At 55.5% G+C, this 57671-nt stretch carries 55 protein-coding genes, 1 pseudogene and 1 riboswitch (2 of these 57 cut by a window edge); of the genes and pseudogenes, 25 read left to right on the forward strand and 31 right to left on the reverse strand.

The features are described from left to right. The 5 genes from rnd to INF77_RS17445 form a co-directional block, all read right to left on the reverse strand. A protein-coding gene (gene rnd, locus INF77_RS17425; RefSeq protein WP_028013523.1) for a ribonuclease D crosses the window boundary here: on the reverse strand, positions 1-573 show its 5' portion. Its footprint begins 555 nt before the window's first position; only the first 573 of its 1128 coding nucleotides appear in the window; the start codon lies at positions 571-573; its stop codon lies off the left edge, out of view. Positions 574-644: 71 nt separating this feature from the next. Further along, positions 645-2330, reverse strand: coding sequence for a long-chain-fatty-acid--CoA ligase FadD (gene fadD / locus INF77_RS17430; protein ID WP_193532502.1), 1686 nt, complete (start codon positions 2328-2330; stop codon positions 645-647). A 203-nt stretch (positions 2331-2533) separates the two neighbouring features. After that, entirely contained in the window at positions 2534-3115 is a 582-nt protein-coding gene (locus tag INF77_RS17435) for a Slp family lipoprotein (protein ID WP_041909497.1), read from the reverse strand. A gap of 37 nt (positions 3116-3152) precedes the next feature. Beyond that, positions 3153-3848 (reverse strand): tRNA (adenosine(37)-N6)-threonylcarbamoyltransferase complex dimerization subunit type 1 TsaB, encoded by a 696-nt coding sequence (tsaB, locus tag INF77_RS17440; protein ID WP_047367799.1) that lies wholly within the window; start codon positions 3846-3848, stop codon positions 3153-3155. 66 nt (positions 3849-3914) lie between these two features. Further along, complete coding sequence (locus INF77_RS17445) at positions 3915-5825, reverse strand: ATP-dependent DNA helicase (RefSeq protein WP_045630788.1); 1911 nt, start codon at positions 5823-5825, stop codon at positions 3915-3917. A 133-nt stretch (positions 5826-5958) separates the two neighbouring features. Between INF77_RS17445 and INF77_RS17450 the strand changes: the two genes are divergently transcribed. After that, positions 5959-6303 carry a RidA family protein gene (locus tag INF77_RS17450; protein WP_028013528.1) on the forward strand — a complete coding sequence of 115 codons (345 nt, stop codon included), beginning with the start codon at positions 5959-5961 and terminating at the stop codon, positions 6301-6303. A 6-nt stretch (positions 6304-6309) separates the two neighbouring features. Here the strand turns inward: INF77_RS17450 and INF77_RS17455 are convergent, their stop codons facing one another. Next, a complete protein-coding gene (locus tag INF77_RS17455; RefSeq protein ID WP_008500497.1) occupies positions 6310-6492 on the reverse strand; it encodes a YoaH family protein in 183 nt (60 codons plus the stop codon). Positions 6493-6553: 61 nt separating this feature from the next. Between INF77_RS17455 and pabB the strand changes: the two genes are divergently transcribed. From pabB to sdaA, 3 genes are all read left to right on the forward strand, one after another. Beyond that, on the forward strand, positions 6554-7882 hold the full coding sequence (gene pabB, locus INF77_RS17460) for an aminodeoxychorismate synthase component 1 (protein ID WP_193532530.1): 1329 nt from the start codon (positions 6554-6556) through the stop codon (positions 7880-7882). 2 nt (positions 7883-7884) lie between these two features. Next, a complete protein-coding gene (locus tag INF77_RS17465; RefSeq protein WP_028013530.1) occupies positions 7885-8463 on the forward strand; it encodes a CoA pyrophosphatase in 579 nt (192 codons plus the stop codon). 184 nt (positions 8464-8647) lie between these two features. After that, a complete protein-coding gene (sdaA, locus tag INF77_RS17470; protein WP_028013531.1) occupies positions 8648-10012 on the forward strand; it encodes an L-serine ammonia-lyase in 1365 nt (454 codons plus the stop codon). A 240-nt stretch (positions 10013-10252) separates the two neighbouring features. Here sdaA and yoaE read toward each other — a convergent pair whose 3' ends face one another. After that, positions 10253-11812 (reverse strand): CNNM family cation transport protein YoaE, encoded by a 1560-nt coding sequence (gene yoaE / locus INF77_RS17475; protein ID WP_028013532.1) that lies wholly within the window; start codon positions 11810-11812, stop codon positions 10253-10255. Between the two features lie 462 nt (positions 11813-12274). Between yoaE and manX the strand changes: the two genes are divergently transcribed. The 5 genes from manX (at position 12275) to mntP (ending at position 16434) form a co-directional block, all read left to right on the forward strand. Further along, positions 12275-13243: a PTS mannose transporter subunit IIAB gene (gene manX, locus INF77_RS17480; RefSeq protein WP_028013533.1), complete on the forward strand. Its 969-nt coding sequence runs from the start codon at positions 12275-12277 to the stop codon at positions 13241-13243. Positions 13244-13290: 47 nt separating this feature from the next. After that, entirely contained in the window at positions 13291-14091 is an 801-nt protein-coding gene (gene manY / locus INF77_RS17485) for a PTS mannose transporter subunit IIC (RefSeq protein ID WP_003859914.1), read from the forward strand. Between the two features lie 12 nt (positions 14092-14103). Beyond that, positions 14104-14955 carry a PTS mannose transporter subunit IID gene (locus INF77_RS17490; RefSeq protein ID WP_006810994.1) on the forward strand — a complete coding sequence of 284 codons (852 nt, stop codon included), beginning with the start codon at positions 14104-14106 and terminating at the stop codon, positions 14953-14955. Between the two features lie 54 nt (positions 14956-15009). Further along, entirely contained in the window at positions 15010-15468 is a 459-nt protein-coding gene (locus INF77_RS17495; RefSeq protein WP_047367801.1) for a DUF986 family protein, read from the forward strand. Positions 15469-15666: 198 nt separating this feature from the next. Further along, a riboswitch (yybP-ykoY riboswitch) is annotated at positions 15667-15857 on the forward strand. Positions 15858-15867: 10 nt separating this feature from the next. Next, positions 15868-16434 (forward strand): manganese efflux pump MntP, encoded by a 567-nt coding sequence (gene mntP, locus INF77_RS17500; protein WP_041911997.1) that lies wholly within the window; start codon positions 15868-15870, stop codon positions 16432-16434. On the opposite strand, the gene rlmA is transcribed toward mntP, so the two are convergent. The 7 genes and pseudogenes from rlmA to mgrB form a co-directional block, all read right to left on the reverse strand. Continuing rightward, entirely contained in the window at positions 16431-17246 is an 816-nt protein-coding gene (gene rlmA, locus INF77_RS17505) for a 23S rRNA (guanine(745)-N(1))-methyltransferase (RefSeq protein WP_069733016.1), read from the reverse strand. The genes mntP and rlmA overlap by 4 nt on opposite strands. Positions 17247-17313: 67 nt before the next feature. Continuing rightward, entirely contained in the window at positions 17314-19032 is a 1719-nt protein-coding gene (gene ftsI, locus INF77_RS17510) for a peptidoglycan glycosyltransferase FtsI (protein ID WP_193532503.1), read from the reverse strand. 218 nt (positions 19033-19250) lie between these two features. Then, entirely contained in the window at positions 19251-19460 is a 210-nt protein-coding gene (cspE, locus tag INF77_RS17515; protein WP_001062678.1) for a transcription antiterminator/RNA stability regulator CspE, read from the reverse strand. Positions 19461-19473: 13 nt separating this feature from the next. Then, positions 19474-19618, reverse strand: a pseudogene (locus INF77_RS17520) (DUF2627 domain-containing protein). 524 nt (positions 19619-20142) lie between these two features. Then, complete coding sequence (locus INF77_RS17525; RefSeq protein ID WP_082071003.1) at positions 20143-21132, reverse strand: MBL fold metallo-hydrolase; 990 nt, start codon at positions 21130-21132, stop codon at positions 20143-20145. 23 nt (positions 21133-21155) lie between these two features. Further along, positions 21156-21446, reverse strand: coding sequence for a YebO family protein (locus INF77_RS17530; protein ID WP_047364849.1), 291 nt, complete (start codon positions 21444-21446; stop codon positions 21156-21158). 74 nt (positions 21447-21520) lie between these two features. Next, positions 21521-21664: a PhoP/PhoQ regulator MgrB gene (mgrB, locus tag INF77_RS17535; protein WP_006175995.1), complete on the reverse strand. Its 144-nt coding sequence runs from the start codon at positions 21662-21664 to the stop codon at positions 21521-21523. 159 nt (positions 21665-21823) lie between these two features. Here mgrB and INF77_RS17540 point away from each other — a divergent pair, with 159 nt between their 5' ends. Further along, positions 21824-22063 (forward strand): YobH family protein, encoded by a 240-nt coding sequence (locus tag INF77_RS17540; protein ID WP_041909477.1) that lies wholly within the window; start codon positions 21824-21826, stop codon positions 22061-22063. 64 nt (positions 22064-22127) lie between these two features. Here INF77_RS17540 and kdgR read toward each other — a convergent pair whose 3' ends face one another. Continuing rightward, positions 22128-22919, reverse strand: a complete 792-nt coding sequence (gene kdgR, locus INF77_RS17545; RefSeq protein WP_014884288.1) for a DNA-binding transcriptional regulator KdgR — start codon at positions 22917-22919, stop codon at positions 22128-22130. Between the two features lie 178 nt (positions 22920-23097). Between kdgR and INF77_RS17550 the strand changes: the two genes are divergently transcribed. Next, positions 23098-24471, forward strand: a complete 1374-nt coding sequence (locus tag INF77_RS17550; protein ID WP_041909476.1) for an MFS transporter — start codon at positions 23098-23100, stop codon at positions 24469-24471. A 50-nt stretch (positions 24472-24521) separates the two neighbouring features. Here INF77_RS17550 and htpX read toward each other — a convergent pair whose 3' ends face one another. The 4 genes from htpX to INF77_RS17570 all read right to left on the reverse strand — a co-directional run bounded on the left by htpX (position 24522) and on the right by INF77_RS17570 (position 28945). Then, positions 24522-25403, reverse strand: a complete 882-nt coding sequence (htpX, locus tag INF77_RS17555; RefSeq protein ID WP_010432647.1) for a protease HtpX — start codon at positions 25401-25403, stop codon at positions 24522-24524. 193 nt (positions 25404-25596) lie between these two features. Then, on the reverse strand, positions 25597-27645 hold the full coding sequence (gene prc, locus INF77_RS17560; RefSeq protein ID WP_063155627.1) for a carboxy terminal-processing peptidase: 2049 nt from the start codon (positions 27643-27645) through the stop codon (positions 25597-25599). Between the two features lie 19 nt (positions 27646-27664). After that, positions 27665-28351: an RNA chaperone ProQ gene (gene proQ / locus INF77_RS17565; protein ID WP_028013543.1), complete on the reverse strand. Its 687-nt coding sequence runs from the start codon at positions 28349-28351 to the stop codon at positions 27665-27667. A 96-nt stretch (positions 28352-28447) separates the two neighbouring features. After that, positions 28448-28945: a GAF domain-containing protein gene (locus INF77_RS17570; protein ID WP_008500476.1), complete on the reverse strand. Its 498-nt coding sequence runs from the start codon at positions 28943-28945 to the stop codon at positions 28448-28450. A 132-nt stretch (positions 28946-29077) separates the two neighbouring features. On the opposite strand from INF77_RS17570, the gene yebS reads away from it, so the two are divergent. From yebS to INF77_RS17590, 4 genes are all read left to right on the forward strand, one after another. Next, on the forward strand, positions 29078-30361 hold the full coding sequence (yebS, locus tag INF77_RS17575) for a membrane integrity lipid transport subunit YebS (protein WP_041909475.1): 1284 nt from the start codon (positions 29078-29080) through the stop codon (positions 30359-30361). Next, on the forward strand, positions 30330-32963 hold the full coding sequence (locus INF77_RS17580; protein WP_045630782.1) for a PqiB family protein: 2634 nt from the start codon (positions 30330-30332) through the stop codon (positions 32961-32963). The genes yebS and INF77_RS17580 overlap by 32 nt, the downstream gene beginning before the upstream one ends. Before the next feature lie 71 nt (positions 32964-33034). Further along, a complete protein-coding gene (gene rsmF, locus INF77_RS17585; protein WP_214581401.1) occupies positions 33035-34483 on the forward strand; it encodes a 16S rRNA (cytosine(1407)-C(5))-methyltransferase RsmF in 1449 nt (482 codons plus the stop codon). A 105-nt stretch (positions 34484-34588) separates the two neighbouring features. Beyond that, complete coding sequence (locus INF77_RS17590; protein WP_008500472.1) at positions 34589-34828, forward strand: YebV family protein; 240 nt, start codon at positions 34589-34591, stop codon at positions 34826-34828. A gap of 34 nt (positions 34829-34862) precedes the next feature. On the opposite strand, the gene pphA is transcribed toward INF77_RS17590, so the two are convergent. After that, complete coding sequence (gene pphA, locus INF77_RS17595) at positions 34863-35507, reverse strand: protein-serine/threonine phosphatase (RefSeq protein ID WP_041909471.1); 645 nt, start codon at positions 35505-35507, stop codon at positions 34863-34865. 168 nt (positions 35508-35675) lie between these two features. Between pphA and INF77_RS17600 the strand changes: the two genes are divergently transcribed. Both INF77_RS17600 and INF77_RS17605 read left to right on the forward strand, forming a co-directional pair. Beyond that, entirely contained in the window at positions 35676-36617 is a 942-nt protein-coding gene (locus INF77_RS17600) for a VirK/YbjX family protein (protein WP_048958966.1), read from the forward strand. Positions 36618-36789: 172 nt separating this feature from the next. Beyond that, entirely contained in the window at positions 36790-37665 is an 876-nt protein-coding gene (locus INF77_RS17605; RefSeq protein ID WP_193532531.1) for a benzoate transporter, read from the forward strand. A gap of 440 nt (positions 37666-38105) precedes the next feature. Here INF77_RS17605 and INF77_RS17610 read toward each other — a convergent pair whose 3' ends face one another. The 3 genes from INF77_RS17610 to yobA are packed head-to-tail and all read right to left on the reverse strand — an operon-like array spanning position 38106 to position 39703. Further along, a complete protein-coding gene (locus tag INF77_RS17610) occupies positions 38106-38444 on the reverse strand; it encodes a YebY family protein (RefSeq protein ID WP_028013604.1) in 339 nt (112 codons plus the stop codon). A gap of 16 nt (positions 38445-38460) precedes the next feature. Next, on the reverse strand, positions 38461-39330 hold the full coding sequence (gene copD, locus INF77_RS17615; protein ID WP_063437379.1) for a copper homeostasis membrane protein CopD: 870 nt from the start codon (positions 39328-39330) through the stop codon (positions 38461-38463). A gap of 1 nt (position 39331) precedes the next feature. Continuing rightward, positions 39332-39703: a CopC domain-containing protein YobA gene (yobA, locus tag INF77_RS17620; RefSeq protein WP_045260311.1), complete on the reverse strand. Its 372-nt coding sequence runs from the start codon at positions 39701-39703 to the stop codon at positions 39332-39334. A 136-nt stretch (positions 39704-39839) separates the two neighbouring features. On the opposite strand from yobA, the gene INF77_RS17625 reads away from it, so the two are divergent. From INF77_RS17625 to exoX, 3 genes are all read left to right on the forward strand, one after another. Then, a complete protein-coding gene (locus tag INF77_RS17625; RefSeq protein ID WP_008500465.1) occupies positions 39840-40070 on the forward strand; it encodes a DNA polymerase III subunit theta in 231 nt (76 codons plus the stop codon). A gap of 110 nt (positions 40071-40180) precedes the next feature. Next, positions 40181-40831, forward strand: a complete 651-nt coding sequence (locus tag INF77_RS17630; RefSeq protein WP_045260312.1) for a nitrilase-related carbon-nitrogen hydrolase — start codon at positions 40181-40183, stop codon at positions 40829-40831. Positions 40832-40855: 24 nt separating this feature from the next. Beyond that, positions 40856-41518, forward strand: coding sequence for an exodeoxyribonuclease X (gene exoX, locus INF77_RS17635; protein ID WP_025756911.1), 663 nt, complete (start codon positions 40856-40858; stop codon positions 41516-41518). On the opposite strand, the gene ptrB is transcribed toward exoX, so the two are convergent. Next, positions 41515-43575, reverse strand: a complete 2061-nt coding sequence (gene ptrB / locus INF77_RS17640) for an oligopeptidase B (protein WP_045260313.1) — start codon at positions 43573-43575, stop codon at positions 41515-41517. The two genes, exoX and ptrB, sit on opposite strands and share 4 nt — an antisense overlap. A gap of 85 nt (positions 43576-43660) precedes the next feature. Next, a complete protein-coding gene (locus INF77_RS17645; protein ID WP_193532504.1) occupies positions 43661-44311 on the reverse strand; it encodes a tellurite resistance TerB family protein in 651 nt (216 codons plus the stop codon). Between the two features lie 170 nt (positions 44312-44481). On the opposite strand from INF77_RS17645, the gene purT reads away from it, so the two are divergent. Next, positions 44482-45660, forward strand: coding sequence for a formate-dependent phosphoribosylglycinamide formyltransferase (purT, locus tag INF77_RS17650; RefSeq protein ID WP_048956532.1), 1179 nt, complete (start codon positions 44482-44484; stop codon positions 45658-45660). Between the two features lie 42 nt (positions 45661-45702). Here purT and kdgA read toward each other — a convergent pair whose 3' ends face one another. The 3 genes from kdgA to zwf form a co-directional block, all read right to left on the reverse strand. Next, positions 45703-46344, reverse strand: a complete 642-nt coding sequence (kdgA, locus tag INF77_RS17655; RefSeq protein WP_014884307.1) for a bifunctional 4-hydroxy-2-oxoglutarate aldolase/2-dehydro-3-deoxy-phosphogluconate aldolase — start codon at positions 46342-46344, stop codon at positions 45703-45705. Positions 46345-46383: 39 nt separating this feature from the next. Continuing rightward, positions 46384-48195: a phosphogluconate dehydratase gene (gene edd, locus INF77_RS17660; protein ID WP_041909456.1), complete on the reverse strand. Its 1812-nt coding sequence runs from the start codon at positions 48193-48195 to the stop codon at positions 46384-46386. A 234-nt stretch (positions 48196-48429) separates the two neighbouring features. After that, positions 48430-49905: a glucose-6-phosphate dehydrogenase gene (zwf, locus tag INF77_RS17665; protein ID WP_028013613.1), complete on the reverse strand. Its 1476-nt coding sequence runs from the start codon at positions 49903-49905 to the stop codon at positions 48430-48432. Positions 49906-50263: 358 nt separating this feature from the next. Between zwf and INF77_RS17670 the strand changes: the two genes are divergently transcribed. Together INF77_RS17670 and pyk are read left to right on the forward strand one after the other, a co-directional pair. Next, positions 50264-51133 carry a MurR/RpiR family transcriptional regulator gene (locus tag INF77_RS17670; protein WP_193532532.1) on the forward strand — a complete coding sequence of 290 codons (870 nt, stop codon included), beginning with the start codon at positions 50264-50266 and terminating at the stop codon, positions 51131-51133. Positions 51134-51272: 139 nt separating this feature from the next. After that, entirely contained in the window at positions 51273-52715 is a 1443-nt protein-coding gene (pyk, locus tag INF77_RS17675) for a pyruvate kinase (protein ID WP_028013616.1), read from the forward strand. A 48-nt stretch (positions 52716-52763) separates the two neighbouring features. Here pyk and lpxM read toward each other — a convergent pair whose 3' ends face one another. The 3 genes from lpxM to znuA form a co-directional block, all read right to left on the reverse strand. After that, positions 52764-53735 carry a lauroyl-Kdo(2)-lipid IV(A) myristoyltransferase gene (gene lpxM, locus INF77_RS17680; protein ID WP_193532505.1) on the reverse strand — a complete coding sequence of 324 codons (972 nt, stop codon included), beginning with the start codon at positions 53733-53735 and terminating at the stop codon, positions 52764-52766. Between the two features lie 120 nt (positions 53736-53855). Beyond that, a complete protein-coding gene (gene mepM, locus INF77_RS17685) occupies positions 53856-55175 on the reverse strand; it encodes a murein DD-endopeptidase MepM (RefSeq protein WP_088205060.1) in 1320 nt (439 codons plus the stop codon). A gap of 15 nt (positions 55176-55190) precedes the next feature. Next, entirely contained in the window at positions 55191-56135 is a 945-nt protein-coding gene (znuA, locus tag INF77_RS17690) for a zinc ABC transporter substrate-binding protein ZnuA (RefSeq protein ID WP_028013620.1), read from the reverse strand. 77 nt (positions 56136-56212) lie between these two features. On the opposite strand from znuA, the gene znuC reads away from it, so the two are divergent. Continuing rightward, positions 56213-56974, forward strand: coding sequence for a zinc ABC transporter ATP-binding protein ZnuC (znuC, locus tag INF77_RS17695; RefSeq protein WP_193532506.1), 762 nt, complete (start codon positions 56213-56215; stop codon positions 56972-56974). Next, positions 56971-57671, forward strand: the 5' portion of a protein-coding gene (znuB, locus tag INF77_RS17700) for a zinc ABC transporter permease subunit ZnuB (protein ID WP_041909449.1). 85 nt of this gene lie beyond the right edge of the window; the window shows 701 of its 786 coding nt (coding positions 1-701); it begins with the start codon at positions 56971-56973; the stop codon falls past the right edge of the window. The genes znuC and znuB overlap by 4 nt, the downstream gene beginning before the upstream one ends.

Consider the following 57671-nt stretch of genomic DNA (forward strand, 5'->3'; position numbering starts at 1 on the left):
CTGGCGACGCTGCTGCGTCATACGGCACTCGTCCAGCGCGGCAGACAGCCAGCCGGAGGCTTCCGCCTCTTTCATCAGCTGTCCGGCAATCGGCAGCAGGTAAAACACGTCTGCCGCCGCATATTCCAGCTGACGCTCGGTAAGCGGACGGGCCAGCCAGTCGGTACGGGATTCACTTTTATCCAGCGTCAGGCCCGTGTACTCCTCCACCATGGCGGCAAAGCCCCACGACAGCGGACGACCGCTGAACGCCGCGAGGATCTGCGTATCAATCAGCGGCTGAGGCATGATGCCAAAGGTGTTAAGAAAGACTTCCAGATCTTCACTGCCCGCGTGCAGATATTTCGTTACCGCAGTATCCAGCAGCAGGTCACGCATCGGCGCCCAGTCGGTAATGCCGAGCGGGTCGATCAGCGAGACGTGCTTACCGTCGTACATCTGTATCAAACCCAGCTGTGGATAATAGGTGCGAGTACGGACAAACTCGGTATCCAGAGCGATGGCAGGAAAGTCGCGCGTCACTTCGCACAGCGAAGCCAGCTCGTCGTTGGTCGTGATCATCTGGTAATTCAAATCGGATTCTCTTTTGTTTGCGCCCATAAAAAACGCCGGCTTAACCGGCGTCTGGGCGATTAACGTGAAGCTCAGGCCTTATTGTCTACTTTGGCACGGGCTTCGTCACGTAATTCTCGTCGTAATATCTTCCCGACGTTGGATTTCGGCAGCTCATCGCGGAATTCCACCAGCTTCGGCACTTTATAGCCCGTCAGCTGACGGCGACAAAACGTTATCAACGCTTCCTCGGTAAGAGAAGGATCTTTCTTGACCACAAATATCTTCACCGCTTCACCGCTGCTGCCGGAAGGAACGCCCACCGCCGCCACTTCCAGCACGCCGCTGTGCTGCATCACCACGTCTTCGATTTCGTTCGGATAGACGTTGAAGCCGGAGACCAGGATCATATCTTTTTTGCGATCGACGATGCGCAGGAAGCCTTCGTCATCCATCACCGCAATATCGCCGGTGTGAAGCCAGCCGTCTTTAATGATTTCGTCGGTCGCATCAGGACGCTGCCAGTAACCCAGCATCACCTGCGGCCCTCTGACGCACAGCTCGCCCGGCTGGCCGTGAGGCACTTCGTTATCCTCATCATCCACCAGCTTTGCTTCCGTCGAGGGGACCGGCAGGCCGATGCTGCCGCTGTGGTAGTCGATATCGTGCGGGTTGACGCTCACCAGCGGGGCACACTCCGTCAGGCCGTAGCCTTCCAGCAGATATTGCCCGGTTAGCTTCACCCAGCGCTCGGCCACCGCCTGCTGAACCGGCATGCCGCCGCCCGCGGAGAGATGGAGCGTGGAGAAATCAAGCTGCTGGAACTCTTTGTTGTTAAGCAGCGCGTTAAACAGGGTGTTCACCCCGGTCATGGCGGTAAACGGGTATTTTGCCAGCTCTTTCACCAGACCCGGGATATCGCGCGGGTTGGTGATCAATACGTTTTGCCCGCCCAGCTCGATAAACAGCAGGCAGTTCATGGTCAGCGCGAAGATGTGATACAGCGGCAGCGCGGTGATTACCAGCTCTTTACCCGGATGCAGCAGCGGCCCGTAGGTGGCATTAACCTGCTCAAGGTTCGCCAGCATGTTGCGGTGGGTCAGCATCGCCCCTTTGGCCACGCCGGTGGTGCCGCCTGTGTATTGCAGGAAGGCCAGGTCTTCGGAGACGACTTCAGGCTTGACGTACTGCATGCGATAGCCCGCATGCAGCGCGCGGCGGAAGGAGATAGCATCCGGCAGGTGGTATTTTGGTACCAGACGTTTGACGTATTTAACGACAAAGTTAACCAGCGTCCCTTTGGCGCTGGAAAGCTGATCGCCCATGCGCGTCAGGATGACGTGCTTCACCTGGGTTTTGTCGACCACTTTTTCCAGGGTATGGGCAAAGTTAGAAACAATGACAATCGCCACCGCCCCGCTGTCGTTCAGCTGATGTTCCAGCTCGCGCGGCGTGTAAAGCGGGTTAACGTTGACCACAATCATCCCGGCACGCAGGATGCCAAACAGCGCCACCGGGTATTGCAGCAGGTTCGGCATCATCAGCGCGACGCGATCCCCTTTTTGCAGCCCAAGTCCTTCCTGCAGATAAGCCGCAAACGCCCGGCTACGCTCCTCAAGCTTACGGAACGTCATCACCTCGCCCATATTCACAAACGCGGGCTGGTCTGCGTAACGTCTTACCGAGTGCTCAAATAATTCCACCAGGGATTGATAACGGTCAGGATTGATCTCCGCAGGCACATCTGCGGGATAACGGTTAAGCCAAACCTTTTGCAATGCATCACCTCTGAAATGAGTGTTCGTCGTCATCACAGCCCCGATAATAAACAGTTTGTTAACATTATATTAACTCAGCGTACCAGTTTATTAATTGTTCAGATTGCAGGTTGCGAAGCGCGTCACTCTTTTTTTTCGTTTTATCCGTAAAAAAACAGAGACAGCGGCTGAGCCGCTGTCTCTTTCTTAACAATAACAGTAAGTTACTCAGTTACGATCGTTTGCACCTGTGCAGGGCCCGGGTTATACCAGCCCCATCCCGGATAACCGTAACGGTAAGGATGTGGGCCCCACATCCACGGGTCGATTGGCTGAGGCGGCATCACCACCTGCTGGGCGATACGCCAGCGCTTATAGCCGTTCACCTGCATAGTCATAAATTTATACGGCGTGTTGCCGATTTTGCCTTGCACCGAACCGGTAATCGGCCCGACAACGGTTACCAGCTGTCCGCGAAAATCGACCGGGTCGAGGAAACCACTAACGTCGGCATAGATACGCCCGCGAGAGGCTTCACCGAGTACGGGACGCGCGCCGCTGTCGAGCGGTACCGTGGCTATTTCCAGACGGGTTTTCCCCTGCTGGTTCTGAACGTCGATCACTTTCCCACCGAAGCGGGCTTCCTGGCCGACGTAAAGCTCGGGCGCATTCATTACCCGAACCAGATCCTGCTGTGGCGTCGGGCTGCTGCCCTTGATCGCATCAGGTACGGTTACGCAACCGCTCAGTGCTATGGCAACCGCGCCTGCCATAAAAAGGCGTACTACTTTAGTCTGAACCGCCATGATGCGACTCCTTTTTCTCAGTTCCTGTTACTGAGATTCATTCGCGGCCCGGAAGTTTCTTCCACGCGACGGTGTTTCGCAAATAAACCGGCTCCGCATGCTCAACGGCAACGGTTTTTCCTGCTGCAAGCAGTTGACGGGCAATCGGGAGCATATCTTCTGCCGCAGGCAGGAGCATGTTGCCGTCCACCAGCGTCACGCCGGTGCCGCTCGCCATCTCTGGCCACGCCGGCCAGCCCGTGCCGACCGTCGCCCACTCGCCGGACAGCTGCTTCAGGCGCTCAGTAACGGCTTCAGGCTTAAGCACTGCTTCCGTCTCTTCGCCGTGCCAGACGCCGTTTTCATCGCGGGTATATTCCGCCCAGTAAACTTCACCCATGCGAGCGTCAATAGCGGCGAGCACGCGGGTCGCGCCCGTCATGCGCCAGGCACCCTCCGCCATCGTCGCGAGCGTAGAGACGCCGATCATCGGCAGGTCAGCGCCCAGCGCCAGCCCCTGCGCGATGCCAATCCCAATGCGCACGCCCGTAAAGCTGCCGGGGCCGCGGCCAAAGGCCAGCGCGTCGAGGTCGGTTAAGGTGGTGTTGCCCTGGGTTAAAATGGCTTTTACCAGGGGCAGAATACGCTGGGTGTGTTCCCGTGGGCACTCTTCGAAATGAGCAGAAACAGCACCGTCGTTTAACAGAGCAACAGAGCAAGCCTCTGTCGCGGTATCAATAGCCAGAATTCGCATCAGTCGTCGCGCTCTCGCAAGGGTCAGTCACAAAATGGCGCGCATCTTAGCACACTCCGGAGCGAATTACTCCGCCGTTGGGTTTGCCAGGAAACGCACCGCGCGTTTAATGTCCCGCGTACGCGGGGCGGGCGGCAGGCTGGCGAGGAAGGTTGCGCCGTAAGGACGCATCACCAGGCGGTTATCGCAGATCACCAGCACGCCGCGGTCGGTGACGTCACGGATCAGGCGTCCTACCCCCTGCTTAAGCGTGATGACCGCGTCCGGTAGTTGGACGTCGTCGAACGGATCGCCGCCGCGCAGGCGGCAGTCTTCCATCCGCGCCTTGAGCAGCGGATCGTCCGGCGACGTGAACGGCAGCTTATCGATGATCACCAGCGAGAGCGTGTCGCCGCGCACGTCCACCCCTTCCCAGAAGCTGCTGGTTGCCACCAGCAGGGCATTACCGGCGCTGACGAACTGCTGGAGCAGCTGGCCTTTACTGGTTTCCCCCTGCAGCAGCACCGGGAGGGTCATGGTGGCGCGAAACTGCTCGGCGAGATCGCGCATCATGGCGTGTGAGGTGCAGAGCATAAAGCAGCGCCCGTTGTTGGCCTCAATCATCGGCTTGAGCATCGCTGCGAGATGCCGCGCCGCCCCCGGCTGGTTCGGCAGCGGGAGATTGCGTGGCACGCAGAGTAGCGCCTGCTTTTCGTAATCAAACGGGCTGGGCAGCAGCAGTGATTCCGCCTGCTCAATACCGAGGCGCTCGGTGAAGTGGTGCAGATCGTCATTTACAGACAGGGTTGCGGAAGTGAAGATCCAGCTTCCCGGCTTCTGCGCCATCACCTCTTTGAATTTATCGGCCACCGTCAGCGGCGTGAGCGCCAGGGTAAAGTGGCGCGAGGTGCATTCATACCAGTAGCTGTACCCCGGCTGGTTGATCTCTTTTAGCCGTTTGAGCCGCCCGCGATAGAGCGTGGCGCGCTCGAAGGCGGCGTCAAGCAGCGCGGAGCGTCCGAGGGACAGCTTCGCCACGTCGTAGCAGAGCTCAAGTGCATCATCGAGCAGCAGCAGCGCGCGCTGGATATTTTTGTCCGCCAGCAGTTCGCGCAGGTTGCCGCGATAGCCCGGCTCGCCAAGCTGTAAGCGGAAATCCTGCGCGCTTTGCGCCAGACGGTCGGCGCACTTCTGCAACTGCTGGGTATCTTTGAGTTCGGTCCGGTAGGCAATGGTAAAATCTTTCGCCAGATCCTGTAGCTGGCGGCTGGAGAGCGACTGGCCGAAATACTGGCTGGCGATATCCGGCAACTGATGGGCTTCATCGAAAATCATCACGTCCGCCTCCGGGATCAGCTCGCCGAAACCGCTGTCCTTAACCACCATGTCCGCGAGGAACAGGTGGTGGTTCACCACCACCACGTCTGCGTCCATCGCGGTTTTGCGCGCTTTCACCACAAAACAGTCTTTATACAGCGGGCAGTCGCTACCGAGGCAGTTGTCGTTGGTGCTGGTCACCAGCGGCCAGGCCGGGGAGTCTTCCGGCACGCTCGCGCAGGTGCTGATATCGCCCTCTTCGGTCTGGTTCGCCCAGGCGCGCAGGATAATGACGTCGCTCAGGGTTTGAACCGGCAGATCGCCGCCGGCCAGCGCCTGCTGTTCGAGTCGCTCCAGGCACAGGTAGTTTGAGCGCCCTTTCAGCAGTGCCAGGCGTCCTTTGTATTTCAGCGCTTTTGCTACGGTAGGCAGATCGCGGCTGTAGAGCTGATCCTGCAGCGCTTTCGATCCGGTGGAAATTATCACTTTCTTTTTCGCCCGCAGCGCCGGCGCAAGGTAAGCATAGGTCTTACCCGTGCCGGTTCCGGCTTCAACCACCAGCGGCTGGGCCTTATCAATGGCGCGGGCAACGGCGTGCGCCATCTGTCGCTGAGGCTCACGGGGCTTGAAGCCGGGGATCGCCTGCGCTAATTGACCTTCAGGGGAAAAATCGTCTGCCACGTTGCTCTCTCACTGTATTTTTGCACAGGGATTATGTCAGCCCATCTTCTCCTGTGCCACCCCAAAGAGTGACGACGGCAGAACAATATGGCAGTCTTGCCGCCTGACGACGAAAAATAACGAGGAAACGTTTATGACAATTGTGCGCATTGATGCCGAAGCCCGCTGGTCTGATGTGGTGATCCATAACCAGACGCTGTATTACACCGGTGTACCGTCAAATCTGGACGCGGATGCGTTCGAACAGACGGCGAATACCCTGGCGCAGATTGATGCCGTGCTGGAAAAACAGGGCAGCGATAAATCCCGCATTCTGGATGCGACCATTTTCCTGGCAAATAAAGACGATTTCGCGGCGATGAACAAAGCCTGGGATGCGTGGGTGGTGGCGGGTCACGCGCCTGTACGCTGCACCGTACAGGCCACGCTGATGAAACCGGAATACAAGGTTGAGATAAAGATTATCGCGGCGGTTTAAGCCCGATTACTCTTCATCTTCATCCTCAAAACGCGCCACGATCCGCTCGCCGGTATGGGTGGCGCGCAGCTCCTCCGCCACCTGGGAAATCGCCTGTCCGCTGCTCATCCCCTGGGACATCAGTTCCTGAATTCGCTCAACCGCTTTCTGCTGCTGTTCATGGCTCAGAGAAGGTAAACCTGCAAACATCGTCAACTCCTGCTAAATTATTCGCGCTAATTATTTCACGCTGCCCGGTAGTATGCCATACATGAACATGCGCTTCCCCACTGTTGTTACCTTACCCTGGCGCGCTGACGCCGCTGAGTTCTGGTTTGCCCGTCTGAGCCATCTTCCTTTTGCTATGCTGCTGCACTCCGGCCATGCGGATCACCCGTACAGCCGCTTCGATATTCTGGTGGCCGATCCCCTGAAAACGCTGACGACCGACGATCTGTCGACGACGGACGATCCGCTGATGCAGCTTCAGCAGGAAATCAACGCGCTGGGCTTATCCGCTACCCCTAACCTGGACCTGCCCTTCCAGGGCGGCGCGCTGGGCCTGTTTGGCTACGATTTGGGTCGCCGCTTCGAGATGCTGCCCGAGCATGCGCAGGCGGATATTGCCCTGCCGGACATGGCCGTGGGGCTGTATGACTGGGCGTTGATTGTGGACCACCAGAAAAAAAGGGTCTCCCTGCTGAGCCATGATGACGTGCAGGCGCGTCTGGCCTGGCTTGAGGCACAACAGCCTGCTCCAGCTGAGGCGTTCACCCTGACCTCCGGCTGGCGCTCGAACATGACCGCGCCGGAATACGCGGAAAAATTCTCCCGCGTGCAGGCCTATCTGCAAAGCGGCGACTGCTATCAGGTTAACCTTGCCCAGCGTTTCCAGGCAGCATACCAGGGGGACGAGTGGCAGGCGTTTACCCGTCTCAATGCCAGCAACAGGGCTCCGTTCAGCGCGTTCGTACGTCTGAAACAGGGGGCCATCCTCAGCCTGTCGCCGGAGCGTTTTATCCATCTGGCGGAAGGGACGATTCAGACCCGCCCGATTAAAGGCACGCTGCCGCGCCTTGCCGATCCGGACGCCGATCGCCAGCAGGCGGAGAAACTCGCCGGGTCACCGAAGGATCGCGCCGAAAACCTGATGATTGTCGACCTGATGCGTAACGATATTGGCCGGGTCGCCGAACCAGGCAGCGTGCGCGTGCCGGAGCTGTTCGTCGTCGAACCTTTCCCGGCAGTGCATCATCTGGTCAGCACCATCACCGCGCGTCTGCCCGCCTCTCGCACCGCCTGCGATCTGCTCCGGGCCGCGTTCCCGGGCGGCTCCATCACCGGTGCGCCAAAAATTCGCGCCATGGAAATCATCGACGAACTGGAACCGCACCGCCGCAACGCCTGGTGCGGCAGCATCGGCTATATCAGCCTGTGCGGCACCATGGATACCAGCATTACCATTCGCACGCTGACGGCGTGCGGCGGCAATCTGTACTGTTCTGCGGGCGGCGGCATTGTGGCGGACAGCCAGGTCGAGGCGGAATATCAGGAAACCTTTGATAAGGTGAACCGCATCCTGAAGCAACTGGAGAACTAACGGTGGAGAAAGAGAACCTGACGCTGGATGATTTTCTGTCGCGCTTTCAGCTGCTACGGCCGCAGGTCAACCGCGCCACGCTGAATCAGCGTCAGGCGGCGGTGCTGATCCCGGTGGTGCGCCGGGAACAGCCGGGCCTGCTGCTTACGCAGCGTTCGCCGCATATGCGCAAACACGCCGGTCAGGTGGCCTTCCCGGGAGGCGCGGTGGACAGCACCGATGCGTCGCTGATTGCCGCCGCGCTGCGGGAAGCGCAGGAGGAGGTGGCGATCCCGCCTGACGCGGTGGAAGTCATCGGCGTGCTGCCGCCCGTCGACAGCGTGACCGGCTTTCAGGTCACCCCGGTAGTCGGCATTATCCCCCCCAATCTTCAGTATCACGCCAGCGTCGACGAAGTCTCTGCGGTATTTGAGATGCCGCTTGAAGAGGCGCTCCGGCTAAGCCGCTATCATCCGCTGGATATCCATCGCCGGGGGCATGACCATCGGGTCTGGTTGTCCTGGTATCAGCATTATTTTGTCTGGGGCATGACGGCGGGCATCATTCGTGAACTGGCGCTACAAATCGGCCTGAAGCCTTGACTATACTTTACATTCCAGCCTTTTTTGCAGGTTTGCGATCCGCGTCGCGCTATTAGCAAAACCCATCGTTAACCATTAGTTTAATTCATGTGAATAGTTAAGCCGAGGTTGGTGTTCCCTCTTACACTATGCGCAGTTATAACATCGTTACTGGAACCCCGGTAACCCTGTCAGGAGTGTGAAAGTGATTAGTATATTCGACATGTTCAAAGTGGGGATTGGTCCTTCTTCTTCCCACACTGTAGGGCCGATGAAGGCCGGTAAACAGTTCGTCGATGATCTGGTCGAAAAAGGATTACTGGAAAGCGTTACCCGTGTCGCCGTAGACGTTTACGGTTCACTGTCATTAACGGGTAAAGGCCACCACACCGATATCGCCATTATTATGGGTCTGGCGGGCAATATGCCGGACACTGTTGATATTGATGCCATCCCGGCATTCATCCGCGACGTGGAAGCGCGCGGTCGCCTGCTGCTGGCTAACGGTCAGCACGAAGTGGATTTTCCGCAGGATGACGGCATGCGTTTTCGCAGCGACAACCTGCCGCTGCATGAAAACGGCATGACTATCCACGCCTGGAGCGGCGAAAAAGAGATCTACAGCAAAACCTACTACTCCATCGGCGGTGGCTTCATCGTTGACGAAGAGCATTTCGGTAAAGAGAGCGCGGGCGACGTGAACGTGCCCTATCCGTTCAAATCGGCCACCGAGATGCTGGGCTACTGCAAAGAGACCGGTTTGTCGCTGTCCGGCATGGTGATGCAGAACGAGCTGGCGCTGCACAGCAAAAAAGAGATCGAAGACTATTTTGCCAACGTGTGGCAAACCATGCGCGCCTGTATCGATCGCGGGATGAATACCGAAGGCGTACTGCCAGGGCCACTGCGCGTGCCGCGTCGTGCCTCTGCCCTGCGCCGTATGCTGGTGACCACGGACAAATTCTCTAACGACCCGATGAACGTAGTTGACTGGGTGAACATGTTTGCTCTGGCGGTGAACGAAGAGAACGCCGCAGGGGGGCGCGTCGTGACTGCGCCAACCAACGGCGCGTGCGGGATCGTTCCGGCGGTGCTGGCCTATTACGATCACTTTATCGAGCCTGTGACGCCGGATATTTATATCCGTTATTTCCTCGCGGCCGGCGCTATCGGCGCGCTGTACAAGATGAACGCGTCCATTTCAGGCGCTGAAGTGGGCTGTCAGGGTGAAGTAGGCGTGGCCTGCTCCATGGCGGCGGCCGGTCTGGCAGAGCTGCTGGGCGCAAGCCCTGAACAGGTTTGCGTGGCGGCGGAAATTGGCATGGAGCATAACCTCGGTCTGACCTGTGATCCGGTCGCAGGCCAGGTGCAGGTACCGTGCATTGAGCGTAACGCGATTGCCTCCGTCAAAGCGATTAACGCCTCGCGCATGGCGATGCGCCGTACCAGCGAACCACGCGTGTCGCTGGATAAGGTTATCGAAACCATGTACGAAACCGGCAAAGACATGAACGCGAAGTACCGTGAAACGTCGCGCGGCGGTCTGGCCATTAAGGTGCAGTGCGACTAATCCTCTCTTTCGCCCATCCGCAACGGATGGGCGAATTTCTCCCTTCATTCTCGTCTCCTTCTTCTTTCCCCACTACACTTTTACGGTCGCGGCTGCTCGCGCTCGGCCTGGCATCAGGCAGCGGCTAAATAGCGAACGGGTTGAGAGAGAAGCAGGCGCGGTAGTAACGCCACAATGGCTGGCGGGAAAATCTTTCCCGCCAGAAGATCGTAACGGGCACATCGTACCCGTTAAGCAGACTTATTCGTCTTCGTCGTGTGCAGACTGTTCTTTAACAATGCGGACCAGATCGACGCGGTAGTCGTTAGCTTCAACGATAGTGATGTGCAATGGAGGAAGCTCGATCACATCCCCGACGCGCGGGATCTGACCGTTTACGGCGATAACCAGCCCCGCCACGGTTGCGATGTCTTCTTCATCGTTAACTACGTTTTCCAGCCCCAGCGTATGCGAGAGCGCGTGCAGGTCGGTCGCACCTTTGACCAGCCAGCCTTCGCCGTCGGCCACAATCTCAGGCGTTTCGTCTTCATCCGGGAATTCACCGGCAATCGCTTCAAGTACGTCCAGCGGCGTCACCAGCCCCTGTACCACACCAAACTCGTTGGTGACGATAACAAAGCTACCGCGCGCGCGACGCAATACGCCCAGCAGGTTGATCGGATCCAGCGTTTCCGGTACGACAATCGCTGGCGACGAAGCTGCAATGGCCTCCACGTTGACGCCCTCTTCCAGCGCCACCAGCATCTCTTTCGCCCGAACCACGCCGATGATTTCATCCAGTTCACCGCGACACACCGGGAACAGGCTGTGCGGAGATGAGAGCAATTGCTGACGAATTTCATCAACGCTCAGGTTCGCATCGACCCAGCTAATTTCCCCGCGCGGCGTCATGATGCCGCGCAGCGAGCGGGAGGCCAGGGAGAGCACGCCGTTAATCATGTAGCGTTCTTCTTCCACAAACGCCCCTTCCGGAACCGGCACCGGGTTACGGTTTTCAGGGTCAGACTGGACGTTCACCTGACGGCGTCCGCCCATCAGACGCAGAATGGCGTCCGCTGTACGGGCGCGCAGCGGCTGATTTGACTGCTGCTTAATAAAGTTACGGCGCGCAATCTGGTTGAACAGTTCGATCAGGATCGAGAAGCCAATCGCGGCGTACAGGTAGCCTTTAGGAATATGGAAGCCGAAACCTTCCGCCACCAGGCTCAAACCAATCATCAGCAGGAAGCTCAGACAGAGCACGACCACCGTCGGATGCTGGTTGACGAAGCGCGTCAGCGGTTTCGAGGCCAGCAGCATCACCGCCATCGCAATCACGACAGCCGCCATCATCACCGGCAGGTGGTTCACCATACCGACCGCGGTAATCACCGCATCCAGCGAGAAGACTGCATCCAGCACCACAATTTGCAGCACTACGACCCAGAAGCTGGCGTAACCCTTACCGTGACCATCATCATGCTGCCGGTTCTCCAGCCGTTCATGCAGCTCTGTTGTCGCTTTGAAGAGCAGGAATATCCCCCCGATTAGCATGATCAAATCACGGCCGGAGAAGGTGTAATCCATGACGGAGAACAGCGGTTTGGTCAGCGTGACCATCCACGAGATCACGGAGAGCAGCCCCAGTCGCATGACCAGCGCCAGCGAGAGTCCAATCAGACGCGCTTTATCACGCTGTTTTGGCGGCAGCTTGTCCGCAAGGATGGCGATAAACACAAGGTTATCAATACCGAGAACGATCTCCAGTACGACCAGCGTGAGCAGTCCCACCCAGATTGACGGGTCCATTAAGAATTCCATGACAAGCTCCTGCTAAAGGAATGACAAAACGGTGCCCCACTCAACGTGGGCAAAAAAGAGGCAGACAGAGTTGATACGTGGCGTGGTTCGCCGGTGAAAAAGGCGCGGAATGGCCTGGTAGATGACTGACGTCGGTGACGGTCCATATAGTGGGCTGTAGCCCTATACTCCTGAACAAGTAAACGGAGGCTAAACATATCAGAGAGACTGTGTTTTTAGCAAAGATTTACGTTCCTTTGCAAAGTTCTGTAACACAGCGGCTATACGCTACAGATAATTCTGTAACGCGTGGCTAAATTACGGATCTTCATCACATAAATTATTTTTTCACTATCTAAAATAATTCGCGGAAGTCTTAGTTTTTTGAACTCTAACCCTTATCTGAATCGATTCGGTTCGCCAATACGATTCTCAGTACGTCTGCCCGGCAGGCGTATTAATGATAATAAAAGGAGGTAGCAAGTGACCATTGCTATTGTCATAGGCACACATGGTTGGGCTGCTGAGCAGCTACTCAAAACGGCAGAGATGCTGTTGGGCGAGCAGGAAAACGTCGGCTGGATCGATTTCGTTCCCGGTGAAAATGCCGAGACGCTGATTGAGAAGTACAACGCTCAACTCGCGAAGCTGGATACCAGCAAAGGCGTGCTGTTTCTCGTCGATACATGGGGCGGCAGTCCGTTTAATGCTGCCAGCCGCATTGTCGTCGATAAAGAGCATTATGAAGTCGTCGCCGGGGTAAACATTCCCATGCTGGTGGAAACCTTTATGGCGCGCGACGACAACCCAGGCTTCGATGAGCTGGTCGCGCTGGCCGTTGAAACCGGCCGCGAAGGGGTGAAAGCCCTGAAGGCTCAGCCGGTTGAAAAACCCGCCCCTGCCCCGGCTGCGGCGGCACCGAAAGCAGCGGCACCGGCAAAACCGATGGGACCGAACGATTACATGGTTATCGGCCTGGCGCGTATTGATGACCGTCTGATTCACGGACAGGTTGCGACTCGCTGGACCAAAGAGACCAACGTACAGCGTATCATCGTGGTCAGTGACGAAGTGGCCGCCGACACTGTCCGTAAAACCCTTCTGACTCAGGTTGCACCACCGGGCGTTACCGCGCACGTGGTGGATGTCGCCAAGATGATCCGCGTTTACAACAACCCGAAATATGCGGGTGAACGCGTGATGCTCCTGTTTACTAACCCGACAGACGTCGAGCGCATTGTTGAAGGCGGCGTGAAAATCACCTCCGTGAACATCGGCGGTATGGCTTTCCGTCAGGGCAAAACGCAGGTCAACAACGCGATTTCAGTTGATGCGAAAGATATCGAGGCGTTCAACAAGCTGAATGCTCGCGGTATTGAGCTGGAAGCCCGTAAGGTTTCCACTGACCAGAAACTGAAAATGATGGATTTGATCGGTAAAGTTGGGAAATAAGCCCGCGCCGGTTTTTCACATAAAGCTTATGTTATAGGAGAAGTACAATGGAGATTACCACTCTTCAGATTGTGCTGGTGTTCATCGTCGCGTGTATTGCGGGTATGGAATCCGTACTTGATGAATTTCAGTTCCACCGCCCTCTGGTGGCCTGTACGTTGATCGGTGCCGTTCTGGGTGATATGAAAACCGGTATCATCATCGGTGGTACGCTGGAAATGATCGCCCTGGGCTGGATGAACATCGGTGCCGCCGTTGCGCCTGATGCCGCACTGGCCTCAATCATCTCAACCGTTCTGGTTATTGCCGGTCATCAGAGTATTGGTGCAGGTATTGCCCTTGCCATTCCTCTGGCCGCAGCAGGCCAGGTGCTGACCATCATCGTTCGTACCATCACCGTGGCCTTCCAGCACGCGGCGGATAAGGCGGCCGAGAACGGCAACCTCACGGCACTCTCCTGGATCCACGTGTCGTCCCTGTTCCTGCAGGCGATGCGTATCGCAATCCCGGCGGTTATCGTTGCGATCTCTGTCGGCACCAGTGAAGTTCAGGGCATGCTGAACGCGATTCCTGAAGTGGTCACCAGCGGTCTGAACATCGCGGGCGGTATGATCGTCGTGGTAGGTTACGCGATGGTCATCAACATGATGCGCGCGGGCTACCTGATGCCGTTCTTCTACCTCGGCTTCGTCACCGCAGCATTCACCAACTTCAACCTGGTTGCGCTGGGCGTGATTGGTGCCGTGATGGCGATTCTCTACATCCAGCTCAGCCCGAAATACAACCGTGTTGCGGGTGCCCCAGCGCAGGCTGCTGGTAACAACGATCTCGATAACGAACTGGACTAACAGGTGAGCGAAATGGTTGATATGACAAAAACTACCACCGAGAAAAAACTCACTCCGGGTGATATTCGTGGCGTGTTCATCCGTTCTAACCTGTTTCAGGGTTCATGGAACTTCGAACGTATGCAGGCGCTGGGCTTCTGCTTCTCTATGGTGCCGGCGATAAAACGCCTCTACCCTGAGAACAACGAAGCACGCCGTCAGGCAATTAAGCGTCACCTGGAATTCTTCAACACCCATCCTTACGTCGCGGCTCCGGTTCTGGGCGTGACGCTGGCGATGGAAGAGCAGCGTGCGAACGGCGCGGAGATTGACGATGGTGCCATCAACGGTATCAAAGTCGGTCTGATGGGTCCGCTGGCCGGCGTGGGCGACCCTATCTTCTGGGGTACTGTTCGTCCGGTCTTCGCGGCGCTGGGTGCCGGGATCGCGATGAGCGGCAGCCTGCTCGGTCCTCTGTTGTTCTTTATCCTGTTCAACGCGGTACGTCTTCTGACCCGTTACTACGGCGTGGCCTATGGCTACCGTAAGGGCGTGGACATCGTTAAGGATATGGGCGGCGGCTTCCTGCAGAAACTGACCGAGGGGGCCTCTATTCTCGGCCTGTTTGTCATGGGGGCGCTGGTTAACAAGTGGACGCACGTGAACATCCCGCTGGTGGTTTCGACCATCACCGGTCAGGATGGTCAAACCCGCGTCACCACCGTGCAGACGATTCTGGACCAGCTGATGCCTGGCCTGGTGCCGCTGCTGTTGACCTTCGCCTGTATGTGGCTGCTGCGTAAGAAAGTGAACCCGCTGTGGATCATCGTTGGCTTCTTCGTCATCGGTATCGCGGGCTACGCTGTCGGCCTGCTGGGCCTGTAAAACATTGCGTTATCGACCGGGGGCTTGCCCCCGGTCTTTTTATCTGGAGGATGAATGACTGTTACGGACATCGTACTGGTGTTGTTTATTGTTGCCCTTCTGGCTTACGCGATCTATGACGAGTTCATTATGCCTCGCCGTAACGGCGAGACACTGCTGACCCTTCCCCTCTTACGCCGTGGACGCATTGATGCATTTATCTTCGCCGGCCTGGTGGTCATTCTGATTTACAATAACGTGACCAGCCACGGTGCAATATTAACCACATGGTTATTATGTGCGCTGGCATTAATGGCGATTTACCTGTTCTGGATCCGCTCGCCGAAACTCATTTTTAAAAAACAGGGATTCTTCTTTGCCAACGTATGGATAGAATATAACCGCATTAAAGAGATGAATTTATCCGAAGACGGCGTGTTAGTGATGCAATTAGAACAGCGCCGCCTGCTCATTCGGGTCAAAAATATTGATGACCTTGAGAAAATCTACACATTACTCGTTAAAACTCAATAATTTAACATTATAACCTCGGCTATATATTGTGATATTCTTTCGCAAAGAATATAGCCGTTGCTATATCTTCTCGCCTCTTTGACTTATATTTATTAACGATATTTTCACGCATAAACCTAAATGAAAATCGTTATCAAAGACGCAGATAAATTAAGCCTTGCTCGTTGTTGTTTTATATTCTCAAAATATGTTAAGGTTGCGCCCGTCGTTGGGGAGTAGCCGATTTCCTGCACGCAGGAAATGTACGCGTCAACATACTCGTTGAAAAACGTGGCGCGTACGGATCGCTTTCAGCACGCTTACCGTGCAAAAGAGTTCAGGCGAGACCATAGATACATCAACTGCTGTTTACTGGGGGCAGTGATGTGTCATATGGATATCCCCGGTCTGGACGCTCTTATGAACATCTCCGCTACGATCCTTCTCGCTTTTGGCATGTCTATGGATGCATTTGCCGCCTCCATCGGCAAAGGCGCCACGCTCCACAAACCTAAATTCACAGAAGCTCTGCGCACCGGTCTGATCTTTGGTGCCATCGAAACGCTGACGCCGCTCATCGGCTGGGGGTTGGGCATGCTCGCCAGCCAGTTCGTGCTGGAGTGGAACCACTGGATTGCGTTCGTCCTGCTGGTGTTTCTCGGAGGCCGAATGATGATTGAAGGTTTTCGCGGGAATGATGATGAAGATGAAGCACCGCTGCACCGCCACGGTTTCTGGCTGCTGGTCACCACGGCAATTGCCACCAGCCTGGACGCCATGGCCGTCGGGGTGGGTCTGGCATTCCTGCAGGTCAATATTATCGCCACCGCGCTGGCCATTGGCTGTGCAACGCTGATTATGTCCACGCTGGGCATGATGGTCGGGCGGTTTATCGGCCCGCTGCTGGGTAAACGCGCCGAGATCTTAGGCGGTATCGTGCTGATCGGCATTGGTGCCCAGATCCTCTGGGCACACTTCGCGCCTTAAGCGTCGCGCTGCCAGACGTGGATACTGAAATCTGTCTGGCAGCCAAACGTCGTCCGAGCCGCTAACGCATCCCATACTTCCGGCTTTGCCCGCCACGCGAATGGCGTCATCTGCAGCAGGGCTACCGCTTCTTCCCCGTTCAAATTCATTTCATACGCCACTGAATGCTCCTGCTTCAGCGTAAAGCCTTTCAGCTGTTCAGAGTGTGGGGCATGCAGACGCACCTCGTCGTAAATGAGTCCCTTCAGCTCCATCAGGTGACGCGGGCCCGGCGTGACGGTTATCACCCAGCCTCCGGGCTTCACGACGCGCGCCAGCTCATCTGCTTTACACGGCGCGTAGATGCGGATAATGGCATCCATACTGGCATTATCAAATGGCAGCCGGTGGCTGGATGCCACGCAAAACGTAACGCCAGCGTAACGTTTAGCCGCCGCGCGGATCGCCACTTTCGACACGTCGAGACCGAATGTCACGGCCCCCTTCTCCCGCACCACATCCGCAAACCGTGCGGTGTAGTACCCTTCCCCACAGCCTATATCAAGCATGGCGGACGCCGAATCAGGCAGTAAGTCACCCAGCATCTGCGCCACCGTCTCCCGCAGCGGCAGATAGTGCCCGGCATCGAGAAACGCCCTGCGCGCCTGCATCATCTCTGCGCTATCGCCCGGATCGCGGGAGCGCTTGTGCTGCACCGGAAGAAGATTCACATACCCTTCTTTCGCCATATCAAACTGATGTCCCTGCGGACAGGCATAACTTTTATCTGAGCGCGTCAGTGACGCGTGGCAAAGGGGACAGCTGAAGGACATGGAAACTCCGGGAGATAAACCAAAGGGCGAAGTGTACCGCTATTCGCCCTGCTATAAAACGGCTGGATTACCGCATGACGATAAGGTGGTCTGAACCGGCCGGCAGGCCATCGGGTTTGATATTCTCCAGGCGCAGCACGTTGCCCATGATTTCGCTGAAGACCGGCGCGGAAACCGCCCCGCCATAGTAGGCCCCGTTTTGAGGATCGTTAATCACCACCACCAGGGCGAAACGCGGGTCGCTGGCAGGCGCAACGCCTGCGGTATAGGCAACGTATTTATCGACATATTTGCCGCTATCATCAATTTTCTTCGCCGTCCCGGTCTTAACCGCCACGCGATAATCGCGAACGGCGGCCTTAACGCCCCCGCCGCCGGGCAGCGCGACGCTTTCCATCATGTGCTCCACTTCATGCGCGATCTCCTCCGGCATGACGCGGTGGCCGATAACCGGGGGATCGATGCGGGTGATGGAGAGTGGACGCTCAAGCCCGAAGCCGCCAATCGTCGCATAGACGTGGGCCAGCTGGAGCGGTGTGACCATCAGGCCGTAGCCAAAGGCAAAAGTCGCGCGGTCTAGCTGACTCCAGTATTTACGCTGTGGCAACAGCCCGGCGCTTTCGCCCGTTAAGCCAAGCCCCGTGTTGGTGCCAAACCCAAAGTTTCGATAGGTATCAATAAGATGCTGGACAGGCATCGCCAGCGAGAGCCGGGATACGCCGGTGTCGCTCGATTTTTGCAGGATCCCGGTCATGGTCAGCTCAGGATAATAACCCACGTCGCGGATACGATGCCCGTCAAGGGTATACGGGTGGGTATCAATGACGCTGTCCGGCTGGACCAGCCCCTGCTGCAGAGCCGTCATCAACACCAGCGGCTTAACGGTCGAACCGGGCTCGAACGTATCGCTGATTGCCCGGTTGCGAAAATCGTTTATCGTCGCGCCTTCACGGTTATTGGGATTGAAATCCGGATAGCTCGCCATGGCGAGTATTTCCCCGGTGGGGATATTAATGAGCACCGACGCCCCTGACTCGGCCTTATTCCAGGCGACGGCATTGTCCAGCGCGTCTTCGGTAATGGTTTGCAGCCGCTCGTCAATACTCAACTGGATGTTATGTGCCGGCGTGGGCGCCACTTCCGTCAGGTTTTCAACCACGCGCCCGTAGCGATCCTCCCGGACCTGTCGGACACCCGCTTTACCGGTCAGCTGAGTGTTGAAGCTTTTCTCCACCCCTTCAATGCCCTGCCCGTCAATATTGGTGAAGCCAATCAGGTTCGCCGCCACGTGGCCTGCCGGGTAAAAGCGGCGGGATTCATCGCGCAAATAAATGCCGGGTAAATTGAGCTTATCAATCCACTTCGCCTGAGCAGGATCGACCTGACGCGCCAGGTAGATGAAGCGTCCCTGGGGGTTGGCGTTAATCCGTGATGAAAGGGTGCTCAACGAGAGGTGCAGCGCGCTCGCCAGCGCCTGCCAGCGTTCATCAAACCCAACGCCCCCTTTTGCCAGCACCGTTTTTGGATCGGCCCATACGGCCCGGACGGGCACGCTGACCGCCAGCGGTCGGCCTTCACGATCCATAATCATCCCACGCGGCGCATCAATCGCCAGCTGACGAAGGGATCGCATATCTTCCTGCTTCACCAGATTGTCAGGTTTGATGATTTGTAGCCAGGCAACGCGGCCAAGTAAAAAGGCCAGACTGCAGAAAATAGCGAAACAGAGCAGCGCGAAACGCGCCGGCGTGAAATTGCCAGCGGTTAATATCAATTTTTTCTTCACCTGAACCCCAGGGCTGTTAAACAACGCTCTGATTTAACGAGAAAAGATGCGCTTAGGGAGGCGAAACTGTGATACTAACCTCGCAGCTTTGCAACAAGTTGCTAACAAGACCGTAGATAGTAATATTTTGAAAGATAGGGAATAAAAAAGCCCCGCATGATGCGAGGCTTTATGTCTGAGAGTGAAGCGCTATGCGCCCCCAGTCAGCAGCGGTTCGATCAGATAGCAGTTACGTTAACTGCAGCTGGGCCTTTCTGGCCGTCCTGAATTTCGAACTCAACGTTCTGGCCTTCGGCCAGAGTTTTGAAGCCGTTACCCTGGATTGCAGAGAAGTGTACGAACACGTCTTTGCTGCCATCAGCAGGAGTAATGAAACCAAAACCTTTAGACTCGTTGAACCACTTAACTTGACCTTTAATCTTTGCCATTTTGCAAAATTCCTTAGAGTGTTTTCTTAGCCCGCAGGCATTAACTGAGATAAAACTGAGACATTACTGCATGAGGCACTAATATAAGGTTCGGCAGAGAAGCGGTATTCAACGACAACGTGTTTACTCAGGACTTCTTTACTGAAAATGCCACACATAAACAGAACTGTACCTCGTTTGACCCAAAACGTGTTATCACACACTATGTTTAATATGGCAAGCCATTTTTAAACATGTCTCGATCCGCCGCACAAATTCGAACACTGTCTGTAAGGAATTGCACAATTATGCGCTTCTCAAACAGACGGCTATACTCCCTTACACAGACTCAACGCTGCTTGCACAACCGCTGTAATCTAAGACTTTTTTAACATAGCTCAATCATTACAATGCGTCCAGCAGTCGGGAAAAGAAATCTTTGGCGTTGATTGAGTTAGAACAAATTGTGAAAACTTATGCTTAAATCATTGTAACGTGACCGTATTGTTTCAGCCAAAAACGATGTTAATAATCCGCACCCTTCTGTATTAAAATCCATCAGGTAATTAGCAGTGTTATGCACCAAAATAATGAAATTTTTATGACTCTGCATCAAAACAAGGCAAGCAAAACGTTTCGATAAAATTAAAATTTTCCTGACGACGAATACATACACAATATACGCAACAATTTATCGCTTCGTTTATAAGGGTAAATACTCGCCAACTTTCAGTATCCTGAAAGTATTATTAACTGGTGCTACATTATCCAGCGCATCAGTTAATTCTTTTATGGGGTCATCCAGCGCTTCATCCGCCAGCTCAAACACGCCCCAGTGAACAGGGAACGCCAGCGGGCAACCTAACTGTTGCCACAGCGCAACGGCAGACTGGGGATCCATATGGTGTACGGCCATAAACCATCGCGGAGCATAGGCGCCAACGGGCAATGCTGCAGCATCAATTTTCCCCAAACGTTCCGGTATCAACAGCAGCTCAGGCGAATAGCCGGTATCACCACTAAACCAGAACCGGTGATGCCGCCCTTCAAAGACCCAGCCGCACCACAATGAGCGATTGCGGTTCCAGAGCGTGCGCATACTCCAGTGCTGCGCCGGTACGGCGGATAATGTTATCCCCTGCCAGGTAAAACTCTGCCACCAGTCGAGCTCAACCACCTGTTTTGCGCCCCGGCGGCGAAACCAGCCGCCCAGGCCTAAAGGAACAAACACGCTAACGTCCGGAAAGCGTTTGAGAATGTGGCGAACAGTGAGTTCATCAAGATGATCGTAATGGTTATGCGAAATAACGACCGCGTCAAGCTGGTGCAGTTGATCGACAGAGAGTGCCGGAGGCGTTCTACGCTGCGGCCCTAAGAACGGAAGTGGAGAAGCGCGCCTTGAAAAAACGGGATCGGTAAGAAGGATATTGCCGTCCAGCTGCAGCAGTATGCTCGCATGTCCGAGCCACCACGCCCCATCCTGCTGCGGCTGCTGAAGATCGGCCGGTTGCCACCACCGCCGGATAAAGTCATCGTAGCCGAGCGCGGGCGGCTTCGGTAAGCCAGCTGCTTTGCGTTCTTTGCGCCAGCGGTCAAGGTCGCCAGGCTGGTGTCCTGCAGAAGTGGTATTACGAAAACCGTTTGGGGTGTGATGTTTCAGGGAGGGGTCATACCAGGGATTTTTCCAGACCACTGCCACCTCCCGGAATAATACGATTAACGCTCAGCCACCAGGCGGATAAAATCGTCTTGATCGTTGTTCTCGTCAGCGACCGCTTCTTTTTGTGCTTCTTTCTCTTCCGGCTCGTTAGCCTCGCACAGACGACGCAACAGCGCATTCTGCCGTTTTTGCTGCTCAAGCAGCGCTTCCAGCAGTTCGATCTGCTCATTGGTACGTGAACTGGCACGGTTTACGAAAAACCAAATGACCAGCCCCACCAGCAGAACAACCAAAGAGATCGTCAGGGATGCCATATTTAGCAGCCCTGAATTCAGTAACTCACCCATTTCACCACCTCAATAAAAACGTCTATTTTACCACTGGCGCGAAGGAAGGAAATCACCTGAAGAAAAAATGCGTGCTACCACGGAATAAACTTATTGATTGCGCAAACGCCGCTAAAAAACTGTACATCCTGATCGCACATCACGTTGATAGTCTGCGTCCACAATACCACGCACGCTATCAGCACGATAATCAGAATCACCCAGCGTATTTTTTTCACTCCACACTCCGTTTACAGACCTGATATGACCAGGTTATCACGGTTATCTTAAACAAGGACTAACTGTAGCGCCATCAGGCTCTTTTCAGAATCCTGCACTTGTTTCATTACGTAAACCGGTTAGGCTAGCATCATGATAACAATGATAAAGAGGTAATAATGCGCTTAATTATTCGTACAATTGTTGCACTGGCGATACTCTGGATTGGCCTTCTTTTAACGGGTTATGGCGTGCTGGTGGGGAGCACCGAAAACGCCGCAGGGTTAGGCATTCAATGTAAGTATTTAACAGCACAGGGAGTCAGCACGGCGCAGTATCTCCATTCTGATAGCGGGATCATTGGGTTAACCAACTGCCCGGTACTGCGTAAGACCTCCGTCGTGATTGATAATGGCTGAGCCACAGCGTTAACGACGAATAAAAAACGCCGCAAAGATGCGGCGTTTTTTATGCTAACCGGGGTTAGAACGGATAGTCGTGGTAACCCATCTGTTCAGAAATCTTACGCGCGGCGGTATGCAGAATAGCCACGTACTCGTGCAGGCGCTCTTCCGAGAAGCGAAGCGTTGGGAAAGAGATGCTCAACCCCGCGATCACGACGCCAAAACGGTCAAACACCGGAACGCCAATACAGCGCAGCCCTTCTTCCTGCTCTTCGTTATCTTCGCCGTACCCTTGCTCACGCACCTTGTCGAGCACCGTTAATAACTCATCGGTGTTAGTAATGGTGCGTTCTGTGCTGCGTTTGTACTCCACGCCATCGAGGATCTGTTTAACTTCTTCACGATCGCGCCACGCCAGCAGAACCTTACCGATTGCCGTGCTGTAAAGCGGGTTGCGACGACCAATGCGCGAATACATACGCAGGTTATACATGGAGTCAATTTTATGGATGTAAACAATACTGTCTTCATCCAGCGCGCCCAGGTGGATAGTCTCTTTGGTCAGGCGGGAGATCTCGCGCATCTGAATATCCGCGCTACGGATCAGATCCACATTTTGCAATGCCCGGGCACCCAGTTCAAACAGTTTCAGCGTCAGAGAATATTTTTCAGATTCGCCTTCCTGTGCAACGTAACCCAGTGATTTCATGGTTTGCAAAAAGCGGTAAACGGTGCTTTTCGACATCATCACGCGCTGTGACAACTCTGTGATACCAATTTCACGCTCTTCCCCGAGCGCCTGTAAGATGCCAAACACCTTCAGCACGGAAGAAACTGAATCTGGCTGTTTATCCAAATCCGCAATTGCCATTTACCACCTCATAGAGAGTGTTTTATAAAAATCAGAACCGGTTTTTATTATAAATTCCCGTCATGTTACCTGCAATCAATCCGCGTTTACTTCGTTACAAATCTGCGACATAAAACGGTGTTAACGATGCTAAAATAGTTACCCTGAGAATAATTTCACTCTGAGCTATTTATCCCCGATGGAAAAGAACCTTTCCGATGGCCTGCCTTTGCCCCAGCGGTATGGCGCTATCGCTACGATTATTATTGGTATCTCAATGGCCGTTCTTGACGGCGCGATTGCGAACGTTGCCCTTCCCACCATTGCCACCGATCTGCATGCTTCCCCGGCCAGTTCGATATGGATTGTTAACGCCTATCAGATTGCGATTGTGGTTTCCCTGCTCTCCTTTTCTTTTCTGGGCGATATGTTCGGCTACCGTCGGGTATATCAGTGCGGGCTGGTGGTATTTACCTTTACATCACTGCTGTGCGCCCTTTCGGACTCTCTGCATACGCTGACGCTGGCGCGCATCGCGCAAGGTTTTGGCGGCGCGGCGCTGATGAGCGTCAATACGGCGCTAATCCGCTTAATCTATCCGCACCGCCATCTGGGCCGCGGCATGGGGATAAATTCGTTTATTGTCGCGGTCTCTTCTGCCGCCGGGCCAACGATTGCAGCGGCCATTCTTTCTGTCGCCTCGTGGCAGTGGCTGTTCGCCATAAACGTGCCGCTGGGTATCGTGGCCATCTTCTTTGCCCTGCGATTTCTCCCCGCTAACGGCCCGAAAAGCACCATGCCGCGCTTTGACGTAGCAAGCGCGGTGATGAATGCGCTCACCTTTGGTCTGCTGATTACCGCCCTGAGCGGTTTTGCGCAGGGTCAATCCCTGATGCTAACCGCCGTGGAGCTTGTTGCCCTGCTGGTGACGGGCTTCTTCTTTGTTCGCCGCCAGCTTTCCCTGCCGGTGCCCTTACTGCCGGTCGATCTGCTGCGTATTCCCCTCTTTTCGCTTTCCATCTGCACCTCCGTCTGCTCATTCTGCGCCCAGATGCTGGCTCTGGTTTCTCTGCCCTTCTTCCTGCAAAGCGTGATAGGACGTTCCGAAGTGGAGACCGGGCTGCTGTTAACCCCCTGGCCGCTGGCGACGATGGTGATGGCACCCCTGGCAGGTTATTTAATAGAACGTGTACATGCCGGTTTGTTGGGCGCGGTGGGGCTGGCCGTGATGGCAACAGGTCTTTTCGCGCTGGCGCTGCTTCCATCATCGCCAGGGGATCTGGACATCATCTGGCGCATGATTCTGTGCGGAGCCGGGTTTGGCCTGTTTCAGTCCCCCAACAACCACACCATTATTACCTCTGCGCCGCGCCACCGCAGCGGAGGTGCCAGCGGCATGCTGGGGACCGCGCGTCTGCTGGGGCAAAGCACCGGTGCGGCGCTGGTTGCCCTGATGTTTAACCTTGCCGGGCAAAACGGCAACCACGTTGCGCTTCTCACCGCAGGTGCGCTTGCCACCCTTGCAGCCATCGTCAGCGGGTTGCGCGTGACCCAACCCGGCGTTCAGGCATAAAAAAAGCCGGGCGGAGTCTTCTCCTGCCCGGCTTATTTAAGCACTTAGCGTTACTTCAGGTATTCCCCACTGCGCAGCGCTTCAATACGTTTATCCAGCGGCGGGTGAGACATAAACAGCTCGCTCAGCGACTTTGATTTGCCGTTGATGCAGAATGCCATCATGCTGTTCGCTTCTTGCGGCTCGTAGCTGGTTTTCAGACGCTGCAGAGCAGCTATCATCTTTTCACGCCCTACCAGCTTCGCTGAACCAGCATCCGCATGGAACTCACGGTGACGGGAGAACCACATGGTGATAATGCTGGCCAGAATACCGAACACCAGTTCCAGCACCATCGATACGGCGAAGTAAATCAGCGGATTACCGTTGCTCTCTTCACCTTCATCACGGTTGCCGCCCATGAAGCCAGCCGCAATTTGCGCCAGGATACGGGAGATGAAGATAACGAAGGTGTTCACCACACCCTGAATCAGGGTCATGGTCACCATGTCACCGTTGGCGATATGGCTGATTTCGTGCGCGATAACCGCTTCGGCTTCGTCACGGCTCATGTTCTGCAACAACCCGGTGCTCACGGCAACCAGCGACGCATCACGACGGGCACCCGTAGCAAACGCGTTAATATCCGGGGCATGGTAAATAGCAACCTGCGGCATCGCAATGCCTGCCTGCTTAGACTGCTGTGCCACCGTATTCATCAGCCACTGTTCCATGTCGTTACGCGGCTGTTCAATCACCTCACCGCCTACGGATTTCAGCGCCATCCACTTTGACATCAGCAGGGAAATGAAAGAGCCACCAAAACCAAACAGCAGCGCCATAATCAACAGACCCTGAACGCTGCTCGACTGAATTCCCGTCAGGCTTAGCACTAGCCCGAAAACCACCATCACCGCCAGGTTGGTGAGCAGGAAGAGCGCGATTCGCATCATAATTTTCTTTTAACCTCAGTTTAACAAAGCGCACTATGCGATTACCCACATCGTATGGGTATTACGGCTATTTTCAAGCATCCGGTGGGCGTAAGTCACCAGAAAGACACAACTTTACACAATTGGAAATCAGCCTGACGGAAGGATGCAGAACAAAAAGAAACAGGCACAATTTCTTGTGCCTGTTGGGAGATTATTTTGCCGGAGCGGGCTGTACGGCAGGCTTCTCTTTTTCCAGATTCGCCAGGTCGAGCGCGATATGCACCGTCTCGTCCAGGTACGGATCCGGCTCCTGGTAATCTTTTGGCAGATCGTCCAGTTTCTTGAGCAGAGGCTTACCTTCTCGCTTGAAGCGATCGTTGATACGCGCCAGACGCGTTGCGTCGTCCTCGTTGTTCTCCTTTTCACGCTGAGTGTAGTTCAGAGAAACAATATTCCGCTTATCTTTCAGGGCATTGAAACGCGCAATGTCCTTCATGATGTACTGGAATTCCGGGTCTTTCGCGATGCGTTCATTATGCGCTTTCAGCAGCTCAGGGCCAAACTGCGTCATATCACCCGCCTTCACGAATGTCGCAGCATTGATGCTGTCCCACGGCAACGCGTTATCTTCAAACTTCTCGCCGGTTTCGGTCTCTTCCGTGCCGGTCGGCATCATGATATCCGGCGTTACGCCTTTACGCTGCGTACTGCCGCCGTTAACGCGGTAGAACTTCTGAATGGTGTACTGAACGGAGCCCAGCGCAGGCCATTCCGGACGCAGCATCTGATCGTAAATACGGTTCAGCGAGCGATACTGCTGAACAGTACCTTTGCCGAAGGTGGGCTCACCCACGATTAGCGCGCGGCCATAGTCCTGCATTGCAGCGGCAAAGATTTCAGATGCGGACGCGCTGAAGCGGTCAACCAGGACCACCAGCGGGCCTTTGTAATAGACCACACCGTCGTTATCAGCATCTTCACGAACTTTACCGTTGTTATCACGCACCTGTACAACCGGGCCAGACGGGATAAACAGGCCTGAGAGCGACACCGCTTCGGTCAGCGCACCGCCACCGTTCGTGCGCAGGTCGATGATGACGCTGCTCACGTTCTGCTTCTCAAGTTTCTGCAGCTGAACTTTTACATCGTCGGTCAGCCCCACGTAGAAGCCAGGGATATCCAGGACACCCACCTTCTCTTTACCCACGGTTTTCACCGACATTTTCACCGCGCGGTCTTCCAGACGGATACGCTCGCGGGTCAGGGTCACGATACGGGTTTTGGTGCCTTTACCGGCAGGCAGAATTTCCAGACGAACTTTGCTGCCTTTCGGACCTTTGATCAGCGCAACCACATCGTCCAGACGCCAGCCAATGACATCAACCATGCTCTGACCGGTTTGTCCTACCCCCACAATGCGATCGCCTACGCTTATCGCTTTGCTTTTGGATGCCGGGCCGCCCGCGACCATGGAGTTGATCACCGTGTAGTCATCATCCATTTGCAGTACCGCGCCAATACCTTCCAGAGACAGGCTCATCTCAGTATTGAACTGTTCGGTATTGCGTGGAGAGAGATAGTTGGTGTGCGGATCGATTTCGTGCGCAAAGGCGGTCATCGCCAGCGAGAAAACATCTTCACTGTTGGTCTGCGCCAGACGGCGAATGGCAAATTTGTAACGACGCGTCAGCGTGTCGCGGATCTCTTTTTCATCTTTGCCGGTCAGCTTGAGGCTTAGCTCGTCGTATTTGACCTTTCCATCCCACAGCGCGTTCAGCTCGGCTTCGTCTTTCGGCCAGGGCGCTTTGCTGCGATCGAGGTTAAAGGTGTCGTTGCCGGTGAAGTCCATTGGACGTTCAAGCACTTTCAGCGCGTACTGATAGCGTTCAAAGCGGCGCTTTTGCGACAGGTTGTAGAGATCGTAGAACAGATCCAGCTTGCCTGACCGCAGCTCATCACCCACCTCGGATTTGCGCTTAGCGAACTGCTCGACATCGCTGGCGAGCAAAACGTTATGGCTGTAATCCAGCAAGTTCAGATAGCGGTCAAAGATTTTGGCCGAAAAGGCCTGATCGAGATCGAACTGACGATAGTGCGAGCGGGTAAAGCGAGAGGTTACACGTTCGCTTACCGTCGCGTGCTGCGTCTCTTCCTTGAGTACCGGAATTTGATCAACACGCGTGATATCGTCCACTGCGAAAGCGTGACCTGTTATGGCAAACAGGCCCGCCAGCGCGGTGAGCTTAAAAAAAGTGTTCATGCCAGGCTTGGCCTCCGTTTCAGAACAACAAGTGTTCTGCGCGTACAATCATTGACATACCAGAAGTCAGCTGTACACGAACGCCATCTTTGGTGATTTCCAGTACGGTGGCGTCCATTGCGTTGTTGCCCGCTTTTACTTTCAGAGCCTGACCCACGCTCAGGGCGTTAATGTCAGAAACCGGAGTATGGCGCTGCTCTTCACGAGGCGCACGAGGGGCTTTCGCTGCTGGTTTGTCTGCACGCGGTTTGCGATCGTTATTGTCGTGACGACGCGGCGCAGGACGTGGTTTACGCTCACGACGAGGCGCTTCTTCCTGGCCGTTTGCCGCTGCGGCTTCGCGTTTTTTCGCCTGCTGTTCTGCACGTTGTGCCTGAACGCGTGCTTTGGCTTCTTCCAGCTGCTTGCGCGCGTGTTCTACGTGCTGCTCGTCCAGCTCGCCACAAGGGTTGCCGTCGAGATCCACGCGGGTCGCGCCCGGTTTGATACCGTACAGGTAACGCCAGCTCGAAGTATAAAGACGTAAGGCAGAACGCAGCTGAGTTTTGCTGAGGTTCATTTCCCCTTCAACACGCGCTACCAGATCCTGAAAAATACCGACTTTCAGGGGACGTGCTTCACCTTCCGCGCTGAAGCACTGCGGGAAACGCTCGGCCAGAAATGCGATAACTTCTTTACTGCTATTCAACTTAGGTTGATTTTCCATGAAATTTCCTGATTACAACGGACGTTGCCAACAAGCGCAGGCATGAACAGGCGTCATTATAATGACGCTATCAGTAAATGCTACGTTATCCGTTGATTATCCTGCGACGCTCGCAAAGAATTTTTGATAATCGGTTGCAGCGAGGACGTTTTCCAGATTCGCCACCAGCTCGCGCAGCCCCTGTTCATCCTCGGTTGTAAAGCGACTGAAGACCGTACTGTCGATATCCAGAACGCCAATAATCTGATTTTTTACCACCAGCGGCAGAACGATCTCTGAATTGCTGGCAGCATCACAGGCGATATGCCCGTCAAACGCATGGACATCTTCCACGCGCTGAACCTGATTCTCGGCCACCGCGGTACCGCATACGCCGCGCCCTACCGGAATACGCACGCAGGCCAGTTTGCCCTGAAACGGACCCAGCACCAGCGTTTCACCTTCCAGGAGATAAAAGCCAGCCCAGTTCACATCGGATAGCCGTTCGAACAGCAATGCGCTAGTATTTGCCAGAGTGGCTAAGAAGCTGGTTTCACCTGCCATCAATGCCTTAAAATCGCGGTTCAGATCCGCGTAGAATTCTGTTTTGTTCATTATTCAATCACTTAGTTGTCTTACAAAATTACCGCATAGCCTATTAAAATAAGCAATAAATGCGCTCATGCTCAAGATGAATCCGTTCATGAGTTAATATAACGTTCAACAATACTTATTTGCGCGCAGCTGATGGCCTTAAAAACAACCAAAATTACGCCGACAAAAAAGATAACTGTCCATACGGTAAGCGACGCTTTGCCTCGTGCACATTATCAGCGTTGCCCCCAGTGCGATACGCTTTTTATGTTGCCGAAGATGAAATCGCACCAAAGCGCCTTTTGTCCCCGCTGTGACGCTAAAATTCGTGACGGCCGCGACTGGTCGTTAACCCGCCTTGCCGCTATGGCCGTTACCATGCTGCTGCTGATGCCTTTCGCCTGGACCGAGCCGCTTCTGAAGCTTTACCTGCTTGGTGTGCGCATTGACGCCAACGTGCTGCAGGGTATCTGGCAGATGACGAGCCAGGGCGATCCTCTCACCGCCGCCATGGTACTGTTCTGCGTGGTCGGCGCGCCGCTGGTGCTGGTTGCAGCCATTGCCTACCTGTGGTTTGGTAACATCCTGGGAATGAACCTGCGTCCGGTGTTGCTGATGCTGGAAAAGCTTAAAGAGTGGGTCATGCTGGATATCTATCTGGTGGGCGTGGGCGTGGCATCAATCAAGGTGCAGGACTATGCCTTTCTGCAGCCGGGCGTCGGGCTTTTTGCCTTTATCTGCCTGGTATTGCTCAGCATCCTGACACTGATCCACCTGAACGTTGAGCAGCTTTGGGAGCGTTTTTACCCGCAGCGCCCTGCCACCCGCCCGGATGAAAACCTCCGCGTCTGTCTGGGATGCCATTACACCGGGTTGCCCGACAAGCGTGGACGCTGCCCGCGCTGCCACATACCGTTGAGGTTACGACGCAACAACAGCCTGCAAAAATGCTGGGCGGCGCTGATTGCCTCCCTGGTGTTTCTGTTCCCGGCCAATATGCTGCCGATATCCATTATTTACGTGAACGGTGGCCGTCAGGAGGATACTATCCTCTCCGGTATTATCTCTCTTGCACACAGTAACGTTGGGGTGGCGGCCATCGTCTTTATTGCCAGTATCCTGGTTCCCTTTACCAAAGTGGTGGTGATGTTTACCCTGCTCGTCAGCATTCACTTTAAGTGTGAACAAGGTTTACGTACCCGTATTCTGCTTCTGCGATTCGTCACCTGGATTGGCCGCTGGTCAATGCTGGATCTGTTTGTGATTTCGCTGATGATGTCGCTGATCAATCGCGACCAGCTTCTTGCTTTTACTATGGGACCCGCGGCTTTTTATTTCGGCTCTGCGGTGATATTGACTATTCTTGCTGTGGAATGGCTGGATAGCCGCTTACTTTGGGATGCACATGAGTCAGGAAACCCCCGCTTCGCCGACTGAAGCGAGAATTAAAACTAAACGCCGCATTTCGCCATTCTGGTTGCTGCCCGTCATCGCCCTGATGATTGCAGGCTGGCTTATCTGGACGAGTTATGAAGATCGCGGCAGTACCGTCACCATTGATTTTCAGACCGCCGACGGCATCGTCGCCGGACGAACCCCCGTTCGTTTTCAGGGGGTAGAAGTCGGTACGGTTCAGGACATCTCCCTTGGAAAAGGGCTTAACAAGATTCAGGTGCGGGTCAGTATTAAATCTGACATGCAGGATGCTCTTCGCAGCGAAACGCAGTTCTGGCTGGTGACGCCGAAAGCCTCCCTGGCCGGCGTGTCCGGGCTGGATGCGCTGGTTGGCGGCAACTACATCGGCATGATGCCGGGCAAGGGTGAACCGCAGGATCACTTTGTTGCGCTGGATACGCAGCCGAAATACCGCCTCAATAACGGCGATCTGATGATCCATCTTCAGGCACCGGATTTGGGCTCGCTGAACAGCGGCTCGCTGGTCTACTTCCGCAAGATTCCGGTTGGACGCGTGTACGATTACTCGATTAACCCGAACAAACAGGGCGTCACCATTGATGTGCTGATCGAGCGTCGCTTCACCAATCTGGTGAAAAAAGGCAGCCGCTTCTGGAATGTCTCCGGCGTGGATGCCGACCTCAGCCTGAGCGGTGCAAAAGTGAAGCTTGAGAGTCTGGCCGCCCTGGTTAACGGTGCCATTGCCTTTGACTCCCCGGAAAACTCAAGCCCTGCCACGGCCGATGACACGTTCGGTTTATATCCGGATCTGGCGCACAGCCAGCGTGGCGTGATCGTTAAGCTCGTTCTGCCTGATGCCAAAGGGCTGAAAGCGGGGTCAACGCCGCTGATGTACCAGGGACTGCAGGTCGGCCAGCTCACCAAAATGACGCTCAACCCTGGCGGTTCGGTCACGGGCGAAATGACGGTCGATCCGAGCGTGGTCGATCTCCTGCGCGAGAAAACGCGCATCGAGATGCGCAGCCCTAAACTCTCTCTGAACGATGCCAGCCTCAGCACGCTGCTGACCGGAAATACCTTTGAACTGATCCCCGGTGAAGGTCAGCCCAGCAATAGCTTCGTCATTGCCCCGGCGGATAAAGCGCTGCTGCAAAAACCGGGCGTCGTGACGGTTACGCTCAATGCGCCTGAAAGTTACGGTATTGAGGCCGGTCAGCCGCTGATTCTGCACGGCGTACAGGTGGGTCAGGTGCTGGAGCGAACGCTCTCCGAAAATGGCGTGAGCTTCTCGGTAGCTATCGATCCGCAATACAGCAACCTCGTCCATGGCGACAGTAAGTTCGTGGTGAACAGCCGCGTCGATGTGAAGGTGGGTCTGGACGGCGTGGAGTTCCTCGGCGCCAGCGCCAGCGAATGGGTTAACGGCGGCATTCGCATTTTGCCGGGCAATAAAGGCCCCGTTCGCGACAGCTACCCGCTGTACGCCAACCTGGACAAAGCGATTGAAAACAGCCTGAGCGATATGCCAACCACGACCCTGACCTTAAGCGCCGAGACGCTGCCTGACGTTCAGGCGGGCTCCGTGGTGCTCTACCGCAAATTTGAGGTTGGGGAGGTGATCGCCGTTCGCCCGCGTGCGGACGCGTTTGATATCGAACTGCATATCAAGCCCGAGTACCGCAAGCTGCTGACCCCAAACAGCGTCTTCTGGGCCGAGGGCGGCGCGAAGGTGCAGCTTAACGGCAACGGACTGACTGTGCAGGCCTCTCCGCTCTCGCGCGCGCTGCGCGGGGCGATCAGCTTTGATAACCTCAGCGGCGCGGGCGCGAACCTGCGTAAAGGCGATAAGCGAATTCTCTTCCCATCCGAAACCGCCGCGCGTGCCGTGGGTGGGCAGATTACCCTGCATGCGTTCGATGCCGGCAAGCTGGCGGAAGGCATGCCAATTCGCTACCTGGGCATTGATATCGGGCAGATCCAGAAGCTGACGCTCATCACCTCGCGCAACGAGGTGCAGGCCACCGCCGTGCTTTATCCGGAATATGTGCAGACCTTCGCCCGCTCGGGTTCCCGCTTCTCGGTGGTGACCCCGCAGATTTCGGCCGCGGGCGTTGAGCATCTCGACACCATTCTGCAGCCTTACATCAACGTCGAGCCCGGTCAGGGCAAAGCCCGTCGTGATTTCGAGCTGCAGGAAGCTACCATTACCGACTCGCGCTACCTTGGCGGCCTGAGCATTGTAGTGGAAGTGCCGGAGGCGGGCTCGCTTGGCATCGGTACGCCGGTGCTGTTCCGCGGCATTGAGGTGGGTACGGTTACGGGCCTCACGCTCGGCACGCTCTCCGACCGCGTGATGGTGGCGCTACGCATCAGCGAGCGTTACCAGCATCTGGTGCGTAATAACTCGGTGTTCTGGCTGGCATCCGGCTATTCGCTGGACTTCGGCCTGACGGGTGGCGTGGTGAAAACCGGTACCTTCAACCAGTTCATCCGCGGCGGTATTGCCTTTGCCACCCCGCCGGGAACGCCGCTGGCGCCGAAAGCGCAGCCGGGTAAACACTTCCTGCTGCTGGAAAGCGAACCGAAAGAGTGGCGCGAATGGGGAACGGCCCTGCCGCGTTAATCTGACAGGCTCCGGTGTCAACGCACCGGAGCCTTTATGTTACACTGCGCACCTGAACTTTTCCCTGTGGTGTGCTCGTGGCTCAAAACTCCGTATTTCTTCCCGATCAATTCCTGGCGCAGATGCGTGAGGCGCTTCCCTCTCATCTGTCGCTGGACGATTTTATCGCCGCCTGTCAGCGTCCGTTACGCCGGAGCATCCGCGTTAATACGCTGAAAATCAGCGTCGAGGATTTTCTGACGCTGGTTTCTCCGTACGGCTGGCAACTTACGCCGGTTCCGTGGTGTGAAGAGGGATTCTGGATCGACCGCGATGACGAAGACGCGGTGCCGCTGGGAAGTACCGCAGAACATCTGAGCGGTCTGTTTTATATTCAGGAAGCGAGCTCGATGCTACCGGTTGCCGCCCTGTTCGCCGACGGCAACGCGCCTGAACGCGTGATGGATGTCGCCGCCGCGCCCGGCTCGAAAACCACGCAGATTGCCGCGCGCATGGGCAACCGCGGAGCAATCCTCGCTAACGAATTTTCCGCCAGCCGTGTGAAGGTGTTGCATGCCAATATCAGCCGCTGCGGTATTCATAATGTCGCTCTTACACACTTCGACGGTCGCGTCTTTGGCGCCGCCCTGCCGGAAATGTTTGATGCCATCCTGCTGGACGCCCCCTGCTCCGGTGAAGGGGTTGTGCGTAAAGATCCCGATGCGTTAAAGAACTGGTCCGTGGAGAGCAATCTTGAGATCGCCGCCACGCAGCGCGAGCTGATCGACAGCGCGTTCCACGCCCTGCGCCCCGGCGGCACGCTGGTCTATTCAACGTGTACCTTAAACCGCGATGAAAACGAAGACGTCTGCCTGTGGCTGAAAGCGCAATACCCGGATGCCGTCGAGTTCATGCCGCTCAACGATCTGTTTTCCTCGGCACAGGAGGCGGTCACGCCGGAAGGTTTCCTCCACGTGTTCCCGCAGATTTACGACTGCGAAGGGTTCTTTGTGGCGCGCCTGCGTAAAACGCAGGCGATTACTCCCCTGCCCGCACCCAAATTCAAGGTCGGCAACTTCCCGTTTGCGCCGCTTAAAGGCCGCGACGTCGCGCAGCTTGAAGCCGCAGCCAGCAAGGTCGGGTTGCAGTGGGATGAGAGCATGCATCTCTGGCAGCGCGACAAAGAGGTGTGGCTTTTCCCGGCGAATATCGAGCCACTGATTGGCAAAGTGCGTTTTTCCCGAATCGGGATCCGCCTTGCGGAGGTGCATAATAAGGGCTATCGCTGGCAGCACGAGGCGGTCATCGCGCTTGCCGGTCATGAGAATACGTTCGCCCTGACGCACCAGGAAGCCGAAGAGTGGTACCGTGGCCGCGATGTTTATCCTGACAGCTCGCCTTCCGCAGATGAAGTGGTGGTGACATATCAGGGATTCCCGCTGGGGCTGGCCAAAAAGGTCGGTTCAAGACTCAAAAACAGCTATCCACGCGAACTGGTCCGGGATGGCCGACTGTTTACCGGTAACGATCGCACCGCCTGAAAAAAGCGCATTTTTTTACTGGCGATTTTGCTCTCCTTGTCTACGATCAAAAATGGATGCCCATACTGGTCATACCAGATTTTGACAACCGACCCGGAGAGCACTATGACGAAAACCAGCGTGCGTATTGGCGCTTTTGAGATCGACGACGCAGAGCTGCGCGGCGAAGCACAAGGCGATCGAACGTTAAGTATTCCCTGCAAATCCGACCCGGATTTGTGCATGCAGCTCGATGCATGGGATGCAGACACCAGCGTCCCGGCAATACTTGATGGCGAACATTCTGTCCTTTACCGTGAGCATTACGATAGTAAAACCGATGCCTGGGTCATGCGTCTTGCCTGACCTAAAGAGAACCCGCCCGAAGGCGGGTTATTTATTACTGCAGCTGCGCCAGCGTAAAGTAACCGTCAAATACGGCCCCCGTATCAATGTAGTGCAGATTGTCGAAATCATACCTTCTGTCGACGGGCGTATGTCCGAACCAGAAATGATCCGCCCCGCTAATTCCCTGCCCTTTGCCCACCATAAACCCCATCAGGCGGTCGCGATCCCATAACACGCGCTGGGCGCTTACCGGTTTTTCCCAGCGGTATTCCTCCGCCGGGTAATCAGCATGAGCAATAACGTTCAACCCGTTCGCGCAGGTAATTTCGATAATATGCGGTAACGCACGACATGCGTTAAGTAACGAGCGCGCCCGCTGCTGCTCCTCATGCTCAAGCCGCGAAAACCACATTCCGCCATTCATTGTCCAGAGCGCAAAATCATTATTATCCAGGCTATCTATTGCCATTTGCTCATGATTGCCCCGCACTGCTCGAAACCATTTCTCATTGATGAGCTGCAATGATTTCACACTGTCCGGACCACGATCGATCAGATCGCCAACGGAAATAAGTAAATCCTCATAAGGATTGAAATGACGGCGTTTCAGTTCCTCCATGAGCCTCTGGTAACAGCCGTGTATGTCGCTGACAACCCATACGTGACGCCACTCTCCACCTTCTATTCGCTGATACATAAGGCCTCCCTTTAACAGTATAGCCGCCGTCAAAAGCGCAAGAAGATCAGCGCAGCCCTTACAAAGTAAAACAAACGGTAAACCAAAGAGAAATAAAGATCCGCGCGCTCTTAATCCCTTTTTACTGGCTCCTTAGAATAAGGGGAGATAAAAACGAGAGGTCTTCACGTGTCTAATACACAGCTACATAACGATGTTTTCTATCCGCATCGCACGAATATTATTTCCGAGCTGGTGAACGGTAAACGCGTCCCGGGGCCAATCTGGCGGAAACGCGACTACCGACTGAAGTTCCTTTTACGTTCCCTGCTCTTTTGGTCTTCCACCCACCGTATGCTGGAAGCCCTCTCTGGCCGTGACGATTTCGACAAACTGCTGACATCGCAAATTACGTTGCCCAGCAAGACCCATCGGCAGTACCTGATGCGCGGTCTGACGGCAAACGATCGCGCCGACGCTATCGTTAACCATTACTACTGGATCGATCGCCTGAAGGAGAGCCGTCTTGCCCAGGCTATGACCGGCGCGCAGGAACAGCCTATCGCGCAGTTCCATGTCAAAGACGGCGTGACCTACACGGTTAATGCGTCCTCAGCTGGCAAAGCCGAGCGTGAAGGTGAGAGTACGCTCTGGCTGCGCGACAACGAGGATACGCTTCTTGCCAGCCTGACCTTTAGCGTCGCCCGCAGCAATGGCCAGCCCGTTGTGGTCATTGGCGGACTTCAGGGCCCCCGTCGCTGCGTGTCACGAGATGCCATTAAACTGGCAACTCGCGCCTGCCATGGCCTGTTTCCCAAGCGCGTGCTGATGGAGGTACTTTTCCAGCTGGCAGCGCAGTCATCTGTTCGGGCCATTTTTGCCGTCAGCGATGAGGGACACGTTTTCCGCGCGCTGCGCTATCGCCTCAGCAAAGGCCGTCATTTCCACGCCAGCTATGACGAATTCTGGGATTCTTTGGGTGGGAAAAAACTTTCCGCCTTCTGCTGGCAGCTGCCGCTGCAGATGGAGCGCAAATCCCTCGACGAGATAGCCAGTAAAAAACGCGCTGAATACCGTCGTCGCTTTGAACTGCTTGATGAAATTGAGGCGTCAGTTAAGTCCCATTTCTAATCGCGACAAGCGTTTTCGCTCTCAGCACAGAGAATGCGCTCGGTTTGAAAAAGGAATGATAAAGCAGAGCACTCTTGCATATGCCAGGGGTGCTCAGTTAGCATTGCGCGAAATGAAAATAGCGAATGCGTTGGAAAAGCGCAGTGTAGACGCAAATTTAAGGACTTTAATGATGATTTACGACTGCTTCTTGTATTACGATGAAGATATGCTTCTTGATATCAGGCTGAATACGCTAGCAGGCGTTGTTGATCGCTTCGTTATTGTTGAGTCAACGCATACCTTTACCGGCAAAAAGCGGCAGCTTCACTTTGACATAAATAAATACGGTCCTTTTAAAGATAAAATTATTTATGTTGTGCATGATGAAACACCTCTCATGAAAGCCTCTGACGGCGGCGATCAGCATCAGGACGGTCTGGTGGTGGATGCATGGGCGAATGAAGCCGCGCAGAGAAATGCCATCATGCAGGGCCTCAAAAGTGCTAAAGATGATGATTTGATTTTAATTTCCGATGTGGACGAGATTTTTTCACCACAGGTAATCGGCTCTATCAACGCGAATAAACTCTGCACAACGCTTTATCAGAACTTTTATAATTATCAGTTTAATCTGCAGGTTTTTAATACAGATAACACCCCAAGAAAATGTAAACTGCCGAGAGCGACAAAATATAAAAACCTCGTTCATTTTTTTGGCGGCGAGCCTGAGTCGTTCAGAAATCTTAAACGCACCAGAAGCGTCAAAAACTGGTCCTGGCTTAAATGGAACTGGTTCAAACTTAACAATCGCATCATTGAAAATAGTGGCTGGCATTTCTCATGGGTTATGACCCCTGAACGCATATCAGAAAAAATGTCCACCATCTCCCACACGGAATACGATCTGCCTGAGTTCAATAACCCGGAACATATCATGAAGGTGATAAAAAACGCCGAAGATATCTGGGGACGAGACAGGAAGTTAATCAGGCAAGAGTTGTCGACAGACAATTTCCCCGAGTATATCGTTAACAATAAAGATAAATTCAGGGAATTCATTATTTAACTATCAGGCCGGGCCTTTACTTCACCGACGAAGATTCCACAGCGATCGCCAGGACACAATTTTTTAACAAAGATGCCAAAAAACCCTGGACGTACGCGGTCCTGAGTATGTTATGGTTTAGTCAGGATAGGGAACTGTCCAGCCATTCTCGGGGTTTTCGGTCCATAACCAAAAAACCTTTTGAGAAACATAGAGATAAAAAGAGACCGAATACGATTCCTGTATTCGGTCCAGGGAAATGGCTCTTGGGAGAGAGCCGTGCGCTAAAAGTTGGCATTAATGCAGGCTAAGTCGCCTTGCCTTTTAAGAATAGATGACGACGCCAGGTTTTCCAGTCCACAGCAAAAGTGGCCTGAAAAAAAGCGTCAGAGCATCATTAAAAGTGAAAAACCGCAGTGCTCTGGCGAGCATCTGCGGTTTTTTTATTGGAAACCTGAACGTCAGCAGAGCTTGTCAGCGCGCTCGATAAACGGTGCCAGGCTCATCTTCTGCCCCGGGTTGGCCGGGTCATCAATCTGAATCACGCTGACTGGCTGACCGCTGCTCTTGCCGCTGGCGACCTGCTGCTCAGCGGTATCGTTGAGCGGGTACTGGACCAGCGTGCTCGGGTTGATCGCATACAGCGCATGGCCCGGACGGCAGGTCAGCATCACCTCTTCGCGATTAAAGGCCCATTTGTCTTTGCCCACTTCAAAGCGGCTTACGGTGATTACCTGCGGTGCCGCCAGAGCGCTTCCCGCGCAGGCCAGCAATAAGAGAGAAAGTACTGTCTTTTTCATTTAATAGTTAACCTTGTCAGAAGGGTTCCCAGGTAGCAAACAGACTGACCGTTGCCAGAACCAGCGCGCCCAGCACCACCTCTGCCTGTGTCATCCTGATAAACATCTGTTGTGCGCGCCCGGAATCCGGACGGAACCGTGGCACCAGAAAATACCGATTTGCCAGCGCAATTGCCACCATCAACGCCACGAGAGCACATTTGAACAACAAAAACTGCACGTAGCCAGCCTGCCAGGGAATATGGATGCCCAGAATCAACAGCGCATTCACTACGCCGGTAAGCAGCACGCCTGCGACGGCATAATGCCCCACGCGCGAGAAACGCATCATGGTATAGATGGCCGCGTTCTGCCAGCGTCCTTTCGCCAGACGCATGCAAAACAGCAGCGGCAGCAATCCACCCACCCAGGTTGCGGCACACAGCAGGTGAACAGCATGATTGAGTCGCTGTATCGCCCCCATCGGGCCGTCGCTCATCGCCGCGTGCCCTACCCCTGCCAGCAGGATAAGCTGGCCCATGGCGAGCAGCAGCAGGCGCGAGCCTTTCAGCGGCGCGAGCCACGCGACGACAACGGTGATGGCAGCGAGGATAATTTGCCACAACCAGACGCCACCAAAACGCGTTCCCAGTACGCTGTACCAGATTTGCGGGTTAAACACATCGCCCCAGCCGTTGCCCATTAAACCGCCCTGAAGCATAAACATCAGGATCGCAGCGGCCAGGCTGACGATGGACGCCACTCTCTGCTGGAGCTGGAAACGCCGGGCCATCAGGCGGTGCAGCCCGGAAGGCGCAAACCAGACGCTGTAAAGCGCGTTGCCAAAAACGAGCATTAACGCCGCAAAATGGATAAAGCGCAATCCTACGTATAACAGTCCCAGCATGCTATTTCACGCTGAAGCGATAGCTGCCTTTGGTTTTATGGCCGTCGACGGAAACCACGTGCCAGTCCACCCGGTAAGCCCCCGGCGCCAGCGTCTGTTCCAGCGGAACGGTCAGCTGTGCTTTGTTCTTTTCGTCTCGCGTGGCGGTACCGGTTTTGATCACCTGCTTTTGCGCATCCGTCACCACGACGCCGCTAAATCCGGGCTCGATACCTTCGGAGAAATTCAGCGTCAGCACCTGCGGTGACGCCACCTGGCTGTCCGCTGCCGGGCTCTGCTGCTCAAGATGCGCATGCGCCAGCACGGAGGGTGAGATTACCGTTGAGGCCAAAAAAACCAGTGCGCATACCGCGCGGGAAGCGGATAAACCCATCACAATCATTCCTTTTTGTTATGTCTGTATGCTAAAGAATAACGCTGTATAATAAACGAGTCGAGGATCATCCCGCTCTGCTTGTCATCGTCGCGCAATCGCGGTAACGTTGCCGCCGCAAAATAAGGAGAAGGTAATGAAGATCAATCTGGCCGCCCTTCCTCAGGACGAGATGGATAAAGTGAATGTCGATCTCGCTGCCGCTGGCGTCGCCTTTAAAGAGCGTTACAACATGCCCGTCGTGGCTGAAGTGGTGGAGCGAGAACAGCCCGCCCATCTGCGTGACTGGTTTCGCGAAAGGTTAATTGCCCACCGTCTCGCCTCGGTCAACCTCTCCCGCTTGCCGTACGAGCCGAAAGTTAAATAAGCTTAACGACTCGTTACACTTCCTTACGCGGAATCTGGCAGGATAAGAAAACCCTGATTAAATTAGGTGTACTCTTTAATCCCTGCGACTCTGTGTATAAGGAAGTCACGATGTCACATTGGAATATTGCGGCAGCCCAGTATGGCGGGCAGCATCACAGCGTAGATGACCATATTGCACACCATCTCCACTTTATTGCCGAAGCAGCACAGCATCAGTGCGATTTGCTGGTTTTCCCGGAACTCTCATTAACCGGCCCGGGCGCGACGGCATTACCGCTTCCGCCCGAAGACGATCGACTACAGCCATTGCTTGATGCCGCGCATTTTTACCGCATTACCCTCATTGCAGGGCTTCCCGTTGAACGAAACGGTCAGCGCCAGAAAGGCCTTGCGCTGTTTATCCCCTCCCGCGATCGTATTCTGCGTTACCCTCAGGGGAGCGGCGCCAGCCTGGTGCCGGGTGATAAACAACTCACGATTATCGATGGGCAAAGCGATTCCCCGAATCTTGATCCGCAGGCAACACTCTTCACCAGCTGCCAGTCGGTGAGGGATTACCGCTGGCGACAGTCCATCAATACCCTGCAGCGCTTTGCGCACAGGTATGCCATCGCGGTGTTAATGGCAAATGCCGGCGCGGGCAGCGCGTTATGGGATGAAAAAGGCCAACTGATCGTTCGGGCAGATAAGGGTGAGCTCCTGTTGACCGGCACGCGCAACGGACAGGGTTGGCAAGGCGATATCATTCCTTTAGGCTAAGCGTTTTAAGCTCAGGAGATTTTCATGCTGCGCGTCATTGATACCGAAACTTGCGATCTTCAGGGCGGAATTGTGGAAGTGGCTTCGGTGGACGTGGTTGATGGAAAAATCGTCAACCCGATGAGCCATCTGGTGCGTCCCGATCGTCCTATTAGCCCACAGGCCATGGCTATCCATCGCATTACAGAATCAATGGTGGCGGATAAACCCTGGATAGAAGACGTTATCCCGCACTACTACGGCAGCCCATGGTACGTTGCCCACAACGCCAGCTTTGACCGTAGGGTACTCCCCGAAATGCCCGGGGAGTGGATTTGTACCATGAAGCTGGCGCGTCGCCTCTGGCCAGGGATCAAATACAGCAATATGGCGCTGTATAAATCCCGCAAGCTCAGCGTCAGAACCCCTGAAGGGCTGCACCATCACCGCGCCCTGTATGACTGCTATATCACCGCTGCGCTGCTCATAGATATTATGAACACATCGGGCTGGACGCCGGATGATATGGCAACGATCACCGGACGCCCTGCGCTGCTGACGACGTTCACCTTCGGCAAATACCGCGGGAGAGCGGTATCGGATATTGCGGATAAAGATCCGGGCTATCTGCGCTGGCTGTATAACAACCTCGACAAAATGAGCCCGGAGCTGCGCTTAACCCTGAAACACTATCTGGGCGAAGCTTAACGCTGCACACGGCCTGGCAACGTATCCTGCGCCAGGCCTATCAAAAAGGCATACTCCAGGGCCACCCCTTCGTAGGATTTGAATCGACCCGATTTCCCCCCGTGCCCGGAGTCCATATCGGTACAGAGCAGCAGCAGGTTGTCATCGGTTTTCAGCTCCCGCAGCTTTGCTACCCATTTTGCCGGTTCCCAGTATTGCACCTGTGAATCGTGCAAACCGGTCGTCACCAGCATGTGCGGGTACGCTTTCGCTTCCACGTTGTCATACGGGCTGTACTCTTTCATATAGCGATAATAGGTTTCATCCTGCGGGTTGCCCCACTCCTCAAACTCTCCGGTTGTCAAAGGGATGGACTCATCGAGCATAGTGGTAACCACATCGACAAACGGGACCTGCGCAACAATGCCCTTAAAGCGATCGGGTCGCTGATTGATGACCGCCCCCATCAGCATCCCCCCCGCGCTGCCGCCCATGCCGAAGCAAAGCTGAGGATCGCCATAGCCTTGCTCAATCAGCGCATCGCAGACGTCGAGATAGTCGTTGAAGGTGTTTTTCTTTTTCAGGAATTTCCCGTCTTCATACCAGTGCTGCCCCAGCTCGCCGCCGCCGCGAATATGGGCAATGGCGAAAACAAAGCCGCGGTCGAGCAGGCTTAATCTGCTGCTGCTGAAGTCGGCATCCATGCTGGAGCCATAGGAGCCGTAGCCGTAGACCAGGATCGGATTTTTACCCTTCTGGAAATGCGCCTTGTGATAAACGAGCGAAACCGGCACCTCCACGCCATCGCGCGCGGTGACCCACAGGTGTTCGCTGCGGTAATTGTCGGAATCAAAGCCCTTCACTTCGGTTTGCTTAAGTACCTGGCGCTGTCCGGTATCCATATCCAGCTCAAAGAGCGTATCCGGCGTAGTCATCGACGAGTAGCCGTAGCGCAGCCGGGACGATTCAGGTTCCGGGTTAAAGCCGATCCACGTGACGTAGGCCGGATCGTCGAACGCAATCCCTATCACCTCACGCGTTTTACGGTTGATCTGCCGGATACTGGTCAGCCCCCGCTGGCGCTCCTCCACCACCAGCCAGTCGGTAAACAGCGTGAACCCTTCCAGCATCACCTGATCCCGCGCGGGAATGAGCACCTCCCACTTGCGCTCGTCGCGCACCTTGGTTTTGTACAGACCAAAGTTCTTGCCTTCACGATTCGAACGCAGATAAAAGCTGTGCTGGAAGTGATCCAGGCTGTACTCGTGGTCCTTGCGGCGCGGCAGGAAACAGAGCGGCTGGGCGTCAGGCAGTTCGGCATCCAGGAGCAGCACTTCCGAGGTGGTGGCGCTGGCGAGGAAGATAATCACATAGTGGCGCGAGGAGGTTTTATGCAGGCTGACATAAAACGTTTCGTCTTTCTCTTCATAGACCAGCTCGTCATCGGCTGAGTCCGTGCCTACGGTATGGCGCCACACCTGATAAGGCAGCAGCGTGGAGGCGTGCTTTTTAACGTAGTAGACCGTCTCGGAATCGTTCGCCCAGACAAAATCCGGGGAGACGTTTTCCAGCATTTCCGGATACCAGTTGCCGGTTTCCAGATTGCGAAAACGCAGGCCGTACTGGCGCCGGGAGAGATAATCCTCCGCAAGCGCCATGATGGTGTTGTCCGGGGAGATGGACATACCACCCAGGGTATAAAACTCGCTGTGGGCGGCGCGCTGGTTCGCATCCAGTAAAATGTCCCATTCATCCCACTCGGCGCTTAATACCGACTGTCGTTGATAGATGGGATACTCGTTGCCCGGCTCATAGATATGGCGATAGCGATAGCCGTTTTTGGTCCAGGGCGCGGAGATGTCGCGCTGGGGAATACGCTGCACCATTTCGTTCAGCAGCTGGTCCTGCAGCGCCTGCTGGCTGGCCATGACCCTGCGGCCATAGTCGTTTTCCTCGTGCAGGTAGTCGAGCACCTCTGGCCGGGAACGCGAATCGTCCCGCAGCCAGTAGTAGTTGTCTATGCGCGTATCGCCATGCGTGACGATCGCATAAGGAGTACGTCGGGCTTTCGGTGGCATGTCATCATTCTTTTAAGTTTTACACCCTATAAGGTTGGCAAAACCCGCGCATGATGCAAGCGAAACATGACCACGGGGGCGCGAGTTAGCCCTGTAGCGCCTGTTTTTGTTCCCCGATATCTTTTTCTATCCCCTCGCGCACGTCCTGAGGGATCTTCAGCGCGTCGCCGAGGGCGTTAAGGTAGCTACGCTCCATAAAGTGATCGATATCTATGGCGGCACAGCTGAGAAAATAGAGTTCCAGCGCCTCTTCCTCATTTTTCACGCTCAGTGCCAGATGCTGCGGATCGAGCGGCTGTTCAATGGCCTGCGCCACCAGCGTTCTGCCCTGTTCTTCAACACCCGCCTCGCGCAGCTGCTGTTCGATAGCCGCTCTCTCTTTATCATCAATATGCCCGTCGCTTTTGGCGGCAAACACCAGCGCCAGGATGAGCCGCTCCGTGCGCAGATCCAGCGGAGAAGTATGCTCCCCATAGTGAGGTTCATCGCGGTGCGCCGCTCGCACCCTGTCCTTATATTTGTTCCACAGCACGGTGCCGGCGATAGCGCCGCCCCCGGCCAGCAGCGCGCCGGTACCGTACTTCGCCAGTAGCTTGCGTGAGGATTTATTGGCAACCAGCAGCCCTGCCAGCCCACCGAGCGCCCCCGGTACCAGCAGTTTGCTAAGCCCCTGTTCGCCGGAACCAGACGTTTTCTGCCCTAACATGGATTGCAGTTGATTTAACCAGCCTGACATGGTTTCCCTCGCTTAACGGTTAACATGTTCTCCAGCGTAAGCGAGCAGGCGTCAGGAAATGTCCATCAAGCCTAAAGAAGCGCAAATTTCTGGTCTGCCCTTTTGCCGTGCGCAAGACAGACGCAAACGTTTTCGTTTATACTGCGCGCATCTTTTTCAGGGGGAATGTTATGACTCGTTTAGGAACCGCGCTGCGACCTGCGGCGACGCGCGTAATGCTGTTGGGATCGGGCGAACTGGGTAAAGAAGTCGCCATTGAGTGTCAGCGTTTAGGGGTGGAGGTGATTGCCGTAGACCGCTACGCCGACGCGCCCGCCATGCACGTCGCCCATCGTTCTTATGTGATTAACATGCTGGACGGTGATGCCCTGCGTACGCTCATTGCACGGGAGAAACCGGATTTTGTCGTGCCGGAAATTGAAGCTATCGCAACCGATACGCTGATCGCCCTTGAGCAGGAAGGCCAGCGCGTGGTGCCCTGCGCCAAAGCGGCAAAGCTGACCATGAACCGTGAAGGCATTCGCCGCCTGGCGGCGGAGGAGCTGGGGCTGCCTACCTCAAGCTACCGTTTTGCGGGTGACAAAGCCGCATTCCTGCAGGCCGTTGAAGAGATTGGCTACCCGTGCATCATTAAGCCGGTGATGAGCTCTTCCGGGAAAGGTCAGAGCTTTATTCGCGACAGCAGCGCGCTGGACAGCGCGTGGGATTATGCGCAACAGGGTGGCCGTGCCGGTGCCGGTCGCGTGATCGTCGAAGGCGTGGTGAAGTTTGATTTCGAAATCACTCTGCTCACCGTCAGTGCCGTGGACGGCGTCCATTTCTGCGACCCAATCGGTCACCGTCAGGAAGATGGCGATTATCGTGAATCCTGGCAGCCGCAGCAGATGAGCGACCTGGCACTGGAGCGTGCCCGGGAGATTGCCCGTAAAACCGTTCTGGCCCTGGGCGGTTATGGCCTGTTCGGCGTGGAGTTGTTCGTCTGCGGTGACGAAGTGATCTTCAGCGAAGTCTCCCCTCGCCCGCACGACACCGGTATGGTCACGCTCATTTCGCAGGATCTCTCGGAGTTCGCCCTGCACGTGCGCGCCTTCCTCGGCCTGCCGGTTGGCGGCATCCGCCAGTACGGCCCGGCGGCGTCGGCGGTGATCCTTCCGCAGTTGACCAGCCAGAATGTGACGTTTGATAACGTCGAAGGCGCGGTGGGCGCAGGCCTGCAGGTCCGTCTGTTCGGCAAGCCGGAGATCGACGGTACGCGTCGTCTGGGCGTGGCGTTAGCCACCGGGGATAACGTTGACGAGGCCGTAGCAAGAGCAAAAGCGGCGGCTGCGAACGTTCAGGTAGCAGGATAAAAAAAACGGGCCGAAAGGCCCGTTTTTCATGCTGCATATGGCTTACTGCTTCGCGCCTTCAACCGCTTCACGAGCCAGTTTCGTAATGCGATCCCAGTCGCCCGCTTCCAGCGCATCCGCCGGAACCAGCCATGAGCCGCCGATGCACAGCACGCTTTTCAGCGCCAGGTAGTCGCGGTAGTTAGCCGGGGAGATACCGCCCGTCGGGCAGAAGCGTACCTGAGAGAAGGGACCCGCAATTGCCTGCAGCGCTTTGGTGCCGCCGTTCGCTTCCGCCGGGAAGAATTTGAACTCTTTCAGACCGTAGTCCATGCCCAGCATCAGTTCAGAAACGGTGCTGATGCCCGGGATCAAGGGAATAGTGCCTTCGGTCGCGGCCTTCAGCAGCGGCTCGGTCAGGCCCGGGCTGATGGCAAACTGTGCGCCGGCTTCGGTCACTTCCGCCAGCTGCTGCGCGTTGAGAACGGTACCCGCACCGATGATGGCGTCCGGCACTTCTTTAGCGATGGCGCGGATGGCATCCATCGCGCAGGCGGTACGCAGGGTCACTTCCAGAACGCGAACGCCGCCCGCAACCAGCGCTTTCGCCATTGGCACAGCGTGCTCCAGCTTGTTTACCACGATAACCGGCACGACAGGGCCAGTGGTCAGGATTGCTTCTGCACTTGTTTTCCAGTTTTTCATCAGAGTTCTCTCTCGCCAGATCGTTAAAATCAAGTCGTCTTAAAACGTAATACAGGTTGCGCCCTGCTCCGCACCGGAGAGCTTCTCACGCAGCGCGCTGAACATTTCGCGTCCGGTCCCCACGCGCGATGCGCTCAGGTCAGGAATATGAGGCTGACGTGCCGCCAGCTCCGCGTCATCCACCAGCAGGGTTAACTCGCCAGTCTGGCCGTTCACGCGGATCATGTCGCCGTCGCGCACTTTCGCCAGCAAGCCGCCGTCGTAGGCTTCAGGCGTGACGTGGATGGCGGAAGGCACTTTGCCGGATGCGCCTGACAGGCGGCCATCGGTCACTAACGCAATTTTGAAACGGCGGTCCAATAATACACCAAGTGGTGGCATAAGTTTATGTAATTCTGGCATGCCGTTCGCTTTTGGCCCCTGATGACGCACGACCACCACGCAGTCTTTATCCAGCAGACCGGCGTCGAAGGCAGGCAACACGTCGTGCTGGCTTTCAAACACTACCGCCGGGGCCTCGATAACCTGGTTCTCTTCCGGCACGGCAGAGGTTTTCATCACCGCGCGGCCAAGGTTGCCGCTCAGCACTTTGGTACCGCCGTGGTGGGAGAACGGTTTGTCGATAGTGGCAATCACCTGCGGATCAAGAGACGCGGTTGCCCCGTCGCGCCAGTCCAGCTCGCCGTTGTTCAGCCACGGCTCCTGGGTGTAGCGCTGCAGACCAAATCCGGCTACGGTGTTCACGTCTTCATGCAGCAGACCGCCTTTCAGCAGCTCGCGCATCAGCAGCGGCACGCCGCCCGCGGCCTGGAAGTGGTTGATGTCCGCCGGGCCGTTCGGGTACAGACGCGCCATCAGCGGTACCACGGAGGAGATGTCGGAGAAGTCATCCCAGTTAATCAGGATACCCGCCGCGCGCGCCATGGCCACCAGGTGCATGGTGTGGTTAGTTGAACCGCCGGTCGCCAGCAGGGCGACGATACCGTTGACGATCACTTTTTCGTCGACCATTTTGCCCATCGGCATCCATTCATTGCCGTTTCCTGTCAGGCGCGTCACCTGACGGGCCGCGGCCTCGGTCAGCGCCTGGCGCAGCGGCGCGTCCGGCTGGATGAAGGACGAGCCCGGAAGCTGCATCCCCATAAACTCCACCACCATCTGGTTGGTGTTGGCCGTGCCGTAAAACGTACAGGTGCCCGGCGCATGGTAGGACGCGGCTTCGGCTTCCAGCAGCGCCTGACGATCGGCTTTGCCTTCCGCATACAGCTGGCGGATACGCACTTTTTCTTTATTCGGCAGACCGCTGGCCATCGGGCCGGACGGCACGAAAATCGCAGGCAGATGACCAAACGACAGCGCTGCCATCACCAGTCCCGGGACGATTTTGTCGCACACGCCGAGATACAGCGCGCCATCAAACATGTTGTGTGACAGGCCCACAGCCGCAGACATCGCAATCACTTCTCGGCTCAGCAGCGACAGCTCCATACCATCCTGCCCCTGCGTCACGCCGTCGCACATGGCCGGGACGCCCCCTGCCACCTGCCCGACCGCGTTCACGCTGTGCAGCGCTTTACGAATGATGTTGGGATAGACCTCATACGGCTGGTGCGCGGAGAGCATATCGTTATAGGACGTGATAATAGCTATATTGTTACGCAACATGCTTTTCAGGGAGGCTTTGTCATCAGGCTGGCAGGCGGCGAAGCCGTGGGCCAGGTTACCGCAGGCCAGCTGGGAGCGGTGAACGGTGTTGCTTTTCGCCTGTTCAATGCGGGCGAGGTAGGCCGAACGGGTCTCTTTCGAGCGCTCGATAATGCGTTGTGTTACGCGTAACAATACAGGATTCATAAAAGCTCCTTTAATTTATCTGTCCGGGCTCGGGAGTTTACAAAGTCGCTGGCGGTTGTTAACAACGCTGAAACGCTTGCTGTCCGGAGCTCAGGGGCAAAATCACTTCCGGCAGTGTAATAAAAAAAGCCCCGCGGGTGAATCCACGCGGAGCTTAAAAGTATAAAAATTGTGCCACTAGCTGTGTTAGATCATGTTACCGGTAAAATAACACTTTCGGGCTAGCGGAATATCCTACTCAAACTCGTTCCAGGAGCGGCCATCGCGGGTGATCATCGCCACCGACGCCACAGGCCCCCAGGTACCCGCCTGATACGGTTTTGGCGCATCCTGATCGGCAGCCCAGGCTTCGGTGATGGAATCAACCCATTTCCACGCCTCTTCCACTTCGTCGCGACGCACGAACAGCGCCTGGATACCGCGCATGGTTTCCAGCAGCAGACGCTCGTAAGCATCCGCAAGGTGCGTCTGGTTGAAGGTTTCGGAGTAGCTCAGATCCAGCTTGGTGGTCTGCAGGTTGTGCTTATGATCCAGGCCCGGCACTTTGTTGAGGATCTGGATATCCACCCCTTCGTCCGGCTGCAGACGGATGGTCAGCTTGTTCTGCGGCAGCTCCTGCCAGGACTCTTTGAACAGGTTCAGTTCCGGGTTCTTAAAGTAGACAACCACTTCGGAACACTTCGTCGGCAGACGCTTACCGGTACGCAGGTAGAACGGCACGCCCGCCCAGCGCCAGTCGTCGATATCCACGCGGATGGCCACAAACGTCTCGGTGTTGCTGGACTTGTTCGCGCCCTCTTCTTCCAGGTAGCCTGGCACTTTTTTACCTTGCGCAAACCCGGCAGTGTACTGGCCGCGAACGGTTTTCTCGCGCACGTTGGAGCGGTCGATGCGGCGCAGCGACTTCAGCACTTTCACTTTAGCATCGCGGATGCTGTCAGCCGTCAGGTCAGACGGCGGAGACATGGCAATCATGCACAGAATTTGCAGCAGGTGGTTCTGGATCATGTCGCGCATCTGGCCGGCCTGGTCAAAATAACCCCAGCGACCTTCAATCCCCACCTCTTCCGCCACGGTAATTTCCACGTGGTCAATGGTACGGTTGTCCCAGTTATTCACAAACAGGGAGTTAGCGAAACGCAGCGCCAGCAGGTTCAGTACCGTCTCTTTACCGAGATAGTGGTCGATACGGTAGACCTGGCACTCTTCAAAGAACTCGCCCACCTGGTCGTTAATTTCACGGGAGGTAGCCAGCGACGTCCCCAGCGGCTTTTCCATCACCACGCGCGCCGGCTTGGCGTTCAGTTTGGCTTCGCCCAAACCTTTGCAGATGGCGCCAAAGGTGCTTGGCGGCATGGCGAAATAGTTAATGGTGACACGGTTTTTCTGATCCAGCATGGCACCCAGGCGGGAAAACGCGCTGACGTCATTAACGTCCAGGTTGCAGAAATCGAGACGACCGCTGAGGGTATCCCACAAACTTTCATCAATTTTTTCCTTCATGAAAGTTTCGAGCGCCTCGCGGACAACTTTGGTATAAGCGTCCTTGTCCCAGTCGGCGCGCCCAACACCCAGGATACGCGTATCCGGATGAATTTGGCCCGCTTTCTCCAGTTGATACAGGGAAGGCAGCAATTTTCGGCGTGCAAGATCGCCTTTCGCGCCGAAAATGACCAGGTCACATGCCTGGGCTGTTTGCGTTACCGCCATGTCATTCTCCTCAGTTGGATCACCTGGTGCTTCTGCCAGGTATCGTTGTAATTTTATTACAATGCACTGTACTGCTTTTACGTCATTCCCGAAACCATTAGCGCTTATCGTCTCGTGCGATACGGCGATTTTTCGCCATTCAGCCGATTATGGCGACGTAATGACGCAACAGCCGTCGATAATTTGCGCAACAGGGTCATAGCAAAACCCGACATCGATCAAGTAATGAAAAAAAACAACAACATTATCTCGTCGACTGTTACCCTTTAGGGAAGCCACAGGGGTAATATCGGCTAATCGAATCAAGATTTCATCAATGAGTGAAATCGTTTCCACCCCCATGAGCGCCTTGTTAACAATGAACATGCTTGAAAAAATCCAGTATCAACTGGAATACCTTAGCAAATCCGAGCGAAAAGTGGCTGAAGTCATTCTGGCCGCGCCCGCTCAGGCGATTCATTCAAGCATCGCCGCTCTGGCTCAGGAAGCGGGCGTCAGTGAACCGACGGTCAACCGCTTCTGCCGCAGCCTGGAAACGCGCGGCTTTCCTGATTTTAAACTGCATCTGGCACAAAGTCTGGCAAACGGCACCCCCTATGTTAATCGTAATGTGGATGAAGACGACAGCGTAGATGCCTATACGGCAAAAATATTTGAGTCGGCCATGGCCACGCTCGATCACGTTCGTCAAAGCCTGGATATGAGTTCAGTAAACCGCGCGGTGGATTTACTCACCCAGGCCAAACGCATTGCGTTCTTCGGTCTTGGCTCGTCAGCCGCCGTGGCGCACGACGCCATGAATAAATTCTTCCGCTTTAACGTGCCGGTTATTTATTCCGATGACATTGTGCTGCAACGCATGAGCTGTATGAATTGCAGTGAGGATGACGTCGTGGTACTGATTTCGCACACTGGCCGCACCAAAAGCCAGGTTGAGCTGGCGCAGATGGCCCGTGAAAACGATGCCATGGTAATCGCCCTCACCACCGCCGGCACGCCATTGGCGCGGGAGGCGACTCTCGCCATTACCCTGGACGTGCCTGAGGATACCGACATGTATATGCCAATGGTGTCCCGTCTGGCGCAACTCACGGTAATCGACGTGCTGGCGACCGGATTTACCTTACGCCGGGGCGCAAAATTCCGAGATAACTTGAAGCGAGTCAAGGAAGCGCTGAAGGAATCGCGTTTTGATAAAGAATTGCTTATAAAGAGCGATGTTCCCTGAAAGTAGATAACGAAGACGTAACCCATAATTAGATGTAACGATTTTCGGCATTCGGCCCCCTCTTTGCTGCCTTGCGGTAGATGAAGGCCGATTCAATGTTCACGCAACACCAAAGTTGTTTCAGTCAACGGAGTATTACATGTCCAGAAGGCTTCGCAGAACCAAGATCGTCACCACCTTAGGCCCGGCCACCGATCGCGATAATAACCTCGAAAAGATTATCGCCGCTGGCGCCAACGTGGTGCGTATGAACTTCTCTCACGGTACGCCAGAAGACCATAAATTGCGTGCCGATAAAGTGCGTGAGATCGCCGCTAAGCTGGGCCGCCACGTCGCTATCCTCGGCGACCTGCAGGGTCCAAAAATTCGTGTATCAACCTTTAAAGAAGGTAAAGTTTTCCTCAATATCGGCGACAAATTCCTGCTGGATGCCAACCTCGGCAAAGGCGAAGGCGATAAAGAGAAAGTCGGGATCGACTATAAAGGCCTGCCGGCTGATGTGGTACCTGGCGATATCCTGCTGCTCGACGACGGTCGCGTCCAGCTGAAGGTGCTGGAAGTTCAGGGGATGAAGGTGTTCACTGAAGTCACCGTCGGCGGTCCGCTCTCCAACAATAAAGGCATCAACAAACTGGGCGGCGGCCTCTCTGCGGAAGCCCTGACCGACAAAGACAAAGCGGATATCGTAACGGCGGCCCAGATCGGCGTTGACTACCTGGCGGTCTCCTTCCCACGCTGTGGCGAAGATCTGAACTATGCGCGCCGTCTGGCCCGTGACGCAGGCTGTGATGCCAAAATCGTCGCGAAGGTTGAACGCGCGGAAGCCGTGTGCGATCAGGATGCGATGGACGATGTGATCCTCGCCTCTGACGTGGTGATGGTTGCCCGTGGCGATCTGGGCGTGGAAATCGGCGACCCTGAACTGGTCGGTATCCAGAAAGCGCTGATTCGTCGCGCACGTCAGCTGAATCGCGCGGTGATCACCGCCACCCAGATGATGGAATCCATGATCACCAACCCAATGCCAACCCGTGCGGAAGTCATGGACGTCGCTAACGCCGTGCTGGACGGTACCGATGCGGTGATGCTGTCAGCGGAAACCGCGGCAGGCCAGTATCCGGCAGAAACCGTGGCCGCAATGGCGCGCGTCTGCCTGGGCGCGGAGAAGATCCCAAGCATTAACGTCTCCAAGCACCGCCTGGATATCCAGTTCGACAATGTGGAAGAAGCGATTGCGATGTCCGCCATGTATGCGGCCAACCATCTGAAAGGCGTTACGGCGATCATCACCATGACCGAATCTGGCCGCACCGCGCTAATGACCTCTCGCATCAGCTCCGGCCTGCCGATTTTCGCCATGTCACGCCACGAGCGTACGCTGAACCTGACGGCGCTGTACCGCGGTGTTACCCCGGTACACTTCGACAGCACTAATGACGGCGTAGCCGCGGCGCACGATGCCGTAAACCTGCTGCGCGATAAAGGTTACCTGGTGTCTGGTGATATCGTCATCGTGACGCAGGGTGACGTGATGAGCACCATCGGCTCAACCAATACCACGCGCGTACTGACTGTAGAGTAAGATCCGATCCCCTCTCCCCTAAGGGGAGAGGGACAAGGTGAAGGTTTTCTATTTCCTCGGGTAAAGCTCTTTACGCTTATAGGGCTCCGTCTCTCCCGGCTTCCGCGTTTTCAGCAGCTTCAGTATCCACGTGTACTGTTCGGTATGCGGCCCCACCAGCAGCTCCACCTCTTCGTTCATGCGGCGCGCGATGGTGCGATCGTCCGCGGTCAGCAGGTCGTCCATCGGCGGACGGACTTCAATGCTCAGACGATGAGTTTTACCGTCGTAAACCGGAAAGAGCGGGATCACGCGGGCGCGGCAGACCTTCATCAGGCGCCCAATCGCGGGGAGCGTGGCTTTGTAGGTCGCAAAGAAGTCGACAAACTCGCTGTGCTCGGGTCCGTGGTCCTGGTCCGGCAGATAGTAGCCCCAGTACCCCTGACGTACCGACTGAATAAACGGCTTGATGCCGTCGTTACGCGCATGCAAACGTCCGCCAAAACGACGACGTACCGTATTCCAGACAAAATCGTAGATTTTATTGCCCTGGTTATGGAACATCGCCGCCATTTTCTGCCCCTGGGAAGCCATCAGCATTGCCGGGATATCCACGCCCCAGCCGTGCGGAACGAGGAAAATGACCTTCTCATCATTGCGACGCATTTCGTCGATGATTTCCAGCCCTTTCCAGTCAACGCGGTCGATGATTTTTTCCGGTCCTTTCAGCGCCAGCTCCGCCATCATCGCCATGGCCTGCGGTGCGGTGGTATACATCGCGTCGATGATGGCCTCGCGCTCGGCATCGTTTTTTTCAGGAAAACAGTAATAGAGGTTGATCTGCGCACGACGACGCGCGCTTTTACCTAAGCGTCCGGCCAGACGGCCAATTTTTCCCAGTACGGGATCGCGCAGCGCGGCAGGCAGCATAGCGATGCCCGCAAAGGTGTAAACCCCCAGCCAGGCGCCCCAGTTGCGCGGGTGTCGAAAGGATTTTTCAAACTCAGGAATGTATTCAATATTATTTTTTTTTGTTTCCATGCTGGTTCCAGGGTCTGGTGACGCAAAAAATTATTCAGATAGTGTAGCGAGGCAGTCGCCCACGCACAAAAGAAAAAGCCGGCGCATGCTGACACCGGCTTTTTTCACAAAACAGAGAGCTTAGTTTAAGCTCAGCTGCGGTATCACCTCTCTCGCCTGCGCCAGGTAATCGGAACGATCTTTACCTGTCAGGCCTTCGGTGCGCGGCAGTTTGGCCGTCAGCGGGTTCACGGCCTGCTGGTTGATCCACACTTCATAGTGCAGATGCGGGCCAGTAGAGCGTCCGGTGTTGCCGGAGAGCGCGATACGGTCGCCGCGTTTCACTTTCTGCCCCGGTTTGACCAGCAGCTTGCGCAGGTGCATATAGCGGGTGGTATAGGTACGACCGTGACGGATAGCCACGTAATAACCCGCAGCACCGCTGCGTTTTGCCATCACCACTTCGCCATCGCCAACGGCCAGCACCGGCGTGCCCTGCGGCATCGCGAAGTCTACCCCGCGGTGAGGCGCAACGCGCCCGGTAACCGGGTTCAGACGACGCGGGTTAAAGTTAGAGGAGACGCGGAACTGTTTCGCCGTCGGGAAACGCAGGAAGCCTTTCGCAAGGCCCGTACCGCTGCGGTCATAGAACTTGCCATCTTCAGCGCGAATGGCGTAGTAATCTTTTCCCTCGGAGCGCAGACGCACCCCCAGCAGCTGGCTCTGCTCGCGCTTGCCGTCCAGCATTTCGCGGGACATCAGGACGGAAAACTCATCGCCTTTCTTCAGCTTACGGAAATCCATCTGCCACTGCATGGCTTTGATCACCGCGCTGATTTCACCGCTGGTCAGGCCCGCATCACGGGCGCTGGAAACAAAGCTTCCGCCCACGGTACCTTTCATCACGCTGTTAACCCAGTCGCCTTTCTGCATTTCACTGGTCATTTTGAAACCGTTTGCAGTGCGGTCATAGGTGCGGGTTTCGCGGCGGGACATTTCCCAGGTCAAACGCTGAAGATCGCCATCCGCCGTTAATGTCCAGGAGAGCTGTTGCCCGATTTTCAGGTTACGCAGGTCTTTATCCGCAGCGGCCAGCTGGCTGATATTGCCCATGTCGATACCGTACTGGTTGAGCACGCTGCTCAGCGTGTCACCGGTAGAGACAACGTATTCGTGGATCCCCGCTTCGTTCTCGGTTTTATCGTCCAGTTCATCCTGAGGGATAGCTTCATCTTCCTGAGCGGCCTGGTCGATAGGCTCGCTGGCTTCAGGCAGCAAAGAGCGGATCTCACTCTTTTCAAGCTCGATGGTTTTAATGATAGGGGCAGAACTCGGGTGGTAAACATAGGGCCGCCAGACGGCGACCGCTAAGGTGAGAACTGTAAGCGACCCCAGCATAACGCGGTGGGGTCGAGGCAGATTGTTAAATGCCAGGGCGACAGAGCGGGCTATCTGTTGCACGTATTCACTTCCTCGTTAATCTCCTTTCAGGCAGCTCGCATACTGGTTCGCCAGTTGGCTGAGGAACTGCGAATAGCTCGCTTTGCTCAACTGGATATTCGTACCTAGCGGGTCAAGGGTTCCCATGCGCACGGATGTTCCCCTGGCCACGGCTTCTACGACCGCTGGCCTGAACTGTGGCTCAGCAAAAACGCATGTCGCTTTCTGCTCAACCAACTGTGTTCTGATTTCATGTAAACGCTGCGCACCAGGTTGAATTTCAGGGTTGACGGTAAAGTGCCCAAGCGGGGTCAGGCCGTAGTGTTTTTCGTAGTAGCCGTAGGCGTCATGAAAAACGAAATACCCTTTTCCTTTCAACGGTGCGAGCTCATTACCTACCTGCTTATCGGTTGCGGCTAATTGTGCCTCAAAATCCTTCAGGTTGGCGTCTAGTTTGGCTCGACTTTGCGGCATAAGTTCCACTAATTTGTCATGGATTGCAACCGCTGAAAGCCGCGCTATCTCTGGGGATAGCCAGAGATGCATGTTGTACTCGCCGTGATGGTGATCTCCATCACCTTTTTCACCCTCTGCAGCGTGATGGTCATGTTCGTCACCGTCATCATCCGCCCCTTTCATGAGCAACGGTTTCACGCCGGAAAGCCCGGCAATCGCGACCTGTTTTTCATCAGCAATCTGTTTGGCGGATTTCTGCATGAATGCTTCCATCTCCGGACCAATCCAGACAACTAAGTCTGCGTTTTGTAAGCGTTTTACATCAGACGGGCGCAGAGAATAGTCATGCTCTGAGGCCCCGTCAGGGAGCAGAACCTGGGTTTCCGTTACCCCATCGGCAATGGCCGACGCGATGAATCCAAGCGGTTTAAGCGAAGCAACAACGGCGGCGTTAACATCTTGTGCGGTTGTTCCCCAAAGGGCAGCGGATAATGCTGCGAAAAGAAGCGTATTTTTATGTAACATAATGCGACTAATCATCGTAGTGAATGCGTGGAATGTGATATTATAACATTCGTTGACTTCTTCAAGCTTAAATTGACATGACGACTCTGGTTTCTCTCGACAATATTTCGGTCTCCTTTGGCCAGCGCCGCGTCCTCTCTGACGTATCGCTGGATCTCAAGCCCGGAAAAATTCTGACGCTGCTCGGCCCCAATGGCGCAGGTAAATCCACTCTGGTGCGCGTGGTGCTGGGTCTGGTTACACCGGATGAAGGTGTAATCACGCGCGAGGAAAAATTGCGGATCGGCTATGTGCCGCAAAAATTACATCTGGACGCCACCCTGCCGCTGACGGTAAATCGTTTTCTGCGTCTGCGTCTGCGTCCGGGCACGCGAAAAGCCGATATTCTCCCGGCGCTGAAGCGCGTGCAGGCGGGCCACCTTATCGACGCGCCGTTGCAGAAGCTGTCCGGCGGTGAGACGCAGCGCGTTTTGCTGGCCCGTGCGCTGCTGAGCAGCCCGCAGCTGCTGGTGCTGGATGAGCCAACCCAGGGCGTGGACGTCAATGGTCAGGTCGCGCTTTATGATTTGATCGACCAGCTCCGCCGCGAACTGAACTGCGCCGTGCTGATGGTCTCCCATGACCTGCATCTGGTGATGGCGAAAACCGACGAAGTGCTGTGTCTCAACCATCACATTTGCTGTTCCGGCACGCCTGAAGTGGTCTCAATGCACCCGGAATTTATCTCCATGTTTGGCCCTCGCGGCGCTGAACAGCTTGGCATTTATCGCCATCATCATAATCACCGCCATGATTTGCAGGGACGAATCGTTCTGCGTCGGGGAAATGGACACTCATGATTGAACTGTTACTGCCCGGCTGGCTGGCCGGGGTTATGCTTGCCTGCGCCGCAGGCCCACTCGGCTCGTTTGTGGTGTGGCGCAGAATGTCTTACTTCGGTGATACCCTGGCGCATGCGTCGCTGCTGGGCGTTGCCTTTGGTTTGCTGCTGGATGTGAATCCCTTTTACGCGGTAATTGTGGTCACGCTGCTGCTGGCAGCCGGTCTGGTCTGGCTGGAGAAGCGCCCTCACCTCGCGATTGATACGCTGCTTGGCATCATGGCGCACAGCGCGCTGTCGCTGGGTCTGGTCGTTGTTAGCCTGATGTCAAATATCCGCGTTGACCTGATGGCCTACCTGTTTGGGGATCTGCTGGCCGTGACGCCTGACGATCTCATCGCGATCGCCATTGGCGTGGTGGTGGTACTGGGTATTCTGCTGTGGCAGTGGCGGAATTTACTGGCAATGACCGTCAGCCCGGATCTGGCGTTTGTCGACGGCGTGAAGCTGCAGCGCGTGAAGCTGCTGCTGATGCTGGTGACGGCGTTAACGATTGGTGTCGCAATGAAGTTTGTCGGGGCGCTGATCATCACGTCGCTGCTGATTATCCCTGCCGCCACGGCGCGCCGTTTTGCACGTACGCCAGAGCAAATGGCCGGTATCGCGGTGGTTATCGGGATGATCGCCGTCACGGGCGGGTTAACCTTTTCGGCGTT

It is taken from the genome of Enterobacter cloacae complex sp. P1B, from assembly GCF_014982345.1.
Taxonomy (GTDB): domain Bacteria; phylum Pseudomonadota; class Gammaproteobacteria; order Enterobacterales; family Enterobacteriaceae; genus Enterobacter; species Enterobacter bugandensis.

Coding starts and splice junctions, on each gene's coding strand:
- yobA (WP_045260311.1), bottom strand. CDS start 39,703: ATGGGTTTATCCGCTTCCCGCGCGGTATGCGCACTGGTTTTTTTGGCC.
- INF77_RS17435 (WP_041909497.1), bottom strand. CDS start 3,115: ATGGCGGTTCAGACTAAAGTAGTACGCCTTTTTATGGCAGGCGCGGTT.
- ptrB (WP_045260313.1), bottom strand. CDS start 43,575: ATGCCACCGAAAGCCCGACGTACTCCTTATGCGATCGTCACGCATGGC.
- manY (WP_003859914.1), top strand. CDS start 13,291: ATGGAGATTACCACTCTTCAGATTGTGCTGGTGTTCATCGTCGCGTGT.
- INF77_RS17630 (WP_045260312.1), top strand. CDS start 40,181: ATGTCACATTGGAATATTGCGGCAGCCCAGTATGGCGGGCAGCATCAC.
- INF77_RS17495 (WP_047367801.1), top strand. CDS start 15,010: ATGACTGTTACGGACATCGTACTGGTGTTGTTTATTGTTGCCCTTCTG.
- cspE (WP_001062678.1), bottom strand. CDS start 19,460: ATGGCAAAGATTAAAGGTCAAGTTAAGTGGTTCAACGAGTCTAAAGGT.
- prc (WP_063155627.1), bottom strand. CDS start 27,645: ATGAACACTTTTTTTAAGCTCACCGCGCTGGCGGGCCTGTTTGCCATA.
- mntP (WP_041911997.1), top strand. CDS start 15,868: ATGAACATCTCCGCTACGATCCTTCTCGCTTTTGGCATGTCTATGGAT.
- exoX (WP_025756911.1), top strand. CDS start 40,856: ATGCTGCGCGTCATTGATACCGAAACTTGCGATCTTCAGGGCGGAATT.
- tsaB (WP_047367799.1), bottom strand. CDS start 3,848: ATGCGAATTCTGGCTATTGATACCGCGACAGAGGCTTGCTCTGTTGCT.
- pabB (WP_193532530.1), top strand. CDS start 6,554: ATGAACATGCGCTTCCCCACTGTTGTTACCTTACCCTGGCGCGCTGAC.
- INF77_RS17625 (WP_008500465.1), top strand. CDS start 39,840: ATGAAGATCAATCTGGCCGCCCTTCCTCAGGACGAGATGGATAAAGTG.
- kdgR (WP_014884288.1), bottom strand. CDS start 22,919: ATGGCAATTGCGGATTTGGATAAACAGCCAGATTCAGTTTCTTCCGTG.
- copD (WP_063437379.1), bottom strand. CDS start 39,330: ATGCTGGGACTGTTATACGTAGGATTGCGCTTTATCCATTTTGCGGCG.
- htpX (WP_010432647.1), bottom strand. CDS start 25,403: ATGATGCGAATCGCGCTCTTCCTGCTCACCAACCTGGCGGTGATGGTG.
- yoaE (WP_028013532.1), bottom strand. CDS start 11,812: ATGGAATTCTTAATGGACCCGTCAATCTGGGTGGGACTGCTCACGCTG.
- INF77_RS17610 (WP_028013604.1), bottom strand. CDS start 38,444: ATGAAAAAGACAGTACTTTCTCTCTTATTGCTGGCCTGCGCGGGAAGC.
- INF77_RS17450 (WP_028013528.1), top strand. CDS start 5,959: ATGACAATTGTGCGCATTGATGCCGAAGCCCGCTGGTCTGATGTGGTG.
- znuA (WP_028013620.1), bottom strand. CDS start 56,135: ATGTTACATAAAAATACGCTTCTTTTCGCAGCATTATCCGCTGCCCTT.
- INF77_RS17570 (WP_008500476.1), bottom strand. CDS start 28,945: ATGAACAAAACAGAATTCTACGCGGATCTGAACCGCGATTTTAAGGCA.
- INF77_RS17490 (WP_006810994.1), top strand. CDS start 14,104: ATGGTTGATATGACAAAAACTACCACCGAGAAAAAACTCACTCCGGGT.
- INF77_RS17605 (WP_193532531.1), top strand. CDS start 36,790: ATGATTTACGACTGCTTCTTGTATTACGATGAAGATATGCTTCTTGAT.
- kdgA (WP_014884307.1), bottom strand. CDS start 46,344: ATGAAAAACTGGAAAACAAGTGCAGAAGCAATCCTGACCACTGGCCCT.
- INF77_RS17540 (WP_041909477.1), top strand. CDS start 21,824: ATGCGCTTAATTATTCGTACAATTGTTGCACTGGCGATACTCTGGATT.
- INF77_RS17645 (WP_193532504.1), bottom strand. CDS start 44,311: ATGTCAGGCTGGTTAAATCAACTGCAATCCATGTTAGGGCAGAAAACG.
- znuC (WP_193532506.1), top strand. CDS start 56,213: ATGACGACTCTGGTTTCTCTCGACAATATTTCGGTCTCCTTTGGCCAG.
- edd (WP_041909456.1), bottom strand. CDS start 48,195: ATGAATCCTGTATTGTTACGCGTAACACAACGCATTATCGAGCGCTCG.
- zwf (WP_028013613.1), bottom strand. CDS start 49,905: ATGGCGGTAACGCAAACAGCCCAGGCATGTGACCTGGTCATTTTCGGC.
- lpxM (WP_193532505.1), bottom strand. CDS start 53,735: ATGGAAACAAAAAAAAATAATATTGAATACATTCCTGAGTTTGAAAAA.
- INF77_RS17580 (WP_045630782.1), top strand. CDS start 30,330: ATGAGTCAGGAAACCCCCGCTTCGCCGACTGAAGCGAGAATTAAAACT.
- INF77_RS17550 (WP_041909476.1), top strand. CDS start 23,098: ATGGAAAAGAACCTTTCCGATGGCCTGCCTTTGCCCCAGCGGTATGGC.
- INF77_RS17590 (WP_008500472.1), top strand. CDS start 34,589: ATGACGAAAACCAGCGTGCGTATTGGCGCTTTTGAGATCGACGACGCA.
- INF77_RS17530 (WP_047364849.1), bottom strand. CDS start 21,446: ATGGGTGAGTTACTGAATTCAGGGCTGCTAAATATGGCATCCCTGACG.
- pphA (WP_041909471.1), bottom strand. CDS start 35,507: ATGTATCAGCGAATAGAAGGTGGAGAGTGGCGTCACGTATGGGTTGTC.
- proQ (WP_028013543.1), bottom strand. CDS start 28,351: ATGGAAAATCAACCTAAGTTGAATAGCAGTAAAGAAGTTATCGCATTT.
- INF77_RS17455 (WP_008500497.1), bottom strand. CDS start 6,492: ATGTTTGCAGGTTTACCTTCTCTGAGCCATGAACAGCAGCAGAAAGCG.
- INF77_RS17670 (WP_193532532.1), top strand. CDS start 50,264: ATGAACATGCTTGAAAAAATCCAGTATCAACTGGAATACCTTAGCAAA.
- rlmA (WP_069733016.1), bottom strand. CDS start 17,246: ATGTCCTTCAGCTGTCCCCTTTGCCACGCGTCACTGACGCGCTCAGAT.
- purT (WP_048956532.1), top strand. CDS start 44,482: ATGACTCGTTTAGGAACCGCGCTGCGACCTGCGGCGACGCGCGTAATG.
- pyk (WP_028013616.1), top strand. CDS start 51,273: ATGTCCAGAAGGCTTCGCAGAACCAAGATCGTCACCACCTTAGGCCCG.
- yebS (WP_041909475.1), top strand. CDS start 29,078: ATGGCCTTAAAAACAACCAAAATTACGCCGACAAAAAAGATAACTGTC.